The sequence below is a fragment of the Methylocystis sp. H4A genome (assembly GCF_015709545.1).
Classification (GTDB): Bacteria; Pseudomonadota; Alphaproteobacteria; order Rhizobiales; family Beijerinckiaceae; genus Methylocystis; species Methylocystis silviterrae.
Map to the genome: position 1 here is coordinate 1 of NZ_JADNQY010000023.1, position 55,599 is coordinate 55,599.

Annotated in this window: 62 protein-coding genes (1 of these 62 only partly in view); 7 read left to right on the forward strand and 55 right to left on the reverse strand. The window is 62.0% G+C overall.

Features of this window, described 5'->3' with window-relative positions; translation table 11 throughout:
- Positions 1-131: 131 nt before the first annotated feature.
- Positions 132-701, reverse strand: a complete 570-nt coding sequence (locus tag IYW40_RS09070) for a hypothetical protein (protein ID WP_196400349.1) — start codon at positions 699-701, stop codon at positions 132-134.
- Positions 702-1,241: 540 nt separating this feature from the next.
- Between IYW40_RS09070 and IYW40_RS09075 the strand changes: the two genes are divergently transcribed.
- Entirely contained in the window at positions 1,242-1,406 is a 165-nt protein-coding gene (locus IYW40_RS09075) for a hypothetical protein (protein WP_196400350.1), read from the forward strand.
- 62 nt (positions 1,407-1,468) lie between these two features.
- On the forward strand, positions 1,469-2,908 hold the full coding sequence (locus tag IYW40_RS09080; RefSeq protein WP_196400351.1) for a DUF4041 domain-containing protein: 1,440 nt from the start codon (positions 1,469-1,471) through the stop codon (positions 2,906-2,908).
- 145 nt (positions 2,909-3,053) lie between these two features.
- Here the strand turns inward: IYW40_RS09080 and IYW40_RS09085 are convergent, their stop codons facing one another.
- The 36 genes from IYW40_RS09085 to IYW40_RS09265 form a co-directional block, all read right to left on the reverse strand.
- Positions 3,054-3,278, reverse strand: coding sequence for a hypothetical protein (locus IYW40_RS09085; protein WP_196400352.1), 225 nt, complete (start codon positions 3,276-3,278; stop codon positions 3,054-3,056).
- Position 3,279: 1 nt separating this feature from the next.
- Positions 3,280-4,902, reverse strand: a complete 1,623-nt coding sequence (locus IYW40_RS09090; RefSeq protein WP_196400353.1) for a hypothetical protein — start codon at positions 4,900-4,902, stop codon at positions 3,280-3,282.
- Positions 4,902-5,279 carry a hypothetical protein gene (locus IYW40_RS09095; protein WP_196400354.1) on the reverse strand — a complete coding sequence of 126 codons (378 nt, stop codon included), beginning with the start codon at positions 5,277-5,279 and terminating at the stop codon, positions 4,902-4,904. Before IYW40_RS09095 ends, IYW40_RS09090 begins: the two co-directional genes overlap by 1 nt.
- A 75-nt stretch (positions 5,280-5,354) precedes the next feature.
- Positions 5,355-5,717 carry a hypothetical protein gene (locus IYW40_RS09100; protein ID WP_196400355.1) on the reverse strand — a complete coding sequence of 121 codons (363 nt, stop codon included), beginning with the start codon at positions 5,715-5,717 and terminating at the stop codon, positions 5,355-5,357.
- A 97-nt stretch (positions 5,718-5,814) separates the two neighbouring features.
- Complete coding sequence (locus tag IYW40_RS09105) at positions 5,815-6,582, reverse strand: hypothetical protein (RefSeq protein WP_196400356.1); 768 nt, start codon at positions 6,580-6,582, stop codon at positions 5,815-5,817.
- 36 nt (positions 6,583-6,618) lie between these two features.
- A complete protein-coding gene (locus IYW40_RS09110; protein ID WP_196400357.1) occupies positions 6,619-6,906 on the reverse strand; it encodes a hypothetical protein in 288 nt (95 codons plus the stop codon).
- An 84-nt stretch (positions 6,907-6,990) separates the two neighbouring features.
- Positions 6,991-7,599: a hypothetical protein gene (locus IYW40_RS09115; protein WP_196400358.1), complete on the reverse strand. Its 609-nt coding sequence runs from the start codon at positions 7,597-7,599 to the stop codon at positions 6,991-6,993.
- 130 nt (positions 7,600-7,729) lie between these two features.
- A complete protein-coding gene (locus tag IYW40_RS09120) occupies positions 7,730-8,008 on the reverse strand; it encodes a hypothetical protein (RefSeq protein ID WP_196400359.1) in 279 nt (92 codons plus the stop codon).
- A 232-nt stretch (positions 8,009-8,240) separates the two neighbouring features.
- Entirely contained in the window at positions 8,241-9,431 is a 1,191-nt protein-coding gene (locus IYW40_RS09125; protein ID WP_196400360.1) for an AAA family ATPase, read from the reverse strand.
- On the reverse strand, positions 9,428-9,673 hold the full coding sequence (locus IYW40_RS09130) for a hypothetical protein (protein ID WP_196400361.1): 246 nt from the start codon (positions 9,671-9,673) through the stop codon (positions 9,428-9,430). Before IYW40_RS09130 ends, IYW40_RS09125 begins: the two co-directional genes overlap by 4 nt.
- On the reverse strand, positions 9,670-10,158 hold the full coding sequence (locus IYW40_RS09135) for a hypothetical protein (RefSeq protein WP_196400362.1): 489 nt from the start codon (positions 10,156-10,158) through the stop codon (positions 9,670-9,672). The genes IYW40_RS09130 and IYW40_RS09135 overlap by 4 nt, the downstream gene beginning before the upstream one ends.
- A gap of 263 nt (positions 10,159-10,421) precedes the next feature.
- The gene (locus IYW40_RS09140; protein WP_196400363.1) at positions 10,422-10,652 is read right to left on the reverse strand and encodes a hypothetical protein; all 231 of its coding nucleotides are present in this window, start codon (positions 10,650-10,652) and stop codon (positions 10,422-10,424) included.
- A 68-nt stretch (positions 10,653-10,720) separates the two neighbouring features.
- Positions 10,721-11,959, reverse strand: coding sequence for a hypothetical protein (locus IYW40_RS09145; RefSeq protein WP_196400364.1), 1,239 nt, complete (start codon positions 11,957-11,959; stop codon positions 10,721-10,723).
- Positions 11,960-12,055: 96 nt separating this feature from the next.
- Positions 12,056-13,348 (reverse strand): site-specific integrase, encoded by a 1,293-nt coding sequence (locus tag IYW40_RS09150; protein ID WP_196400365.1) that lies wholly within the window; start codon positions 13,346-13,348, stop codon positions 12,056-12,058.
- Between the two features lie 860 nt (positions 13,349-14,208).
- Positions 14,209-14,376: a hypothetical protein gene (locus tag IYW40_RS09155; RefSeq protein ID WP_196400366.1), complete on the reverse strand. Its 168-nt coding sequence runs from the start codon at positions 14,374-14,376 to the stop codon at positions 14,209-14,211.
- A gap of 69 nt (positions 14,377-14,445) precedes the next feature.
- Entirely contained in the window at positions 14,446-14,706 is a 261-nt protein-coding gene (locus tag IYW40_RS09160) for a hypothetical protein (RefSeq protein WP_196400367.1), read from the reverse strand.
- Positions 14,707-14,708: 2 nt separating this feature from the next.
- Positions 14,709-15,419 (reverse strand): hypothetical protein, encoded by a 711-nt coding sequence (locus IYW40_RS09165; protein ID WP_196400368.1) that lies wholly within the window; start codon positions 15,417-15,419, stop codon positions 14,709-14,711.
- A complete protein-coding gene (locus IYW40_RS09170; protein ID WP_196400369.1) occupies positions 15,416-16,015 on the reverse strand; it encodes a terminase small subunit in 600 nt (199 codons plus the stop codon). The genes IYW40_RS09165 and IYW40_RS09170 overlap by 4 nt, the downstream gene beginning before the upstream one ends.
- A gap of 1 nt (position 16,016) precedes the next feature.
- Positions 16,017-16,466 carry a hypothetical protein gene (locus IYW40_RS09175; RefSeq protein WP_196400370.1) on the reverse strand — a complete coding sequence of 150 codons (450 nt, stop codon included), beginning with the start codon at positions 16,464-16,466 and terminating at the stop codon, positions 16,017-16,019.
- Positions 16,463-16,636: a hypothetical protein gene (locus tag IYW40_RS09180; RefSeq protein ID WP_196400371.1), complete on the reverse strand. Its 174-nt coding sequence runs from the start codon at positions 16,634-16,636 to the stop codon at positions 16,463-16,465. The genes IYW40_RS09175 and IYW40_RS09180 overlap by 4 nt, the downstream gene beginning before the upstream one ends.
- Positions 16,637-16,710: 74 nt before the next feature.
- On the reverse strand, positions 16,711-17,031 hold the full coding sequence (locus IYW40_RS09185) for a hypothetical protein (RefSeq protein ID WP_196400372.1): 321 nt from the start codon (positions 17,029-17,031) through the stop codon (positions 16,711-16,713).
- Positions 17,028-17,519 carry a hypothetical protein gene (locus tag IYW40_RS09190; protein ID WP_196400373.1) on the reverse strand — a complete coding sequence of 164 codons (492 nt, stop codon included), beginning with the start codon at positions 17,517-17,519 and terminating at the stop codon, positions 17,028-17,030. Before IYW40_RS09190 ends, IYW40_RS09185 begins: the two co-directional genes overlap by 4 nt.
- Entirely contained in the window at positions 17,516-17,827 is a 312-nt protein-coding gene (locus IYW40_RS09195) for a hypothetical protein (protein ID WP_196400374.1), read from the reverse strand. Before IYW40_RS09195 ends, IYW40_RS09190 begins: the two co-directional genes overlap by 4 nt.
- 442 nt (positions 17,828-18,269) lie before the next feature.
- Complete coding sequence (locus tag IYW40_RS09200; RefSeq protein ID WP_196400375.1) at positions 18,270-19,244, reverse strand: AAA family ATPase; 975 nt, start codon at positions 19,242-19,244, stop codon at positions 18,270-18,272.
- A 77-nt stretch (positions 19,245-19,321) separates the two neighbouring features.
- On the reverse strand, positions 19,322-19,549 hold the full coding sequence (locus IYW40_RS09205; RefSeq protein ID WP_196400376.1) for a hypothetical protein: 228 nt from the start codon (positions 19,547-19,549) through the stop codon (positions 19,322-19,324).
- A complete protein-coding gene (locus tag IYW40_RS09210) occupies positions 19,546-19,803 on the reverse strand; it encodes a hypothetical protein (RefSeq protein ID WP_196400377.1) in 258 nt (85 codons plus the stop codon). Before IYW40_RS09210 ends, IYW40_RS09205 begins: the two co-directional genes overlap by 4 nt.
- Positions 19,804-20,133: 330 nt before the next feature.
- On the reverse strand, positions 20,134-20,676 hold the full coding sequence (locus IYW40_RS09220; protein WP_196400379.1) for a hypothetical protein: 543 nt from the start codon (positions 20,674-20,676) through the stop codon (positions 20,134-20,136).
- Positions 20,677-21,134: 458 nt separating this feature from the next.
- The gene (locus IYW40_RS09225) at positions 21,135-23,051 is read right to left on the reverse strand and encodes an acyltransferase family protein (protein WP_196400380.1); all 1,917 of its coding nucleotides are present in this window, start codon (positions 23,049-23,051) and stop codon (positions 21,135-21,137) included.
- 169 nt (positions 23,052-23,220) lie between these two features.
- Positions 23,221-23,361: a hypothetical protein gene (locus IYW40_RS09230; RefSeq protein WP_196400381.1), complete on the reverse strand. Its 141-nt coding sequence runs from the start codon at positions 23,359-23,361 to the stop codon at positions 23,221-23,223.
- A complete protein-coding gene (locus tag IYW40_RS09235) occupies positions 23,358-23,627 on the reverse strand; it encodes a hypothetical protein (protein WP_196400382.1) in 270 nt (89 codons plus the stop codon). Before IYW40_RS09235 ends, IYW40_RS09230 begins: the two co-directional genes overlap by 4 nt.
- Positions 23,624-24,205: a hypothetical protein gene (locus IYW40_RS09240; protein ID WP_196400383.1), complete on the reverse strand. Its 582-nt coding sequence runs from the start codon at positions 24,203-24,205 to the stop codon at positions 23,624-23,626. The genes IYW40_RS09235 and IYW40_RS09240 overlap by 4 nt, the downstream gene beginning before the upstream one ends.
- Before the next feature lie 71 nt (positions 24,206-24,276).
- Positions 24,277-25,545, reverse strand: coding sequence for a site-specific integrase (locus IYW40_RS22240; protein WP_196400384.1), 1,269 nt, complete (start codon positions 25,543-25,545; stop codon positions 24,277-24,279).
- Positions 25,546-26,614: 1,069 nt separating this feature from the next.
- Positions 26,615-27,400: a 3-oxoacyl-ACP reductase FabG gene (fabG, locus tag IYW40_RS09250; protein WP_196400385.1), complete on the reverse strand. Its 786-nt coding sequence runs from the start codon at positions 27,398-27,400 to the stop codon at positions 26,615-26,617.
- A 96-nt stretch (positions 27,401-27,496) separates the two neighbouring features.
- The gene (locus IYW40_RS09255) at positions 27,497-28,402 is read right to left on the reverse strand and encodes an outer membrane beta-barrel protein (RefSeq protein ID WP_196400386.1); all 906 of its coding nucleotides are present in this window, start codon (positions 28,400-28,402) and stop codon (positions 27,497-27,499) included.
- Positions 28,403-28,603: 201 nt separating this feature from the next.
- Positions 28,604-29,791: an acetate/propionate family kinase gene (locus IYW40_RS09260; RefSeq protein ID WP_196400387.1), complete on the reverse strand. Its 1,188-nt coding sequence runs from the start codon at positions 29,789-29,791 to the stop codon at positions 28,604-28,606.
- Between the two features lie 22 nt (positions 29,792-29,813).
- A complete protein-coding gene (locus IYW40_RS09265) occupies positions 29,814-35,285 on the reverse strand; it encodes a glycosyl transferase family 36 (protein ID WP_196400388.1) in 5,472 nt (1,823 codons plus the stop codon).
- A 217-nt stretch (positions 35,286-35,502) separates the two neighbouring features.
- Between IYW40_RS09265 and IYW40_RS09270 the strand changes: the two genes are divergently transcribed.
- The gene (locus IYW40_RS09270) at positions 35,503-36,237 is read left to right on the forward strand and encodes a hypothetical protein (protein ID WP_196400389.1); all 735 of its coding nucleotides are present in this window, start codon (positions 35,503-35,505) and stop codon (positions 36,235-36,237) included.
- A gap of 120 nt (positions 36,238-36,357) precedes the next feature.
- Here IYW40_RS09270 and IYW40_RS09275 read toward each other — a convergent pair whose 3' ends face one another.
- Positions 36,358-37,239, reverse strand: a complete 882-nt coding sequence (locus IYW40_RS09275; RefSeq protein ID WP_196400390.1) for a metallophosphoesterase — start codon at positions 37,237-37,239, stop codon at positions 36,358-36,360.
- A 114-nt stretch (positions 37,240-37,353) separates the two neighbouring features.
- Here IYW40_RS09275 and IYW40_RS09280 point away from each other — a divergent pair, with 114 nt between their 5' ends.
- On the forward strand, positions 37,354-37,848 hold the full coding sequence (locus IYW40_RS09280; protein WP_246720737.1) for an NUDIX domain-containing protein: 495 nt from the start codon (positions 37,354-37,356) through the stop codon (positions 37,846-37,848).
- Here the strand turns inward: IYW40_RS09280 and IYW40_RS09285 are convergent.
- Positions 37,834-38,409, reverse strand: coding sequence for a GNAT family N-acetyltransferase (locus tag IYW40_RS09285; protein WP_196400391.1), 576 nt, complete (start codon positions 38,407-38,409; stop codon positions 37,834-37,836). The genes IYW40_RS09280 and IYW40_RS09285 overlap by 15 nt on opposite strands.
- Positions 38,410-38,518: 109 nt before the next feature.
- Here IYW40_RS09285 and IYW40_RS09290 point away from each other — a divergent pair, with 109 nt between their 5' ends.
- Positions 38,519-39,016: an N-acetyltransferase gene (locus IYW40_RS09290; protein ID WP_196400392.1), complete on the forward strand. Its 498-nt coding sequence runs from the start codon at positions 38,519-38,521 to the stop codon at positions 39,014-39,016.
- Positions 39,013-40,164 (forward strand): cell division protein ZapE, encoded by a 1,152-nt coding sequence (zapE, locus tag IYW40_RS09295; protein WP_196400393.1) that lies wholly within the window; start codon positions 39,013-39,015, stop codon positions 40,162-40,164. Before IYW40_RS09290 ends, zapE begins: the two co-directional genes overlap by 4 nt.
- Here the strand turns inward: zapE and IYW40_RS09300 are convergent.
- The 4 genes from IYW40_RS09300 to surE form a co-directional block, all read right to left on the reverse strand.
- Complete coding sequence (locus IYW40_RS09300; RefSeq protein ID WP_175094346.1) at positions 40,139-40,432, reverse strand: hypothetical protein; 294 nt, start codon at positions 40,430-40,432, stop codon at positions 40,139-40,141. The two genes, zapE and IYW40_RS09300, sit on opposite strands and share 26 nt — an antisense overlap.
- A 158-nt stretch (positions 40,433-40,590) precedes the next feature.
- The gene (locus IYW40_RS09305; protein ID WP_196400394.1) at positions 40,591-41,979 is read right to left on the reverse strand and encodes a peptidoglycan DD-metalloendopeptidase family protein; all 1,389 of its coding nucleotides are present in this window, start codon (positions 41,977-41,979) and stop codon (positions 40,591-40,593) included.
- 126 nt (positions 41,980-42,105) lie between these two features.
- Complete coding sequence (locus tag IYW40_RS09310) at positions 42,106-42,795, reverse strand: methyltransferase domain-containing protein (protein ID WP_196400395.1); 690 nt, start codon at positions 42,793-42,795, stop codon at positions 42,106-42,108.
- On the reverse strand, positions 42,792-43,565 hold the full coding sequence (gene surE, locus IYW40_RS09315) for a 5'/3'-nucleotidase SurE (RefSeq protein ID WP_196400396.1): 774 nt from the start codon (positions 43,563-43,565) through the stop codon (positions 42,792-42,794). The genes IYW40_RS09310 and surE overlap by 4 nt, the downstream gene beginning before the upstream one ends.
- A 123-nt stretch (positions 43,566-43,688) precedes the next feature.
- Here surE and IYW40_RS09320 point away from each other — a divergent pair, with 123 nt between their 5' ends.
- Positions 43,689-44,198: an SH3 domain-containing protein gene (locus IYW40_RS09320; RefSeq protein ID WP_196400397.1), complete on the forward strand. Its 510-nt coding sequence runs from the start codon at positions 43,689-43,691 to the stop codon at positions 44,196-44,198.
- Here the strand turns inward: IYW40_RS09320 and serS are convergent.
- The 12 genes from serS to dgt all read right to left on the reverse strand — a co-directional run.
- Positions 44,136-45,638, reverse strand: a complete 1,503-nt coding sequence (serS, locus tag IYW40_RS09325) for a serine--tRNA ligase (protein ID WP_196400398.1) — start codon at positions 45,636-45,638, stop codon at positions 44,136-44,138. The genes IYW40_RS09320 and serS overlap by 63 nt on opposite strands.
- Positions 45,639-45,825: 187 nt before the next feature.
- On the reverse strand, positions 45,826-46,611 hold the full coding sequence (gene tatC / locus IYW40_RS09330) for a twin-arginine translocase subunit TatC (RefSeq protein ID WP_196400399.1): 786 nt from the start codon (positions 46,609-46,611) through the stop codon (positions 45,826-45,828).
- Positions 46,608-47,027, reverse strand: a complete 420-nt coding sequence (locus IYW40_RS09335; RefSeq protein ID WP_196400400.1) for a preprotein translocase subunit TatA — start codon at positions 47,025-47,027, stop codon at positions 46,608-46,610. The genes tatC and IYW40_RS09335 overlap by 4 nt, the downstream gene beginning before the upstream one ends.
- A gap of 134 nt (positions 47,028-47,161) precedes the next feature.
- Positions 47,162-47,395, reverse strand: a complete 234-nt coding sequence (locus tag IYW40_RS09340; protein ID WP_175094353.1) for a twin-arginine translocase TatA/TatE family subunit — start codon at positions 47,393-47,395, stop codon at positions 47,162-47,164.
- A gap of 165 nt (positions 47,396-47,560) precedes the next feature.
- A complete protein-coding gene (gene scpB, locus IYW40_RS09345) occupies positions 47,561-48,316 on the reverse strand; it encodes an SMC-Scp complex subunit ScpB (protein ID WP_196400401.1) in 756 nt (251 codons plus the stop codon).
- Between the two features lie 24 nt (positions 48,317-48,340).
- The gene (locus IYW40_RS09350; protein WP_175094355.1) at positions 48,341-49,147 is read right to left on the reverse strand and encodes a ScpA family protein; all 807 of its coding nucleotides are present in this window, start codon (positions 49,145-49,147) and stop codon (positions 48,341-48,343) included.
- 128 nt (positions 49,148-49,275) lie between these two features.
- Positions 49,276-49,686, reverse strand: coding sequence for a PIN domain-containing protein (locus tag IYW40_RS09355; protein ID WP_196400402.1), 411 nt, complete (start codon positions 49,684-49,686; stop codon positions 49,276-49,278).
- Positions 49,683-49,970: a hypothetical protein gene (locus IYW40_RS09360; protein WP_246720738.1), complete on the reverse strand. Its 288-nt coding sequence runs from the start codon at positions 49,968-49,970 to the stop codon at positions 49,683-49,685. Before IYW40_RS09360 ends, IYW40_RS09355 begins: the two co-directional genes overlap by 4 nt.
- 4 nt (positions 49,971-49,974) lie before the next feature.
- A complete protein-coding gene (nagZ, locus tag IYW40_RS09365) occupies positions 49,975-50,982 on the reverse strand; it encodes a beta-N-acetylhexosaminidase (RefSeq protein ID WP_196400403.1) in 1,008 nt (335 codons plus the stop codon).
- Positions 50,983-50,991: 9 nt separating this feature from the next.
- Positions 50,992-52,320: an SPOR domain-containing protein gene (locus IYW40_RS09370; protein WP_196400404.1), complete on the reverse strand. Its 1,329-nt coding sequence runs from the start codon at positions 52,318-52,320 to the stop codon at positions 50,992-50,994.
- Positions 52,321-52,408: 88 nt separating this feature from the next.
- A complete protein-coding gene (gene argS / locus IYW40_RS09375) occupies positions 52,409-54,190 on the reverse strand; it encodes an arginine--tRNA ligase (RefSeq protein ID WP_196400405.1) in 1,782 nt (593 codons plus the stop codon).
- Between the two features lie 103 nt (positions 54,191-54,293).
- Positions 54,294-55,599: the 3' portion of a dGTP triphosphohydrolase gene (dgt, locus tag IYW40_RS09380; RefSeq protein WP_196400406.1), read on the reverse strand. It continues 110 nt past the right edge of the window; 1,306 of the gene's 1,416 nt are visible here — the last part of the coding sequence; its start codon lies beyond the right edge, outside the window — the gene reads right to left on this strand; it ends in the stop codon at positions 54,294-54,296.

Consider the following 55,599-nt stretch of genomic DNA (forward strand, 5'->3'; position numbering starts at 1 on the left):
AGGGACATTCGACGAGCTTTGTCGGCGTTAATGCGTTCATGAGCGTCGATAGAAATACCCCTCACCCGCCGGAGAATTTGAGTTTCATTAGGTGTAACAGGGTCAGCAGCGATCAGTCTGGATCGTCAGGCCTATGCCGCCAGCCTATGAACATGCACGTCGTGGCCTCCATTGTTCTGCATGGCAGACATGGCGGCGCGTTCATGTTCTTCGGTCCGGGTTCGCGCCCACAGCAACAGCCCGCCGCGCGCTAATTGCGCCTGCACCCAATTGCGCTGACGACGTCGAACGAATGCGCCGACGCCCACGCCAACCAGGCTGGCGGCCATACCAGCGCCAATGCCCGCAACGATCGCCTCGGCGAAACTTCCGTAGACGGTCCAAACGGCGATCGCGCCAGCAATGGCGCCAACATAGAAGAGCAGGCCGATGAGCGCAGCTTTGCCTTCATTAAGCGACTCGGCTTCGATGTAGGAAATGCGAGGAGCTTCATCGCTGTCCTCGATTTCGACCGAGCGTTTCGATCCAATCTTTTCGCGCGTCTTCGCGTCTTCGGTGAGCAGGCTGATTTCGGATCGATCGAATCCATGAGTCATCAAATAGTCAATGGCGGATTGCAGCTTATCAAGCGAGTCGAACAGGCCTACGACTTCGGTAAATTCGCGAGACTGTTCGAGCGCAGTCGTTTCATTCGATTCCATGGAGTTCCTCCCGAAGCTCAGTACTCTTGAATCGAAGCCGGCCTCTGTGTGCGCCCTTGCCCATCTGAGCGGTCATTTGCCCTGTGGTCGGCGTATCAAATATCAGCATGCCCCCGCTTGAAGCCTTCGACAAGGCCAACCGCTAACGGAGCCCCGGAGAAAAGCTCTTCCAGGACAGATGCTGCGTGAAGCGTCCGCACATAGGCGGGACGATAGCGCCAAGGCCACGCAAGACCAAAAAAGCCGCGCAAGCGCACGTCCGAGCGGCGACGCTCCATTTGCAAGGTCTGAGCAGCGGGACCTTGGGCGTGAACCTGAAAAAAGGCCCGAGGCTGTGAACCGCGGGCGAGGTCGCTGCAAACGTCGCTACAATGGGCGACGCCGGTCAAATAGTTCTGAAGCGCGCCGAGGCAAACGGGGCTGCGAGCTGCGTCACGACGGCTTATTCCCGAACGTCATGCGGTTGCTTACCATTGCCGCCCGCCTATGATCTGGGATTGTGACGACTGCGCCCTTTTTATTCAACCGGGAGAATGACCGATGACAGCACGCACCGAGAGCGAGATTTCCGCCATTTCCGGGGCCGCAGTCGGCGCAGCGGTTGGCGCCTTGGTTGGTTCACTGTTCGGCGTGATCGGAAGCGCAGTGGGAGCATTCTTGGGGGCGACGATTGGCGCCGCCGCCCGTCTCGCGAAACACGCCTGATGAACCTCCGGGTCGCTCCGCAGTCGTTCCGTGCGGGCGCAACAAGCTGATGGCGAACTAAGATGCGTATTAGCATCGATCATTTTTTATCGCGCGCAGCACTTCAGGGTGGAGCATTGCAAACATGGCAATATGTCTCCATTGGTCTAGGAGCGCTGACAATCGCCATCACCTGCTTGCTTGTGTATTTGGCGATCAAACTTTCTAGCGCGAAAAGACTACGTCGCACAGAGACTGATCGGTTCACCTCTCGGATCGAGAATATCGTGGCTCGACTGAAGCCTATCACAGATCTCGACTCAGAAATCGAGCGCCTTGATGGCGAGGTGAAGCGTCGAGAGTCGGAAATCGAATCGCTGCGCTCATCGTATCTCGACCGACGCGCAGTTTACGATCAGCTAGTTCAGCAGGTTGCCATTTTCGACGAGAAATTAGCGTTTGCGGAGATGGGCATATACGAGCCGCACTTCGACTACACGGACAGCGAGGATTACAAGAAAGCCATATTGGCGAACCGTGAAGAGCAAAAGCTCATGGTGTCTGCCAAGATTGCTGTAACTTGCGCTACCACGTGGGCTGTGGACGGCAGCGCATCAAAAGGTCAAACGATGACCAATCGAAACATCCGCCTCACGCTGCGCGCTTTCAACAATGAGTGCGACGCGGCAATTGCGAACGCCCGGTGGAACAATGTCAATGCGATGGAAAAGCGAATACTGAACGCTCAAACTAAAATCGATAATTTAAACGCCTCAAATGCAATCTCCATCAGTCCTGAATATGCTCAACTCAAGCTGCTGGAGTTGTATCTAACTCACGAGCGTCGCGAGAAACTAAAGGCAGAGCGCGAGGAGCGCGCCGAAGCAGCGAGATTGGCGCGCGAAGAGCAGAAATTGCTCAACGACGTCGAAGACGCAGAAGAGGAAGAAGCACGCTACAAAAAGCTTCTCGAAAAGGCCAAGGCTGAGGCTAGGAGCATCGTTGGAACGCAACTCGACGCGTTCCACGATCAAATTGCGATGCTCGAGCGGGATCTCGCTGAGGCGCATGCTCGGGTGGTTCGGGCTCAAGCAATGGCCGAAAAAACGCGCTCCGGTTATGTTTACATCATCTCCAACATAGGATCGTTCGGAGAGGACGTCATAAAAATCGGCCTGACGCGGCGTCTTGATCCCGCCGACCGAATTCGTGAACTTGGTGACGCCAGTGTCCCGTTCGTTTTTGACGTCCACGCAATCATTTATAGTGACGACGCGCCGTCTCTTGAAAGATCGCTGCATACCGAATTTGAACCGTCACGCGTTAACGTCCGAAACTATCGGAAGGAGTTCTTCCGAGCCAAATTGGAGGACGTTGAGTCGGCCGTGAGGAAGCTTGCGCCGGAAGCATCGTTCTTCATGGACATTGAAGCACAGGACTACAGAGAAACGCTGGCGAAACGTAGCGCGACGCTTCTCGCGTTGGCGGAGCAATCTCCTAATTCATGTCCCGATGCAATTTGAACAATTATCCCTGCGTGGAGCGCCGCTGCTTACCCTAAGCGCTCCCCTGCCCGCTGGCCTCGATTTCGGCCATCCGCCGCGAAGCACTGCGGGAGACGTAAGGGATAAACCAAGCGAAGCATTTATAATCCCCCCGGCTATGTGCTCAATCGCGATCAGCGGCTTTCACAAATGTCTTTGGCTTTTCAGCCTCCTTAATGGCGCCTTCGAATCTCTGTGCGAGGTGCAAAGCATTGTCCATCAACTGCGCGCCGGACAGCCCCGCACTCCAGATGTGCGCCTTCACTGCGATATCGAATAAGGAAATTGCCACTGCAATCTCCTCTTTACTGAACACAACAGAAATGCCATCCCGCGAACAGTCGCCCATTTTATGCCGCCCCCAGTTGAGTGATCGTGCCGCTCGACCCACGATATTTCAGCGCGCCGGCCTCAACATAGAGCTGGCCCATATTGGCCGGTGACGTTGACGGCGCTGTGCCATTTGCAATGCCGATGACTCCAAGCGCGCTAGTTCCGAATGTTGAAGTTCTGATGCCGATATTTTGTCCGGCCGTCAGTCGCATGACCTCATTGCGCGTCGCTGAGCGCGTCACTAACGCAAGATCGCCCGTCCCACCCGCTTGGTTGATGCCGAAAATCGCCGCGACGACGAAGTCACTCGAGTTTGTAAAAACGATGCCCTCGTAGTTGCCGACTGTTGCGTTAGTGTTCTTGAGCCTTTGAATAGGCTCCACGGCGGCAAGAGTCAGGATATTTGTCTCTGCGCTTGCCCCGGTAACATCGATGGAATATTCAGGCGCGAGCCTACCAACGCCGAGCTTCCCGAGGACGTTGAAGCCATGCGGCGCAAGCCCTGCCTGCTGAGGCTGCGCGAGCCCGATAGCGCTATGTGATGAAACCAAAACGCCGGTATAAAAGTTGGCGTGACTTGATGTTGGGCTCCCGGAGAGGAACAACACCAGATCATCATTTGTAAGCTCAAAGGTGTCACGATAAACATCATCAGTCCAAAGAGCCGGCGTGTCTTGCCCGAAGGCCAGCCAGTTGGTGCCGTCGGCAATCCCCGTATCCCCGGATGCAGAAACCGCGTTTCCTAAATTTCTCCGCTTCGGGTTGGATGGGGAAAACAGAAGGTCATCACACTCCCACAGCTCAACCTCGGAAGACGTGCTCGTGCCGCCGACGCCGCCGCCGATGTAGTGCGACAGAAGGCTATAATATTTGCCGCCATATTTGAACATGAACCGGCAATATCGACCGCCGGTCCACAGTGGGTTAGAGGCGTATTTGGTCAGGTTCGAGAGATCGGTTCCGTAAGCAACCCCGGTGCCCCGGTTGACGCCGCCGGGCTCGTCTATTGACACATACCAAATGCCAGTGCTGCGATCCAATATAATGCCGTAAGCTTCAATGTCCTCGGTCCCGCCTGGAAGGAAGCCGCGATCTATTACGCAACCGTCGCCCGTGACGCCCGCAACTGTGCTAGGAACCAGAGCCGGGTTAAGCCCGTCGCTGTCGAGCACGGCCAGCCCAGCGCGGTCCTCTCCGGTGGTCTTTGATCCCCGGAAGAACATCTTGATTGATCCGTCGGTCGGGTCGTGAAATGGCACAGGAACGCCGACGCCATAATCATACCAAGTTCCAGCTGCGCCCTTAACGAGGATCGGGTTATTCGCCGCGTCCTTGGTGAGGCCGGCTTGGCAGTCAAGCGACCCATCGGTGCTATAAGCGCGACCGATCGCCCACGACGTTCCGTGGAGATACATATAATAATAATAAGCAATATCTTGGATAACAATTGGGTGGCCAAAAGCCGTCAATGTTTCTCCGCCAGTTGGCGATAGCACAGGACCATTTGGCGTTGCAATAAGTGGTGATCGGCTAACTAAAGAAACAATTTGAGCTGCAGCATTCACCTGCTGCGTGACTTTCGCGAGCACATCGACGCCGGTGATCGCGCTGTTCGGCGCGGTGTAAAGCTTCACGCCCATCAGCGCACAACTCCATTATTGACCGGGAATGGCCCAGTTCCGATCCTGCGAAAGTCTGTCGGCGCAGCGGCGAGATAGAAGCCGATTTCCAACCAGAAATTCCCGCCGGCGGGGAAGGCGGAAAGCGACGCGGGAGACAGCGAATTGAGCGCGAGAGTTTTCTCAGTATTGTCGTAGACGATGGAATTCGTCGGCGTCACCAAAGAGCCGCCAGTCTTCCATTCGAACAGCACAACAGTTGAGCCGAGCGTTTCGCGAACTTGCGCAAGGAATATCGCTGTCGTCAGATCGTGAACGGCGGCGAGGTCTGTTAGGTCGAGCGGGGTTGGCGACCAATGAGCGGTATTCCAGACGTTGCCGAGATCGATCGATGCCATTTCACGCGAGCCTTAGTAGAGCGGCCAGATATCGTCGGAGTAGCGACGCTCGGCGGCCTTGCGGAATTGAACCCTCTATGACCGATCGCCACGCTCGGCCATCACGTAGGCGACGAAGTCGGCCTCGGATAAAAACTCGCGCTGAAGGTCTGCGCGGCGCTGATACTCTGCGGCGATCTGCTCTCGCGTCGCCGCATACGCCGGGATACTCGGCGCGGCCGCGGCGATGCGTTCCTTGCCCTCGGCGACGCGGCGGCAATGGCGTCCGCGCTCGTAGCTCTCGCAATAAGCCGCTTTCGCCTTGGAAGGCCAGCGGTCAAAGCCCTGCGGCGTGCTCTCGCCGAGTAATCCAGCGCGCGCGCCAGCTTTCTTGGCTTGCCCTTCGGAGCAAGCGAGGCGCGCGGCTGCTGCGATCGCATCGTCGTCTATCGTCGTCATCGATTGGTTCCTTCTGTTGTGAAAGGGGCGCGCCGACGAAAGGATCATCTAAAGCCGGCGCGCCCGACCATCGGCGGATGAGCGACGCCGACGTAACTTATTCCGCCGCTTCCAGGCGTTCGGCGACGCCATCGCGCAACGTCCTGGCCCTCTCGCGAAGCGGCGCGACGATAAGCTGATCGGCCGCGACGGGGGCCGGATGAATGGCGCACTCTTCGCCGATGAGCCCCTTGTTGTATGGCGTCATCAAGCCATTGCTGAACGTGCTCACATGGAGAGCGCGCTCGACGCCCGCGCCATAGGGCGCAAATGCTGAGCGACATTTCTGCGTCTCAAAGATCGACGGTGCAGCGACGTACAGCGCATTACCGAGGATCGCCCGCGCAACATCGTCCGGACTGGCCGGTTGCGCCATCGTGTGGCGGTCGGAATATTTCCGTAAGAAAGTCTCCGCCGGGATCGCTTTGACAAGTTCGGCGAAGGCGACGGCGAGCGCATTGATTGGGCCTTCCAAGGCTTTTGCCTTTTCCTCGATAGCCGCGGCAGCGCGCTCGTGTTCGCTGGCGACACGATCGCGCGCGTCCTTGTCGCGCGCGCGTTCAAGGCGATCGGTCAGCTCCAATTCGGCAAGCTCGAGCCGCTCCAGGCGAATGCGCGCAAGATCGGCAGCCTTGTCGAGTTCGACGATATCGGCGTCGCTCGCATCCGACAGCAACATTTCGGTGCGTTTCTGGCCATGGTTTTCAACTATGGCCTGGACGCTTTTGTGCTCGCCGCGCAGTTTGTCGAGCGATTCTTCAAGCGCCGCAATCTGTGTCGCCGGCGCGCCCTTCTTTGGCGGCTGGAGAAAACTAAAAACACCCATGTTTCACCCGCTCATTTTCTGTCGGTGATTTGAGAATCACATGTCGCCCGTTGAAATCGCAACCGCGCCTGATTTCAATTTGGCGATGTTGAACATCTGGCGATCGCCGATCGGTTCGCCGCCGCGACTGCGCAAAATCCTGTGCCACGCGCGCCGCTTCGAGGGAGTGCTGTCCGGCAGTTCGTCGAGAGCAAATTCGCGGCGCCAGCCATTCGCCGCGTATGACTTCAAGTCGACGGCGAGCGCCTTGGCCCGCGTCCACAACTCGCCGTCGTAAAGGCCGAGCGCCGCGACGATCGCATCCTCGCGCTCTTGTGCCGCCATCTCAGCCGCGCGGCGACGCAGCTCGGCGGCCCAACACTCGTGCTCTTCGGCTTTGCGGAGAAGGGCGGCCGGCGTCATTGCGGACTATTTCGAGCTGCGGGAGGCTTTGCGCGCGCGAGCGCGGGCCGCGACGACGGCTGAATTTTGCTCCGAGTTGTCCGCCGTCAGCGCCTCGAGCGCTTCGTCGACCGCGCTCTTGACTAAAGCCTCGATCGCTTTTTGGCTTGAAAGCAGCGCAGCGCGCGGCGCAACTTTATTGGGAATTGCTAGCAGGCGCGTGCGAAGGACCGAATACTCAGCCACAAGCTGCTGAAGTGAATCTGCGATCTCGACGACAAATCCGGACTTGCGGTCGTATTCAAGCTCGCGAAGCAGGGCGAGGAAACTTTGCTTGTGGCGCTTCGCCTCGTCTTCTGTTTCGAAAACCCTACCTTCGCGAAAAACAATCCGCTCCGCGGCCTCTTCTGGCGTCTCGTTTTCGAGACGGACGCCGCGCACACTCGAAACCGGCCTCGCGCCTGGGCTAGCGCTCGCGCGCCATGCCGTCCCGACATAGGCCGCCGAAATTCGTCCGTTCGGAAGCGTCGGCAGATAGCCGGCCCGGACCCTGCGCCGAACCAAAGCTTCCGAGCAGCCGTCACGACGCCCGAATTCGCGAAAACTAAGACCCTCCAGCGCTGCTTTAGTGCTCATTTTTCGACTCGCCTTTCATCTCCGCGAACACGTTTTTGACCCTTGCACCTACGGATCCCCCAAGCCCCCGCATTACCCGTATAGGCTGCATCGCCGGGAGGACCCGCGAGAGGGGTGCGGCTCATGCCTGTCATGCGCGGCCTCGCGTTTCAGCCGCGTCGTCGTTGCGGAAGATATGCAAGCGCGTTTCACGCGCGCTCGGCTCAATGGCCATAACGCTGATGCCTCGTGCCTTCGCCAGTTCAGCGAAGAAGGCGTCGCGCCCGCGCCGATATTCGGCGATCTCGCTCTGCTTCAGCCGGCGGGGAATGTCGGGCGACCACTCGCTGCGGATCATCGCGCCGTTGAAAGTCATCTCGACGGTAAATTTCTTGCCGACGCGAAAGCGGGTCGAAAGGTGAGCCGTCACTCGACTCTCCCCCATCGAGCGTTCGCCCCGTTCGCTGCATCTCTCTCCTTAGAGAGAGAGAGATGCGAACAGCGGAACAAGCAGGGGCTGCGAACGGCCTGTTGTTCACATGCGAACGCTTCATTTTTCAATTGGTTATAAGCGTTCGCGTTCGCACCTTTGTTTGCAGCGAATGGTGCGAACAAAAAAGGCAGTTTGTTCGCAGGGTGCGAACGACGGATTTCGGTGTCCCTCATGCCGCTTTTTCCAGCGCCTTTTGGCCCCTTGGGGTGACACTCCACTTGCCAAGCGTCGATTCCACGAGCTTGTCGCGAGAGAGCCTCTGCAGCTTCCTGTTCACGATGCTCTTGGCGCGGCCGATGGCATCCGCCCATTGCTGTTGCGTCGCGTTCGGCTCGGCGAGCATGGCCTGCAAGAGCGCTTTGTCGGTGTCCATTTCCTGGCGCTCTCGATCGTCGGCTGATTGCTCGGACGCCGGTCGCATCGTTGGCAGGTGAACCTCGCGGCCCTTGGCGTCCAAGATTTCAGGGCAGCCTGTCACCTCGAACCGGAACGGCGCGGGCTCGAACTCCAGGCCACGCAGCTTGCCCTGCCAGTGCAGCGATACGATTCCGGTATCTGGCTTTTTCCAGAGGGTGAGATTGCCGTCGATTTCGTTGAGGATCGCGCCCGAGCCATAGGGCACAAGATTATCTTCGGAAGCGTTCTTGACGGGGTGCGCAGCCACAACAACGGACGGCTGGCCGGCGATCTGCGTCAGCGGTCGCAGGCGACGCATGAACTGCCCGCCCTGCACCGCGTCATTGATGTTGTCGCCATCAAAGAATGCCGCGAGCGTATCGACGATGACGAGTGCGAATGGCTCTTGCTCGGCGAGCTTTGCCAGGGCGGCGTGAACGGCCTCGGGTTTCTCGCGGCGATCCAAAATGATGATGGCGTCGCCGAGCGCGCTTAGATCGATGTTTAGGAGATAGGCGGCGATCATGAGCCGCATGCGAATGTCGTCGGGATTTTCGCAGGCGAGATAGGCGACGCGCCCGCGGTGAACTTCGCGGCCAAGAATGTCTGCGCGCCCTGTCGCAACGGCCAGCATGGCGATGACGAGAAAGCCTGTTTTCCCAGCGCCGGTGCGCGCTGTGAGCGCATAGATCGATGCCGACCGCATAAGCGGTTCGATCGTATAGGCGAGCGGCACATATTCGCCGGCAAATGTCGCGGCGGTTTTGAATGTGAGCGGGACGACTGGAGCGGCGTGTCCATTCGCGACATGGATCAACTCGCCTGGCGGCTCGTATATGCCAGTTGGTTCAACGGGCAGTGGCGCGTCGTCGTAAATAGGCTCATAGCTCGCGCCAGGCGGGCGCAGGCGCGTTTCGCGGCGCCGTTCGCCTACGGCTTCGTCGACATGCGATCGATCGCTCATGCGGCCTCGCTTTCCGCTCGGCGCGCGTTTTCGATTGCAGCAAGATCGCGGAATGTTGCGGTTGCGGCCTTCACGTGCAGGACAAGGCGGCGCAATTGATATTCGAGCCCAACATCGTCGCCCAGCTCGGCGTAGCGTTCGATGATTTCGGCGTTGGCGCCGATCACGCCGGCAAGCTCGGCGATATGCGCGCGGCACTGTCGCGCGGCGCTCGGGATTGGAAAGGACACGGGCGCGTTCATTTTCGCGCCTCCCGCATCATACCGGCGAGCCCGATCAGCGCCGCTTCGGCGCGCCCATCGTCTTTGACGCGCGCGAACAACTCAGCCTTGCTGGGCCATCGTCGGATGGCTTCCGAGCGGGCCGCGTCCTTTGCGCCATCTTTGCCCGGCGGAATGCCGATAAGGCGCTTCCACGTCGGCGGGGTCAAGAAGGTCACAGGAAGTCCGGCGGCGGCGCAAACGCCTTCGATGACGCCCTTTGACCTCCCGAAGGCAAAAGCCCCTGTAGGGCCTTCCTTGGGCCGCGCGCCGACATATTCAACGAAAGCCTGCGACGCCTGCCAGCGGTAGACGACGCTTGCCAGAAGCGGCGCGTTGACATTCGCGCGATTGGCGGGGCCGTCGCGCAGAATTGGCATGTCGGCGACTTCGATCAGTTCGCCGGTCGGCGAGAGCAGCGCCAGCGCGCCTTTCGCGCCAATGTCGATTCCGAGGATCATCGTCATTGCGCACCCTCACTGAGGAAGGTCAGCAACGACTCGATGCTGTCGCCCCTGGCGCCGGTCGCGTCGTCGCGCCAGCGCCCTGAAAATCGATTGACCTTCAGCCCTGGCCATCGGCGAACGAGCGTCGCCTTTGGCGGGAGTGATTTCCCTTGATTTTCGGGAGCGGATTTGGTTTTCTCAGAAGCGATCGCCTTGCCAGACTGATCACTATTCCGAGCCCGGACGCCGCCCGCGTCCGGGTTCTTTGCTGTGTGGGCCATGCGTCACGCGGCCCTCGCGTCGGAGGTGCTGGTCTGCGGCTCGCCGAGCTTGCTCTGCGCCCAGCGGTCGAGAGCTTCCTCGGTATAGACGACGATCCGACCTGCGCGCTGGTAGACCGGGCCGAGGCCCGTTACGGCGCCCTTGCAGAGCGTCTGATATGAGCCGAAGCCGTATTTTCGAATGAGGTAGTCAGCCGCCGCGCGTCGGCGAAGATAGCGCACAACCGTGCTCATCTGCGGACGATCCTTCTCTAGAAGGTTGCGAGAACGTCTCGCAATCCGCATCCTATAAATCGACTAAATTAGCGCGTGTCACCACGCTGAAGCGGCTTCGTTTCGGAAGCGAAGCGGCTTCGTTTCGTATCGAACGGCGCCAACGCGCCATCCTCAATTAGCTCGTCGACAAAATTCTCAAGTGTTCGAGTAGTCGGCGACGGTGGTTCTTCCAGTTTCCAACTGTCACAAATCTCCTTCGCCAGGGTCGACTTATTCTTGCGTTTCTCAGGATCGGTAATCGCGACTGCCAGTTCACGCGCGTGCGGCACCCATGACCTGTTCTCTTTCCTTGCTGCTCCACTTTTTTTGCCGCCGCCGGCACCATTGATTTTTTGCACCGCGGAATAAGTCATCAGGCGTTGATGATTCTCTTCAGCACCATTATTGACATCGATCTTTGGCGCGAGGAGCATGATCCCGCTCCATTCGGTCTCGCCCGTCTCTGCGTTGACGAGGTCACCTTTTCGAAGATCGATCGCATACTCAGAGCGCGTCCACAGCACGGGGTCAATCGGAATTCGCTCCCGAGTATCCCCCTTGTAAAAGCCAGCGGACAGAATTTCTCCGGCACCCAACAGCACTAGCAGCACGGTCGTGTTTCGCCCTATTAAATTTGGATAAATGCCAAGTCGAACATCCTCCTCCTCCGCCTCTGCACAAGCGGCGCTTAGGTAATTCGAACATTGCCGCGGAAGGAGGGACGGCGACAGCGAAGACGCCGACAGCGTCCCAGGAATCTTCAGTATATGATCTGGTCCGTAAATACAGAGACTCCTGACGAATTTCCCCACGCTTGGCGCGACACTGAGCGCTTCATTATAAGCGACTCCCGTTTCTGGCTCAGAAATTACTATGCGCCAAAAGGCCTCCTTGAACGTCAGGCCATCAACAAACTCGTGCACATTTGGCGCGACAATAGGCGGGATCAACCGAACATTTAGCCAATGAACCCGGGTCGTTTTTTCGATTAATTCCGACGTCTCGACATTGTGAGCTTCGAGCCAACGACGCCGTCTAATCGGGCGATGCCAACTCTCACCGTTAGTCGTCCCCCAAGCCGCAAAGCACTCCACCATTCGCGTGAACGATATGTATGACTGCAATTCATCATTCGAATAACCGAGCAGCGAAGCTGCTTCTGCGATGGAGTAACCTGCCCTTATGGTCACGCCCCCAACGAATCCTTCCGTCCCTTGTTTGGAAGGTGGTGCGCCATAAGCAAGAGCAGTCAACGGACGCGGATCAAGGGGGCCGGCAATTTTCATAACCGCTGCATCTCGCGCGCACCGAAATTGAGCGTAGGGAAAGCAAGCGATGCATTCTCGCCTTGTTGGGCCGTCGCCCTATCCCTACGCAGCTCGTTACTTGGCGTTGCCCCGTGGTTTCTTCAACGGCACAACGTCGCCGCCCGCTTTCCCGTCCATCGCCGCGCTGATCGTCGCCCCGATCGCGTCCACGGCGCGTCGCAACGGTTCCTGATCGAGATGTGCGTAGCGCGCCGTCGTCTGCGGCTGTGAATGCCCGAGCAACTTCCCAATGATCGGAAGGCCGAGCGACGCCCCTGCCCCGAAACTCGCGAAGCTATGGCGCAAGTCATGAAGTCGCACGCCTTCGAGCCCGGCAGCTGCGCAAACGGCCGCCCAAGGCTTCTTGAGGTCTGCCCGTGGCGCGCCGTCTTTTCCGCCGACGATGATATGCGGATTGTTCTCGATACGCGGCAGCCGCACCAGGACCGCCTGCGCGGCCGCCGAGAGATAGATCGGCTTCTTGCCCGTCTTGCTGTCCGGCAAAAAGATGACTCCGCGCTGTAAATCCACTTGCGACCATTGGGCGTGCAATATCTCGCGCAGCCGTGCGCCGGTGAGGATTAAGAGCCGGATTGCGGCGACGGCGAAAGGATCAAGAATGCGTCGACGGTTCAATTCCCTCGGCGCGTGTTTCGCCCCCGGCTTCGTTTCGTCTACGGCCCACGGCAAGCCTTCCGTCTCGGCAAGCCGCAGGGCCTCGCCAATGCGCGCCAGCTCTTCGACCGTCAGGAAGCGCTCGCGGGCTTGTTCGCGATAGCGCTCTACTCCCCGAACGGGGTTTGCGTCGGCGTCGACATGGCCCGTCTTAGCCGCGTAAGCCCAAAGGCTTCCGAAGACGGCAAGCGCCTTGTTCGCCATGGTTGGTGTCTCGCGCAGCTCGGCGCGGAGCGCGGCGAGGTCCGCGCGCTTCAAATCGCGCATGATGGCCCGCCCAAGCCGCGGGCGGATATGAATGTCGACGATGCGCCGATATTCCGAGATGGTGTTCAGCTTCCGGAGCGGCTCGATATGTTCGGCGAGCCATTCATCGGCGATTGCATTGACGGTCAGCGCGGCGCGGCGCACGCGCTTTTCGGCCGCTGGGTCTTCGCCGTGAGCGACGCGCCCCAGGATGCGCGCGGCCTCGGCGCGCGCTTGCTCGGGCGTTAGCGGGCCATGCGGGCCGATCTTCACGCGGTGCGAGCGCCCGTCACGCCGGAACTGGCAGACGTAGGTCTTCTGGCCCGAGGCCAGCACATAGACGCCGAAGCCGAGCAACGCCGTGTCCCAGAGGAACTGTTGCGGCGGCCCTGGCGGGCGCCATGTGAGCGCGTCGACCGTGCGCTTGCTGATCTTTTGACGAGCCATCCCCCGACCGTCTCACGGCATGAAATATAAGCGCTATATAAGCGACTGAGATATATTCCAGGAATGTAAGAGAAAGCAAGAGACGGTTGACAGCCACGGATTTTCAGCGCTTATATAATGATAGGAAGCAGGAGAAGGCGCAAAACGACGTTGTTTTTCTCATTCGTAATGAGGGGGTCTGGGGTTCGAATCCCTCAAGCGGCACCAGTCATCTGGATTTGACCACAATATTTCAAATAGTTGCGCAAAGCGATATTTGCTAGTCCCACAAGCAGTCCCACACATCACAGGGTTTCGGCGCTCGGCGCGGCATTCGCCTACCCGCAGGGCGTCGGCGCAGCAAGCTTGCCAGAACCCGTTAGTCGGAGCAGATTTACCTCGAAACATCAGCCCATCTGGCGAATGCCGGTTCAGGAACTGTGACGATCCCGCCCCCTCACGCGATGGGCGTTGCCTTGAAGAACTTACTCGTTGGCTTGCTGGCCGCAGTTCTGTCTATGTTTCCAGTGCAAGGGTGGCCGGCCGGGCCGCTCACCACAGAACAACTGGTTCAAGCCTACGACAATAACAAATTGGTGCAGGGATATGCGACCGGGATGGTGATGGGCATCATAGCAATGGACGCGGAGGTATATTCGAGCACTGGCGGACATGTTTACTGCGCCCCCGGGAAGTTACCGATGAGCGGGAAGACTCTAGTAGATGTTCTATCAGAATACATGGGCCGACATAGTGCGTCTGGCTCATACCCTGTCCCCACGATTGCTGTGGAAGCGCTCAAGGAAACGTTCCCGTGCGACGCCGCTAAAAACTGAGCTAGCCACTCTGATCTAACAGCTGGTGAAAATGTCGCGATTTGATCAGTCGGCTTCGCATGTTACGGCGACGATCAGCGCCGCCGTCTCCGCGTCGGACGCGGCGAGGATCACGAATGCGATCATGTCGGCGGCTGGAATGATGACCAGGAACGCAAATCTGACGTTTGCGGCCTCCCTCGGCGTGCCGGCGCCGAACAGCGCGCGCCTCATAACGCCGAGATTGTAGCCGCCGATCTCATGGGAGGCAGACGCTTTGTCTTCAGCGCATCGGCTCGCCGCTCAGTTAAGACTCACCTTGTCGGGAAAGCTCTTGTGGGAGAGCCGCAGGAAGTAGGCCCAGGCCGCTTCAGCATCGTGCGCTGCCGCAGCGGCCCTCTGGATCGCGTCCAGAGGTTCAATGATGGGGTGGTCGTGTAGGACGCTTTCGGTGAAGTCGAGAAGCGCCCGGTTCGCTGCGAAGGCGGATCGCAGCGCTTGCCGGAATGCTTCCTTGGATTCGGCGCTCTCGAACGGCGAGGGCCGCTTTTTCGGCTTCGCCACCTTTAGTCTTCCCAATCGTATATTGACGAATACCGCCCACCCAGACCCCGGAGCGAACGCCGGCGCAAGCGCGCGTTTTCGCGCTCAAGATCACGGTGCGCATATTCCGCCTCAACCGCAGCGCCGCGCAAGTTCGCTTCTGAGAAGGAAATCTCCTTGTCAAAGGTTGGAAACCGTCTCCGGTTGTTATTATACCTGTCGATCTCTGAACCGGCGCCCTGCAAAAGCGTCCCTACCGCCTGCATCCGCGCGGCACTGCGCGCACGGCTGGCCGCGACGCCCTTGGCGTTGTAAGTGTTCACGCCTTCCAGCAAGGCGTTCTGAGACTCGTAATTGAGCTGGTTGGACTGCTCCAGTCCGCCGAACATCTCCAACGCCTTGTAGAATTCGCCTTGCCGCTCGATGAGCGCCTCTTGGTTGATGACGCTCGTATCTTGCGCCCCGCCGCCGGAAGCTGCAGCGAGCGCCCGCGATTTGGACAGCAACAGCTCCTTATCCTGCGACCGCGCCTGCGCCTGGCGCTGCGACCCGGCGAGCGCCGTGTCCGCAGCGTATTTCAATCCCTGCGCGCGATTGGTGGCGTTGATCAGATCATACGGACGCGAGGCGTCGATGGCCGCTGCGCTGTCCATCCCTGATTTATACTCGCCATAGCCGCCGAGCAGCGTTCCCGCCACACCGGCGCCGGCCGCCGCAATTTCAAGCCCGCTCATTTCCCATCCAACTCCCGCTCGCCCTTCGCCCAGGCGAATGCAATTCGCCTTGCCGCCTCTAGCGGAGAAAGATCGACAGTCTCAATAGGACCGCCATCCTTCCCGGAGTGCTCATGGCGGTCGACGAACATGCCGAGATGCTTGCCGATCTTTTCCAGCGCGCCGAGCTTGTCGTGGAACTTGATCTTTATACCGTCGCGAGTCTGCGCGACCTCCGCAATCGCCGCAGCCGTGTCGTTGTCGATCTCGGCGCTATCCAGCATGGCGACGCCGTTGCCGATGGCCTCATTGCCTTCAGCGTCCTTAATGGCGATTCCTTCGCCCCATCGGACGGCTTTCCGAATGTCGGCGTAGCCGATCTTGGCCAGTTCAAGCAGGGTGCGCTCTATCGTGATCTCGGCGCGCTTGGCCGCTGCCGCTTGGATTTCCTGGACCCTTATCGCAACCCTATCGTCAGCTATCAGCCGGGCGGCGTTCGCGTCCATGGAGCGCTCGTCGCCCTCATAACCGGCGTTCGCATATGCTTCGCGCTGAGAGGCGCCCTTGGCGATCTCTCGGGCGAAGATTTCGTGGCGGGGGTTCTCCAGAACTGGCATTTCAATTCCCTATGGGCGCCCGCTCGATTGCGAGAGCCGAAAGATTTTCCAGCGCCACATTCTTGGTCTCGAGACCGGCTCTGAGAATGACGCCATCGGAAGTGCGGACGACGCACCACTTGTTGACGGGACCGCGCCATTTGACGCGAAGATCATCGCCCACGCTCTGATCCTCTTCCTCTTGGCCAGTCATATCGAAGCGGCTCAGCTCGACGGCGCGAACGCCACAATGCCAGACATCGCAGACCAGAAGCTCCATACGCCACTCGCAGGAATCGACGGCGACTTCGATCAGGTCATACGGCTTTAGTTGCGAGGCGACGTGCCGCCAGAAATCGGGACGCAACATATCCTCGGGCTTTATGCTTTCTTCGACCGTCACGAAGTAAATGGCGCGCATATGCTCCGCGAGGGCGAAGCGGCGTTGAAGCAAGGCGGGCGTGTCAGTCAATTTAATGTCTCCATTTCCTCTAGGTTTGCGATCAATCCGCGCACGATCTCGGCGGCGGCATTGTTGGCTTCGCCGTTTTGCTCGGCGAACCGAAGGCCGTCATTCAGGTGGCGGCACGCCCGACGCAAAGACACGCCGCTCGGGTCGATCGCTGACAGGGCGGCGTCCATCACGCAGGCAAGCGCTATGGCGGTTTGGTTTGTGTTGGGCGAAGACATGAACGGAATCATAGGCGCGTCGATTCTTAGTCGCCATGCAGTGCTTGCGGGTTTTGCGGACTTTGCGGAGTTTTTGTCTGCGCTCGCCGAAAATACTGGCGCACGCGTTCGCTCGTTCGGTCTCCAGCGTGATAGAGGCGCAGCGCCTCGCCATCATCGTCAAGCAGCATTTGAAGCGCGGGACGCGAAACTCGCCATGGGCCATTCGCGATCCGGCGGCCGATGCGATAGACGACGCACCAGTGCTGAATCGTTCTCGGCTTTACGCCCGCGATTGTCGCCGCGATGCTGACGGGGATCGTTTCGGAGGCGTCGAACGGGCGCAGGACGTGGTCTTCCTCAATCATGCCGCGACCCTCGCTTCCCGCAATAAGCCAGCGAGCCCGATCAGCGCCGCTTCCGCCCTCCCATCGTCTTTGACGCGCGCGAACAATTCGGCATGGCCCGGCCATCGCCGGATGGCTTCCGAGCGCGCCGCGTCCTTTGCGCCATCCTTGCCCGGCGGAATGCCCACCGCGCGTTTCCACACTGGCGGCGTCAGGAAGGCCACAGGAAGCTCAATAGCGGCGCAAACGCCTTCGATGACGCCTTTAGACCTCCCAAAGGCGAAAGCCCCTGTAGCGCCTTCCTTGGGGCGCGCGCCGACGTATTCGACAAAGGCCTGCGACGCCTGCCAGCGGCGAACGATGCTCGCCAGAAGCGGCGCGTTCACGTTCGGACGATTGGCGAGGCCGTCGCGCAGGATTGGCATGTCGGCGACTTCGAGCAGCTCGCCATCGGGCGAGAGCAGCGCCAGCGCGCCTTTCGCGCCTATGTCGATTCCGATGACGTTCATTGGCCGCCACCTTCGATAAGATCAAGAACTGCCCCCGCAATGCCTACGGGCGTTCCATCGGCCTCGCGAGTTAGCGCGCTGCGGATGGCCTCAGCGGGTGTCCCGAATTGCAGGGCGAGCGACAAAGCGACAGCAACATCCTTGGCGTCGCTATCTAGCGGCGTGCCCCCCTTGGCTTGGCAATCAATGAAGACTTCAGCCAGTTGGCCATCGGGGAAGCGGGAGAAGGTCGCGGTATAGGCAGCGCCGCGAAATTCAAAGCCGATGGTATCGCCCGCGCGGCGATTTGGGAGGCGGCGGCGGTTCATGCGCGCCCCCTTACCGGCAGACACTCGCCGCATATCCACACGTCGCGACCGTCATCGCCGAGCCAGGCGAATTCCGCCAAATGGCCGCAGCGGCAGAAGCGGTCGGTTATCCCATCCCGTGCGGCTGCAGCGTTCCGGCTATCGGCTTCGCGCTGAAGGCGGGCGGGATCATAAATCGGGCTCCTTGTCCCAACTGTCCCACTTGTCCCAACTGTCCCAAGCGTCCTATTTGTCCCACCGTCCCGCATTGTCCCAGCGGGACAGACTGTCTCAGCGTCCCGATTTGCTGTCCCACTTGGGACAGAGCGTGGGACAGCTGAACCCCTAGAAGAATATGGGTTTGAGCCGTTATGTCCCGCTGGGACACCCCCATACTGTCCCGGCTGGGACAGTATGGGACAGGCGGTCTTCGCCAGATGCTTTTTGGCCAGCTCGCGGAGGCTCATTCGCGACCTCCTTTCAGCTTCCGATCGACCGACGACTTGGACATGCCGAGCCGGTCGGCGATCTCTCGCACGCTCGCGCCACCCTCTTTCAGCGTGCGGATGGTCTCGGCGCTGTCGTCGACGACAATCTCGCCGGTCTCCCATCGGTCTTCGATCAGTCGCGCCTCGAATGGCGCAGCGTCGTCGCCGAAGAAGCCTCTCGACTTCGTGAAGTGAACCTCGAAGCGCGCACCTTCGGAGGCGTCATAGTCGACAGGCCGCTTGAGTGAGATCACGCTGTCTAGAACGTCTTCCTTGCGCGACGTTCCTCGCTGACCACCGCCCTTGCCGGCATGATGAATCAGCACGACCGATTTGCCGGCGGCGCGTTGACGTAGCGCCCACGCCTGCACAGGTCCCCAGGAGTCTGCTTCATTCTCCCGGAGCGCCTGACACACGGTCGAAAGATTGTCGACGACGATAAGGTCGGCGTCGGCGATCTCGGCGGCGTAGAAGCGCTGCGCTCCAGGATCGGCCAGGTCCGGCAACCCGTCCTGTTGAAGGTCGGCGGCTACGAGCCGGAAATTATCCTCGGGCGCGTCGAAGTCTGCGCCGGCGACGATCGTGGCGTATCGATCTTTGATCATCGCCGCCGGCATTTCGCCGTCGATATAGACGACGCGCTTGGGACAGGGCGCGCGCCAGCGGAGAAATGAACCGCCTCCGGCCGTGGCATGGGCGATATTCAGTCCAACCCAGGTCTTTCCTATCCCGCGCTCGGCGAAGATCATCGCCAGGCCCTTCGACGGCAACCATGGCGACATCAGAAACTCACGCGCAGGAAATTCGCGCTTCAGCAATTCAGCGCCGGTAAGCGCCAGGAGCCCTTTTGTATAGGCGGGAACGAAGCCCCCCGCGGCTTCCGGCTCCGGCAGCGACACGCGCAGCAACTCGCCGGGTGGATCGTAAGCGCCAGAACGCGGCGCCGACACCTCATGCTCGCGTCGATATTCCTCTTGCGCTCCTCGAAATAGCGCGGAAGCGCGGAGACTGTCCGTCGTTTGGATTGTCATAGCGCGCCCCCGTCTTCTTGGGGCGGGAGCGATTTGAATTCGCCAATCGCGTCCACGACCACGGCGCGCGCCTGGCGCAGCGCAACCTCGATAACGCCGACGTTTTCGGCGCTCGCGGCAGCGGCGATTGCGGCTCCGGTGATGACAAGCTGATCGCCAAGCTCGGCAATGAAATCAAGCGCGAGCAAGCGCTGATCGCGCTCAGGGCTTAGACGGGCGCTCATTGCCTTGCCTCCACTGTCGTGAAGGCGAGATCGGCCAGAACACGCGCCATCGGCTCGGCAACGCCATGACGAGCGATCATCCACGCGATGCGACGCGCCGTTAAATCGGCGACTACAGCGTCGTCGGCGACGGAGATCGGTTGAAAGTTTGAGCGGGCTTGATTAGACTCAGGAACACTCGCCGCCACAGCGATGTATTCCCGAGCCCGGCCCGCGTCAGCCCGCGTGGCCGGGTTCGATGTTTTGGAGGCCATGGTTCAAGCGACCTCCCCGAGCAGGCGGTCGATTTCAGACTCGGGAACAACCGTCCGATTGCCAATCCGAACGAGGCGGAGTTTTCCTTCGCCCGCCAGGTTGTAGAGATGCGAGCGGCTGACGCCGAGGGCTGCGCATGCGTCGTTGATACGTCGAGCGCGCGGCTTGAAAGCGTCTAGCGCCCCGTAGGCCGCAATGCCGGCCTGTCGGTCAGTGGTTTCCGGTCTTGATTCCATCCGCAACTCCTTCGCCGCGTCTGGTTTGGTGCGGCTACGGATGGATGATGGCGGTAGGCGGACGGACTCGTCACGGACAGGTTGCGACTTTTCCTATTTGTCCGTTTTTGGCTCGCTTAGAGCCCTACCTAAGAACGTCCCGCGATAAGCGCCCGCAGCAATCCTTTTTTCCCTCTCCAACTCTTTTCTGGCGCGCTCCTGCTCCGTCTTCGCGCGCTCTTTCTCGCGATCCACTCGCAAACGACGGATGCGCCTCTTAATAGCCTCATCGTCTTCATGTGGAGGGACGATCAGCTTCGCTACCTCCGACACAGCCTTATGCGGCTTCACGCCGTTGGCTATCTGACGATCATGTTCGGCCAGCAGGCGGTCGTTAAATTCTTTCTCGGGCCGCTTACCTAGCTTTGGATCTTCTAAGGCTTTCGTAAACAGACGGAGAGCCTCTTTCCTTCCGACTTGGTAAAGCACCGCCAAGGCGGCCTCGCGGGCAAACGCCTCGGTTGCCGCTATTCTTGCGGCTCGTTGCTCGGCGCTCTCCCCCGAGACATCTAAAATCGTCGTCCGAATTGGGAGACCAAAGCGATCATGACTGCTCGTCGCCCTTGCGCGTCCAGATAATTGATTCAATCCACCCATCGCGCTGCATCTCGCGCGCATCGAAATTGAGCGCAGGGAAACCGAGCGATGCTTTCTCGGCTTGTCAGCTGGCCGGCCTATCCCTGTCGGTCGACAATGTGGGGGCGGGCGATGAATCACGCAAGCGGTAGGGCTTCGCGCCTTCGCGCCTTCGGCCAGCGCGGTGCGGCGCTGGAAATCAGAATGGTCTGCGGCCTCGCCGAGAGGATGAGGCCCCGCTGCCCTTGCCCAATAGCTCCATGGCATCCTCGGCAATTTCTTCAGGCTCGTTCTGCCCGTCGCCTTCCCCGGTCGCGGATATGGAAGGCCGCGGTGATCGGACTGGTGACGCTCGCATTCCTCGGCGTTCAATCATGGGATAGCATCAAGCGGGTGGCCTCTTCGATCATTGACGCGGTTCATTAGCGTTTCGGCTAAATTTAGCCAGTAGACTAAACCGGTATTATAGCGCAGACGGTCTAGTGCCCCTTCAATCTGGTCTCAAGCTCTGTATTACCAACACCTGAAGCATCCAAATCGAGCCGTAGATTTTCAAGCAAAACATCAGCAAGCCTCAAACTCGCATCAGAGGTCAAATGTGGCGATGCATCTATATATAGAAGCTGACCGCTCTTCCAATTACTGCACATAAGTATCCCGTTGGTGAGCCGCTCACACAGCTCGTCATGAAAATCGATCACATTTGCTAGGCCAATTCTCTCGATTCTCTCGTAAATTCTTGACAATGGTTGACGCGCGTTACGCGAATCGATCGCAGTTACAAGACATGCATCGCGGCGCACAACAGAAGAAAAATATTCTCCTTCGCTTGAGCATACTCGTGGGATATCATTTATAATGAAGACTCTGAACCCGAGGATATTCATTTGATCGACAAAGCGTTCGAGCGATGCCGAAAATCGATTAGCGATCTCGTCTCCAGCCCATAGGCGATCTCTCGCGAAGCTCAAAACGACGATATCGTTTCTCTCTCCTACCTTCGCCATTCTGGCGATTAATTCTTCCGCGCCCCCTTCTGGACAAGTGCGGCTGTCGCATTGATCGATCATAGACAGGAAAAGCGAACGCCCAGTCAGATGTTGCAACCGACGACCGGCGCGTTCGCTCACGACTCTGAGCGGAGGAAGAAAATTTCCAGCATGGGAATCGCCGAATAACCATATCGACCCATTCGGGGCTCCCGCTCTCAGGCACGTGTTTAAGCCGTCTGGACCTGGCATATGGCAAGAGTTGCTTTCGAGAAAGGAACGCTCGAGCATAGTGACGGGTCCTCTGAATAAAACGGGACGAGCTATCCACAAGAGCGCGACAATAGAGGTCGCAACCGCTGTCATTGTTGGAAATGTCACTAGCGCTGATTCGCGGGTCAGGCTCCATGATGCATTTCGGAGCGGTCGTTCAATTAAGTAAAAAGACGCCATGGACAAAGTTGTAGTCGCAAGAACATAGGCTGCAAGAGACCATCCCACGGGAGCCACGAGTTTGACGAAAACAGCGACGGGCCAGTGCCATAAATATAGCGAGTACGAAATCCTGCCGACGAACTGAGTTGTCTCATGAACGAGCAACGCATTAGGCCGCCCCAGCTGACTACATAAAAAGAGTAGAGTCCCGGCTGACAGTATGCAGAGGACTGTCGCAACGTTCTCCGCCACACGTGTCGAAAGCATGATCTGGATGACTGCGGCCATCACAGCATAAAGCGCGACGTTTCGATATGTCTCTCCGGCGGTGCGAGGAATATGCCGGCTTAAAAAATAGACGAGTGCTCCTGCGAGCAGTTCCCAAAATCGGAAAACGGGGAGATAAAAGGCCGCTATTGGCCATCTGTCCCAAGTGAAAATATAGGCGACCAGACTGATAGCGCCTATAGTCACAAGAATCGCCAACAATAGGCGTTTTTTTGGATACAGCATCAGAAGCAAAATCGGGAAGGCAAGATAGAATTGCTCCTCAACACCCAGCGACCAAGTGTGTGTGAGCGGATTCCACTCGGTCGAAAGCCCGAAATAGTCTTGTCCTGACACCCATAGAGCAACGTTAGACATACCGAACAATGCGGCAAAACCGGTCTTTATTGCGCCATTACTCCGAGGAATAAGCATTGCGCATAGGAGGACGGAAGCCGTCACCATCACCGCCAATGCCGGGAAAAGGCGCTTGATCCGGCGCATAAAAAAAACATTCAAGCTGAACGAATTAGAATCAATCTGCAAAATTATAGATCTGGTGATGACATACCCAGAGATGGCAAAAAAAACGTCGACGCCTAGGTAACCAAAGGGAAGAGCTGTCTTGTCGAAGTGAAAAATGATTACGCTAACAACTGCCAACGCTCGCAACCCGTCAATCTCTTTAATGTGGCGAGTATTCATTAGTGTCCTTCGTCTGGTCCCGTCGGAATTTGCGCAGCAAACTTGGCTAGAATGATGCGCTTCATTGTGATGTTCATGGGCAAGAAAAAAACGCCCCGTCGCGCCAACCCGCAATCGAGGCGTTTCTGTCCGAGATCCCTAACCGCCGACATGCTGAAAGTGTAGGCGCTCACAGCCCTCGCCGCAAATCCTCGGGCAGGAGCCATTCGGCTAGATCATCGAAGGCCCGCGAGACGCGCATCGCCGAGCGCGCGAGTCTCATACGCCAGACGCGGACGAAAAGCTGGGGGATGGTTGCGGGAGCGTTCATGCCAAACCCTTCTCCACGCGGCGCAGTTTAAACTCCGCAGTGAACGCCTCATATATCGCGTCCATTTGCTCGGCGATATCCATGGAAAGCTGGATTAATGCCGGCCCGGCCGATGAATCGAGGAGATCGTGCTGAACGCCGCAGATGGCGAGATGTAGCGCATAGATTCGGCTTTTCATGTCCGACAATTGGTCGCAATGGGTGTTATCCATGAGGCGCTCGCGCGCGGGCTCGACAAGTTCTAATTTCCTTTGCTTGTTGCTCATGACCGAGCCTCCCAGCCCTTCAAAGTGGCGGACAGGGTCTTAAGTGCGCGGCGCTGCCACTCGTCTACATGGCCCTCGATCTCCCGGTAGAGGTAGGAAACGAGCGCCGCTGCGCCTTGCGGCGTTGTCGGCTCCGCCCGCGCAAGACACGCGCGAGCCTCTCTAAGGAGCTCCCATGCTTCGTCGACTTGGCGTGCAAGAGCGCCGATACCGGCCTTTTCGTCCCACTGCCGAGCGGCTCGTGCGGTCGCACGGTAGCGTTTCTTCGCATCGGCGTATTCGGCTTCGATCGTCGCTGCATCCGCGTCCGGCTCGGCAAGCAGCCTTTCCCGCATGCGATCAATTTCGCTTCCGCCGATGTGATAGTCGCGCCAGACGATCAGCTCGACGGGTCGACGGCGGCCTAGTCTCTCGGCGCCCTTTTCCGACGCGTCTTCCAATTTGTTGCTGGCTCGGCAGACGGCGCGCTCCCGGCGCTTTAGCTCGGCGATTGCCTCGACAACGAAATCTGACGCACCTGTTAGGGGGTCGGTCGGCGCCCGCGTCGGCGAACCTGTGATAATGCTGTGCGTAGCCATGATGCGAACCTCTATCCTTCGCGCTGTGGTAAGGCCGGGTCTGGCGCGGCAGCGCCTCGCCCGGCCGCTTATCAGGCGGTCCCTCCGCCCGATTTCTGAAACTTGAGAACATTGTCGGCGGAGCGCGGCTCGCAATGCGCCGCCCATTGCTCCATCAGGTGACGGCGTTGCTCCAGAACGTCCGTCCGGCGATAGGCGCGCTCGACGCTCGTCCCGACAACATGGCCCATCGCCTCCTCGACGACGGCGTGAGGAAAGCGCGCAACCTCCTCGCACCACGTCCGAAACGTCGCCCGGAAACCGTGCGGAACGATCGGCTTGCCGTCGTTCGCGGGATCAATCCATTTCGTCTCGCCGCTGTTCATCCGCTTAAGCAGGACCAGCATCGCCATAGTGCTTAGGGGCTTGCCGGTCGCGCTCGGAAAGACGAAGCGCGAGACCCGAACGGCCTCCAATTCCTTCAGTAGCTCGACGGCGCGGGGCGCGAGAGGAATGCGGAACGGCTCCTTGCGGTGTTTCTTGTCCTTCAGCTTCGAGGGAGGGATCGTCCAGACGCGCGCGTCCAAATCGAACTCGCGCCATTCGGCATTGAGCGCCGTGCCTGTCCGCACATTCGTCAGGATCAGGAATTCGAGCAGCCGCGACGCTATGGCGTCTCGCTGGCGAAGCGCCGCTGTGAAGGCCGCCATTTGCTCGTAGGGCAAGGACGGGTGACGGCCGCGCGACAATTGCGTCGGAGCGCTGAACCCGAGCGCTTTAAGATCGTCCCACCGAGCCGGGTTGTCTATGGGAAGGCCGTGCTGGTCACGAAGCACGATGCGGGCGCTTTCGAAAACGCGCCGGATGGCGGGATAGAGCTTGCGGGCGACCTCCGGCTTGCTGCGCCAGACGGGCTTGAGGACCGCCGCCACGTCACTCGTCGTAATCTCATTGACCGGCCTTGCCAGCAGCGGCCCGCAATAGGCCGGCCCGAGGTGGCGTTCCCACTGATAGGCGACCTTGGCGTTGCTCGTCCTGGCCTGCGCCTCTGCGATCACATCTTTAGCAATATCGGCAAAGGTAGGGATCGGCCGCGACGCCTTCCGGGCTTCTTCCCGCGCGGCCAGAGGGTCAACGCCCTGCGCGATTTTGGTCCGGGCGGAGAGCGCCGCCATCCGCGCCGCGGCAAGCGATGTTTCGGGATAGGGACCGAGGCCCATGTCCCGACGCCTTCCGTCCATCTGATAGCGCAGAACCCATTTCCGGCCGCCGGCAGGCGAGACGGCCAGATAGAGGCCGTCGCCGTCGGCATGCTTGCCCGGCCCTACGCTCCGCGCCGTCCTGTCCGTGAGCTTTCCCACCCTACCGGTCCCACGGTTGGTCCCACAAATCGACGTGGATTATGACATACGACGGCGGACAAGGGAAGACGCTATGCGTTCATAAGCCGCAAAGTTATTGGGTTTAGGCAAACAGCCTGAAACAGTCTCGCACATTAGTTAGGTGCCCTCAAGCGGCACCAATAAACTCAATTTTTTCTCGTAAAGAGTTCAAGTGGCGCATCATCCTATTCGATGACACGCCGCCACCAACTCGCCGCTCCCCATCGAGTGTTTCGGCACTCCCGACCTTTGCGCCGCTAGCGCGAGGGTCGCAAAGGCTGTCGCCCAGGGAATCGGCAAGGGGATCGCCACCGCCCTCGCGAGGGCGATGACGCCGGAAGTCGAGAGTCGTCCAAGAAGTCGAACCCGCCGCCACTCGCTAAGCGTCTGACTGGGCGAAGTCTTCTGTCATTTGCCGATCTTCGGATGACCTGCCCCGCCAGCACTGGCTCCACCATTTTTTCCCCGCGTGGCCCTTTAGCTCAGCAGAAGCTTGTGAATAATTATTGTGCAGCATGATTATTCAGTAGGCTCACATTGATCACGGAAGTGGCAGGCTTCCATTGATGCAGGGGAATGAAATGGACAAAAGCGGTATCCTTCAGCCAGCAACCCTGGCCTTTGCAATCGTCGCCGTTCTGAGCGCCTCAATTGCGCCGACTGCGGCCGCAAGCCGGGCGGCGCGAGCGCAAGCCCGCTATACTGATTATTACGCCCTGGCGCCCTCAGAGATGGATGCAGGCGCCGCCATGCACCACGTCGGCAACTGCTTCCAGACCAATAGCGCAGTCGAAGCCGCGCGAGGCATCCGCCATTGGACAGGCGCTTGCGCTGGAGGCCATTGATCGTTGCGGGATTCCTCTGCGGCGAGGATGCATAAAGTAACGCGCAAAGCCGCCCTGCAATGCTTCACCGGTCAGGGCCTTCTCTTGCGACGACCCGGAGCCCCTCGTCTGCCAAACCGCGCTGTCAGCATAGTTGTCAGCATACTTGGGATGGCCTTTCGATCAACTCAACCAAGTCCGCGGCCCGTTGCGGCCAAAGCCGCTCACTGCCCCATCTCCTGCAGCGCCGTCAGCGACTCAGGCAACACCTGTCCGCCATCGATCACCAGCGTTTGGCCGGTGATATAAGCGGCTTCGTCGCTGGCGAAAAACAGCGCGGCGTAGGCGATGTCCTCGACGCTCCCAAGCCGGCGTTGTGGGATCGAGGCCGTCATCTGCGCCAAATAGTCTTCGCCGAGCGCGTCGAGTCCTTCGGTGCGCACATTGCCCGGCAGCACGGCGTTGATGGTGATTCCGAACGGCGTCAGTTCGAGCGCCGCCGTGCGCATGAAGCCGAGTTGTCCCGCCTTGCTCGCCGCGTAATGCGTCCAGCCGGGATAGCCGGTGATCGGGCCGGTGATGGAAGAGGTGAGCACGATCCGCCCCCGACCGCTGCTCGCCAGCGCAGGCACGCAGGCACGCACGCTCAGAAAGGCGCCGGCAAGGTTGGTGGACAACACCTCGTTCCATTGCTCCAGAGTCATCTCCATCAGACGGGCAGCCGGAAAGACGCCGGCGTTGGCGCAGAGAATGTCGATGCCGCCCTGGCGCTCGAGCGCCGCGGCCGCCATCCGCTCGACATCGGCCGGAGCGCCGACATCGGCGGCAAACCCGCTGGCGCGCCCCCCTTCCGCCCGAATCGCCGCCGCCGTCGCCTCGGCCTGCACGAGGTCACGGCCAACCACCAGCACTTGCGCTCCCTTGGCTGCAAAAACACGCGCGACGCCACGGCCGATGCCCCGGCTGCCGCCGGTGACGATGACCGACCGACCGGCGATTGAAGTGAGCATATGACGAGGCCCCTCTCGGCTTGCGAGGTTAGATGCTGCGCGGAGCTCCGCCCCGGTCATTCCTTGTGGGAGACGCTGCGCCTCCCGCTGAGGTAATCAATATTTCGCGACGACAGGCGCGGCGCCCCAGTTGAAGTGGTAGTTCAGGCCGACGCGGACGACATGACCGTCGAAGCGCGTGCGCGCTTGAGTGGCGTTCGCGAACAACAGGTTCGTGATCTGCCAATCGGTGGTGATCGCGACGGGATAGGCGGCGGCGCCGAGATCGTAAAAGAGATATTCGATCTTGGCGCTCCATTGCGGCCAAAACATCCATTCCAGTCCGCCGCCGGCCGTCCAACCGACCCGCGTTTGCGAAAATCGTCCCTGACTGGCGCCGAGCAACAAAAAACCGGAGAAATCATTCGGCACGTGTTGGAAAAAACTCGTGGTGGACGTCGCCTGGCCGTAAGCCAGTCCGCCGGTCGCATAAGCGAGCAATGTCGGCGTTACGAGATAGCCGAGCCGACCGCGCACGGTGCCGAGAAAATCAAGCGACTTGCCGCTCGCAGCGCTCGTCAGCAGGTTGAGCCCCGGCGCCGGCGTGGGCGCGAGCGTCACGACGGCGGCGGCGCCGTTTGAGCCGGCGACGCCCTGGATGTCCGTTTCTAGTCCAGCGAGAAACGCGCCGTTGAATTGCAGATCATAGCCGAGTTGGCCGCCGCCGATGAAACCGGCGCCATTCGTCGCGACGCTGCCCGTCCCTGCGATGGCTGCAGCCGCCGCCCACGGGACATTGCCGGCGCCATTGATGAGAAAGGGCGCCGAAGCGAAGTTGGTCCCCGTGCTTGCGTTCCATGCGCCGCCCGCATTCAAACCGGCATGGAACCCGCTCCACATCGGCGGCGGAGGCGGAAGATAGGCCGGCGGCGCCTTGAGGGAGGGCAAATCTGCGGCGAGCGCCGATCCCGTTGCGAACGCCAACGCCAGAACAGCGCCTGTCAAGAATTTATGGGCCATCATTGTCCTCGCCGTGAAGAACTCCAGAATGAGGGCAAATGAGCAAGGCGAGAGGCGTTTCGCAATTCGAACCTATCGCTTCGACCGCGCGTTTACGCCGTTTCGCGACGGATGTGCCTTTTCTGCAACAGCAATTTCTTTTGGAATTGGCCAGAGCGATTCCATTTGCTCCTGCCGCAGCGACCGCCGCGCGCCGCGTCGCAATCACCTGGCCGCAGCCGTCAATCCTGCCGTTTCAATCGTGTGGCGCGCAATCATCGCTTCCTCGTCGGTCGGCGTCACGAACACGGGGATGCGCGATTGGGGCGCCGAAATCACCAGGTCGTTGCGCGCATTGGCCGCCGCGTCGAGCGTCAGCCCCAGCCAGCCGAGGCCCTCGACCACGCCGGCGCGCACGCGCGGCGAATGCTCTCCAATTCCGGCCGTAAATACGAGCGCGTCGAGTCCGCCGATCGCCGCCGCGAGCGCCGCGATCTCCACTTTTATGCGATGAATGAAATAGGCGATCGCGGCTTGGGCGCGGGGTTCTTGGGACGCCTCGAGCGTGCGCATGTCATGCGAGACGCCGGAGAGGCCAAGGAGCCCGGAGCGTTCATAAAGGAGATGCGACAGCTCCTCGGGCGTCATGCCCTCGCTCTGGAGCAAATAAAGCAGCAGTCCGGGATCGATCTGTCCGCAGCGGGTGCCCATGGGCAGGCCTTCCAGCGCCGAGAAGCCCATGCTGGTGGCGATCGAACGCCCGCCCTTCATCGCGCAAAGCGACGCGCCATTGCCAAGATGCGCGACGATGACGCCGCCTTCGGCCTGGATCGGATCGATCGCGCGGAGGCGCCGGGAGATATATTCGTACGACAACCCATGAAATCCGAAACGGCGCAACCCACGCTCGTAGTAGGAATAGGGAAGCGCATAGGCGTCGTCGACGAAGGCGTGTCCGCGGTGGAAAGCCGTATCGAAACACGCGACCTGCGGCACATGCGGAAAGGCGTCCCTGGCGCCCTCGATTCCGGCAAGGTTGTGCGGCTGGTGCAGCGGCGCCAGCGGAATGAGTTGGCGCAACTCCGCGAGCACTTCCGTATCCACGATGACCGGCGCGGCGAAGCGCAGCCCGCCATGCACGACTCTGTGCCCGATCGCGCTTACCGCCGCCGCCGGGTAAGCGTCTTCGATCCATTCGAAGATCGCTGCAATCGCCTGCCTGTGCGTGAGTTTGGCGGCGAGCGGCCTGTCGCTTATCTCTCCATCGACAATGGCGGCGCGAAAGCGCGGTTTCGCGCCGAGCCCTTCGACCGCGCCAGAAACGATCAGCCGCGGCCAGTCGGCGTCCGCCGCAAACAGGGCGAATTTCACCGAAGACGACCCGGCGTTAAGCGTGACGACGCGATCGGCCATATCCCCTCACGCCTCCAGGACGCTACCAAACGCGGCGACGCTTCTCCGCTTCGAACGTCTTTCCAAGGTAGACCACGCGCTCCAGCCGCAGGTCGCCCTTGGGATGGAAGGCGTCCGGGCGCGGCTGCAACTCGCCGTTCTCGAATTCCAGGCCAAGCAGCGCATATGCGGCCGACAACATGCGGGCCGCCGCGCCGGTGTACCAGCTCCACCCGCCTCGCCCTTCATAGCCCTCGCCATTATAGACATCGGCCGGCTGCTGATGCGGCGGCAACCCGTAGATGTCGGCGGCGGCAGGCGTCGCGAGCTTGGAGATCGGCGAGATCGCGAGCCATGTCTCAAAGGCCCTGCGAAACAGTTCGTCGGCGGCGCGCGAGTCGCCGTCCTGTTGCGCCTGCGCGGCGAGCTTGGCCAGCGCGTCGACGAACCAGGACACGCCATGCGAATACTGGCCGCCGTTTTCCCGCACGCCCGGCGGATATTCGGCGCTGCGCCCGGGATAAGGCTGCGAGTGTTCGTCAAAAGGCGGATGGACGAGCAATACGCGATCGCCGAGACCGAGAACGGCCAAGGCGTTCTCGATCGCCTCGCGGCCGCGCGCGGCGTCGACGGCCCGCGCCAGAGTCGGCCATGAGGACGTCATCGCGCTCATCGGCGCGACTTCCTTGCCATCATCGGCGTAGGCGCGGATGTAGCGATCGCCGCGCCAGCAGCTCTCCAGCGCGGTCCGAAGCTTCGCGGCGCGTTCGCGATAGCGCTCGGCGCGGTCGGCGTCGCCCTTCGCCTCGAACAGCGGCGCGATGTCGAGGAGGATGCCGTGCAGGAAGAAGCCAAGCCAAACGCTCTCGCCGCGGCCTTCCTCGCCGACGAGATTCATGCCGTCGTCCCAGTCGCCCGATCCCATCAGCGGCAGGCCATGCGCGCCGAAACGGTCGAGCGTCCAGTCGATGCCGCGCGCGCAGTGTCCGAGCAGCGTATCCTTGTCGCGCGACGTCAGCGGCACGGTGGCTTCGCCCTCCTGATCTTTCGGGACAGGACTCGCCTCGAGGAAGGTCTCGACCTCGTCGAGGATGGCGTAGTCTCCACTCCCGCGGACATAGCGAACCGTCACATACGGCAACCACAAGTGCGGATCCGACGCATGCGTGCGGTCCGCGAGGCCCGTGCCGCCATTGGGCGCGCGATGCCACCATTTGCAGGCGTCGCCCTCGATATATTGATGCGCGGCGTGCAGCAGAATTTGAGCGCGGGCGCGCTCGGGCGCGAGATGGATGAGGGGTATGACGTCCTGCAGCTGGTCGCGATAGCCGGTGGCGCCGGAACGTTGTGAAGGACCCGTGCGTCCCCACAGGCGCGCGGCGAGCAATTGGTAGGGCAGCCAGTCGTTGACGAGGCGGTCGAACTCGGGACGATTGGTCTTGATGCGCAATACGGACAATTGATCGTCCCATGCGCGCGCATTCGCCTCGAGTTCGGCATAGGCGTGGTCGGGATCGCGCGCATAATCGGCGAGCCGCTTCGCGTCTTCGATCGTGGTCGTCTGTCCGAGCGCCACGACGACGACGGCTTCTTCGCCCGCCGGCACGTCGATCGCGCCGCTGAACGCGGCGACTTTCCGTTCATGCGCGGGCGCGCCCGCGTCCGGATGGCCGTGCTCGACCATGTAAGGCAGGTAGGGGTCGCGGCTCTCATGCCCCAAGAAGCGGCGACGCGACGTCTCGGCGAATTCCGCCGGTATCGAGGTCGTCACAAAGGCCCAGCCTTGCACGAAATTGTTGCGAGGATTGCGGAAGTAGATCGAATGCACATTTTCGTCGATGATCGATTCCAGCACGCCGAGACTTTCGTTCGGCGTTTCCGCCAATACGATCTCCATTGACGGCGTGATCTGCAGCAGACGCTCATGGTCGGTCTTGTTGCGGATCTTTAAGATCTTGAACTCGATCGGCTGCGTGGGGCTGACGAATACCGTCATCTCGAGCTGAAGATGATCACGCTCGGAACGATAGACGGCGACGCCCGGCGAAAACGTCACCTGATATTCCGCGTCGCGACGGCGCAGTGGAACGAAGGTCGGACTGTGCGCGTCGGTTCGGGCGAGATCATAGACGTAGATCCTTTGCCCGGCCGGCGCCATGCGCCCCTCGCCCATGCGAAACGGGGTGAAGCTGTTCAGTCGCGAATTGCCGTGAAAGGAAAAAATCTCGCCGTCATTCGTGAGCACTGCGCCCTGTCCGAAGGCATTGGCGATGACGTGGCCGAAAGGACGCGGAGTCCCGGGCGCCAGCGTGACGCTTTGGCCGTCTTGAGAAAAGGCGTAGCGCGGCTTCTTGGGCGGGGGAGGCAGGATGAGCCCGCGGCGGCGTGACAACGCCTTGTTCAGCGTCTCAGGCGCGACGGGGGCGATCCCCAGATGCCGTGCAATGGAATCCGTCGCGCGTCCCATGTCGCGCGCCCAGCCGTCGACCATGATCAGTTCCGTCGCGCCGGCGGCCGCGAGTTCGACTTCGACGCGCAGACTGGCGCAGGGCTCGAAGCCATAGAGCAGACCTTCGTCCTTCGGATCACGTGGCGCCGCCAGTCCAAGCAGGCTGTCCGGCGCATAGGTCGACCCCATTCCATAGAAACGCGACTTCACGTCCTCATAGCCGACGACGGAGATCTTCGCGTCAGCGCCGGCGCCGATGGCGTGAAAGCCAATCTCCGGGGACAGCCGGCGATCGGATTGGCGCCGCGCCCCGCCCTTAAGCAAACGGTTCTGGGCGAAAATCGCATTCAGCGATCGAACGTACCAAGTGCCGATGTGAATCGCGTTATACGCGGCGTCGCGAAGCTCGACGCCGGTCTCGTTGAGCACCCATTCACGCAGCGATGCGAGCATCAATTTACGATGGCGCTGCTCAAGATTGACGATCTTCAGTCGGGTAATCTCGACCGCTTCGTCGGCGGCGAGCGAAACGCTCGCTTCGATCGCGAATCCGTTGCGCTCCGCCATGAAGAACAGGCAGTTCTCGCCGGCGTCGGTGAGCGACGCCTGAGTGGCTCTGCAACGCGTCGGCGCCTCGCCGATCGACCATAGCTCGCCGCCGTCTTCACGCAGAAAAAGGAAACGTCCGCGCGGGTGGGCGTGATCGTCCGGGCGTCGCGTCAAGTCGATCGGAGGGCCGCCGCGCGCCACGCCTTCAACGCGCATGGCCCCCTGCCCGTCCTGAAACCACTCGCTGATCATCAGCCCGTTGGTCAGTTTCAAAGGCCGCGAGCCCGGCACGCCACCGGCCCCGGTAATGCCTTCAATCGTCACTTTCTGCGCGCGCGCAAGCCGTCCCAGAAGGAAGAGGACAAGGCCGAAGGCGACAATGCCGGCGTAGATCAGATATCCGCTGACAAGATAGGCGTAGGACGGCGGCCGCGTCTGCGACATCTGCTCGGCGGCGCTCCACGCCTTGTCCCATTCGGCGCCGCGCGGGATATAGAAGGGCAACAGCAGCGGCGCCCAAGTGCCAAAGCGACGGATGCCTTCGGGGATCGCACGGCTTGTTTGCGCCTTTCCAAGAAAGCGCGCGGCTTTCTCATCGGCGACGTCGCCGCCGACGAAGGACAGATTGACGAGCGTCGCGACGCGCAGGCCCATGTGGTCGAACCAGATCAGCACCCGCAGGGCGTCATAGGCGAGAAGCGCGGTGAAGATATCAAGGCTCCAGGCGCGAAAATCCGAGTCCGGCAGGATGTAGCTCATCCAGCTCGCGACGCCGGTGCGGATGAGTCCGTCCTGATTGTACCAGGCGGGGTCGGGCGAAGCTTTCAGGAAGGAATAGATCACCGGCGCCATCCACAGGCCCCAGCGCAAAACGCGCACGGCGTTTTCGATGAGCATGTCGAGGCCTTGCCAGCTCGCGAGTTGGCGAAGCGGCTGCAGGCTGCGCTGAACGAGCGCCGTAAGGAAGAAGAGATTGATCGAAAAGAGCGGCGCGGCGAACACCCATTGGATGACGCCCGAGAGCGACTCGTCGAACAGCAGCCTCACGCCGCCGTCGACTCTGCCGAGATCCGTCGCGCCCCACTTCGAGAAGAGCGGTCGAATGACATATTCGGTGATGGGGCGTCCGTCCGCGCCGTAGTCGAGCGACGTGTAGGCGAAGAATTTCGCCGTGATGTTCTCGACCTGTCCCGCGTCGAGATACCAAGCGACGGCGCCGGCGACGAGCGCGCCGAGAAGCGCGCCCAGCGAATAGACGCGCCAACTGCGCAGATGCTGCCGGCGCCCTTGCGTCAGCGCCGCGAAATCAAACGCCGCATCGACGCCGGCATAGGCGAGCGCTCCCGCGACCGCGCCGAAGAGAAACCGCCCGCTCCCACTCGCCTCGGGAAGCCCAATCATCAGGGCCAATCCGATGGCCGCGCCAGCGACCGCGCCGCGAAAATAGTTGGAGGGATGCAGATAGAGCTCTTCGACGCGCGCAAAGAAGGACGGAGTCGAATCGGTGCTCTCCACGATCGCGCGCGCGAGCGGAAAAAGCGCGGCGCCGATCAGCGCGCCGCCGATCGGGCCGGAGGCCGAAATGACGGCGACGGCGGGCGCAAAAGACACGACCAGTCCGACCGCGAGCAGCAGCGCCATGAACACGAAGCCATAGACGGCGCCCTTTTCGGCGCCGGTCCGCCAATCATGGAACACCACGACCTGCAAGGACGGCGTCGCGCGCAAAAGGCCAGCCATCGCCTGGGTCACGAGATAGGTTTGGCCCCATAAGCCTGCTTGCGCGAGCGCCGCCGCCACCGTCGCGACCACCGCCGTCACCGGATAGGGCAAATAAGGCGCGACGAAATACGAGACCGAGGTCGCGATATAGGGCGTCAGCGAAGCGACGAAGGCCGAGGCGAGCAGAATGCTATGCGGACGCCATTGTCGGGGCAGAAAACGACCGAGCGCGAGGGGGATGCCGACGACGATCGATTCGTTGAGCAGAAACAGGATCAGCGTATGCCCGACGATTTTTCTGAAGGCCTCCGGAACGTCGAGGCCAAGGAGCAGCGCGCCGCCGATCTGGGCGACGGGCGGCGAGCCGAGAGCGATCAACAGGCTGAACTGCAACGGCAAAACGAAAAGGGCTGCGCGCACCGCCATGCGCGAACGCGCTCTCAGCGTGACGACCCCGGCAAGGTAGAGAAGGGTGGCGGTCGCCGCGCCGACTGGCGAGAGCCGAAAGAGTTCGGCGAAGGTTTCCGGCGATCGCCACAACAGGCCGGCGCGGTCGCACAGCAGCGTAAAAGTCGCGACAGCGAGGAAATCCACGGCGAAGTCGGCCGCTTGGCGCGCGCTTTCCGAGGAGCGGCGGAGCACGAAAATCGTCGCCCCGGCAAAAAACCCGGCCACGATCGCATGCTCGCCGCCGCCAGCCGCCTCCAGCGCCGCAAAGACCGCGAAGCCCATGCCGATCATGATGCGCTCGAACAATGCGCTGTTGACGTCCGATTCGCCGCGATTGACGGCCATGGATTTCCTCCGCGCCTTTTGTTGAATCCGGCGTTTTTTAACGTTAATGGCCGGAATCAGCGGCTATCGTATGGAATCCCTTGCCGGAGCCGGGAGAAAAAGTCGACTCCCGCCTCCCTTCTTCGCGCTCGCGCTTCGCAGCGCCGCCGAGAGCCGCTATAGTCCACAACGCTTTAATGCCCCGGCCGCGCAGCGAGGGCCACAGCGAGTGGACGACATGGAAGAGCCCCTGCCCGCGCCGCCAGCCGACACTCGCGACGCCGACCAGCCACACGCGTCCACAACGCCCGCGGAGCGTCTATCGCTTCTTGTGGAGCGCGAGCGAGTCGCCCGCAAGGGACCTACGGGTTCGCTGGACGAGCGTATGGCCAGTCTGTCCGGCGCGCTGCGCCGCGCGCGCCTCGAGAACGCGGAGCGCTCCGCCGCCATTTCCGATTTGCGCGCCGCGGAAATCGCCCGGCTGGAGATGCTCGGCGAGGCTCTGTCGCCGGTTTTGGCGCAGCTGCCGCGCGATTGCGACATTTTCGACGTTGGCGTTGCGCCCGCGGAGCGACCGCGCCTGTTCATCGACCAGATCGGCTTCGTCGAGATGGATCGCGACAGGCGGACCTATCGCTTTCTCCAGGATACGCGCCACGGCCGGGTGACGCTTCGCGAAAGCGACAGCATCGACGACCTCGTCGAAGCGATCACCAGCTACATCGCGCATCGCCTGATCGAGCGCGAAAAGGCGCTGGCGGTCGATTACGCGAGCGGCGGCGCGGCGCGGGCGCTTGGCGTGAAGGTCGCCGCCGCGCGCGAGAGGGCGAACGCGCGCGAAAACGACAAATCCCTCTCCGGAAAAACGACTCGCGTCGCCGCGTTCATCGCCGAATTTTTTGGCGCAGCCGCCTTTTTCGCATTCTTGGCGGTCTTGGCGGCATGGATCTATCGCGCCTATTTCGCAGGCTAGATCACGCTGCATTTGGGCGAAATAGCCCAAATGCAGATAAATTGATCGATTCCCAAAGTTTAGAGCGCGCTCAACGCGAAAAAACGGTTCCCACTTTTTCGCGAGCCGCGCTCTACGCTTTCATAGCTGAACGGACTCGAGCTCAACGACCTCGCCAGCGTCGTTCAATCCACGCCTGCGCAGCGAAATCCTAACGCCGTCGCCGTCGCGCTCGATCAGGTAAAGATTATAGGCGGCGCCTGGGTAGTGCCCGCCCGGCCGCGCCGACGCCGACGCGACGCCCACGACCGGCGTCCCGGCGCCCGGACCTGACAGACGATGCAGACTGGGCTTGTGATTATGCCCATGCAGAACGAGCTCAGCGCCATGACACGCGATGACGCTTTCGAATGCCGCCGCGTCTTCGAGCCCGCGCAGCCGTCGGGCGCCGCCGACATGCGGCGGGTGGTGAAGGCAAACGACGCGCGCAAGTCCTTGCGCCTTCGCGCGTTCCAGCAGATCCGCGAGCGCCGCCAGCTGAGTCGCCCCGAGCCGGCCGGAAGCGACGAAAGGCGCCGTCGGCACGCCGGTGTCGAGACCGATCAGCGCGACGCCGCCGCGCCGGCGCAAATAGGGAAAACCGGCGCCGTCTCCCTCGCCCGTCGTCCAAGGCGCGAAAACCTCGTGAACAAGATCGGTCACGCTCGCCACATAAGCGTCGTGATTTCCGGGCGTGAAGCTCACGTCGCCAGGCGCGCCCAGTGAGGCGAGCCAGTCTTTGGCGAGCGCGATTTCGCCAGGAAGTCCGATGTTGACGATATCCCCGGTCATGACGACATGGTCGGGCGCCTGCGCTTTGATATCCGCGACGATCTTGCCGAGCACGCTCATATCGTGCTGATCGCCGCGTTTATAAAGCCAGTTCACATAGCCCGTGACGCGCTTGCCAAGGAGCTCCGCGAGATTGGGCCGAGGAATTGGGCCGATATGCGCATCGGAAAGATGGGCGAGCCGGAAGTTCAAGAATCCTCTCTGACGGCCGGGCGCGCTGCGCGGCGCTTTCCTCATCGGGATGGGTCAGCGACACTAGTGCTTTCGGGCGTCATTTGCCATAGTTTCGGGCGATCGGAGGCGGTTTTGACGAAGCCTGAAGAAGGACGCGCAGCGCCATCGACGCGTACGCGTTTTGCGTCGCGGCTGATCGCTTTGGGCGCACGCTTTCAGCGTCCCATGACCCTGGGCGTGCGCGGCCTCGTCATCGACGCAAGAAACCGCGTGCTGCTGGTCCGGCACACTTATGTGAAGGGCTTTTACTTGCCGGGCGGCGGCGTCGAAAGCGGTGAAACTCTGGTCGATGCGCTCAAGCGCGAACTCCACGAGGAAGCCAACATCCTGCTGGACGAACCGCCTGAACTATTCGGCATGTATTTCAATCGCCGCTTCTCTGTGCGGGACCATGTTGCGCTTTACGTCGCGCGCGCGTTCCGCATCACTGAGCCGCGCGCGCCCGATCGCGAAATCGCCGAGGCGGACTTCTTCGCGCTCGACGCTCTGCCAGCGGATACGACCGCAGGGACGCGGGCGCGACTGTCCGAGGCGCTGGAGAACACGCCTGTCTCACCTTATTGGTGAACGCGTGATGGAGCCGGCTCCGGCGCTCAAAGCGCGCAGATCACGCCAGCCATAAGCGATGTCGGGGAGGACGACGCCCTCGATGTCCCACACGCCCTCGACGCCGACAGGCTCCGCGCCAAGCGCTTCATAAAAGCCGCGGGCCTTCGGCGAGTCGCGCAAGACCCAAACGGCGGCGCTCGCACAGCCGGCGGAAATCAGATGCGCCGCGAGCCGCTGCATCAAGCGCCTGCCTAGTCCACGGCGCTGGGCGCGCAGCAGCAGGTAGATCGACGCGATTTCGCCCTCGAAGCCAAGCGGAACGAGCTTTGGATTGGACAGGCGACTGCAACGGGCGAAACCAACCGGAGTCTCGCCCTCGCAGGCGATGAACACCGCCTGAGCGCCTTCGCTCGAGCCGATCCGCTGCAGCCAGCGCCGCGTCCAATCATCGAGATCGATGGACGCCAGCGCCTCCGCGCGCATCACCCCAAGGTAGGTCTCCCGCCAGGCCTTGGCGTGAATTTCGGCGATGGATCGGGCGTCCTCAATGCTTGCCCGGCGCAAGCGATACTCCGCCATTGGCCTCTCTCCGCCCATAGCGTCGCATGAGGGCTTGTCGCGGCGCAACGAGAGGTTTTGCCGCGCGGACGGCGCGTGATATGGCCTGCGCCCAGGGTCAAGCCACAATATGATCGATCTCGCCGTAAAATTTGCGCCGCTGACGGCCGCAGACGACGCGCATCTCGAAAAGCTCGACGAACGCGCGTTCGGTCCGGGCAGATATGCGCGTACAGCCTATCGCTTGCGCGAAGGCGTTGAGCCCGACCGCTCGCTGTCTTTTGTCGCGCGGATCGGGACGCTGCTTGTCGGCGCGAACCGCATGACGCCCATCCTCGTCGGGTCAACGCCCGCGCTTTTGCTTGGTCCGTTGACTGTCGAGCCGGCGTTTCGCCAGCAGCGCGTCGGCGAGACGCTCGTCAAATATTCGCTCGACGCGGCGCGCGACGCCGGACATGGGCTCGTCTTGCTCGTCGGCGACGAGGAATATTATGCGCGGCTGGGATTCGCGCCTGTGCCGCAGGGCAAAATCACGATGCCTGGTCCCGTGGACCCGGAGCGCCTGCTCTATTGCGAACTCCGCCCCGGCGCGCTCGCGGAGGCGAGCGGCAGGATGCGGCGCGTATGATTTCGCGCGCGCAGAGCATCGTCGAGAAATATGACGCGCTCGTCGCGCACGGCGCGTTGGAGCGCGACGCGTCGCAGCGCGCGGCGATCGAGAAGCTTCAAACGCTCGCCGACGCTCTCGCAGGCCGCAGGCCGAAAAGCGCCAGTGTGACGCAAGCGCTCCTTGCGACCTTTCGCCCTCGGGCGCAGCCGGCGCGCGGCCTCTACCTCTGGGGATCGGTCGGGCGCGGCAAAACCTTCCTGATGAACCTGTTCTTCGGCGCGCTTCCTGTCGAAAAGAAGCGTCGCGCGCATTTTCACGCCTTCATGGCGGACGTGCACGATCGACTGCATCGCCTGCGTCAGAAGCCGCATCGTGGCGACGCCGATCCGGTGAGCTGCGTGGCGCAGGAAATCGCGCAAGAAACCCGCGTGCTCTGCTTTGACGAGTTCGCCGTGCACGACGTCGCGGACGCTTCGATCGTCGCACGGCTTTTTTCATCACTGCTGGCGTCGGGCGTCGTCATTGTCGCGACGTCCAACGTCGAGCCTTCGCGGCTTTACGAAGGCGGCCGCAATCGCGATCTGTTCCTGCCCTTTATCGCCATGTTGCAGGAGCGAATGGACGTCCTGCGTCTCGACGCGCCGAACGACTATCGGCAACGGCGCGAAGATCTCGGGCAGGTCTATTTCACGCCCGCCGACTCTCGCGCGAGATCAGCGATTGACGCGCTCTATGCAACGCTCGCCGGCGACGCGGGGGAAAGGTCTGCGACAATTGAAGTCAAGCGACGCCGCATCGAGATCCCGCAAACGGCGGGCCGCGTCGCGCGTCTAAGCTTCGCGGCGCTCTGCGGTCAACCGCTGTCAGCGGCGGATTATATAGCGATCGCTGAGAGATTCGACGCGGTGATCGTCGAAGACGTTCCGGCCTTGGCGCCAGAACAGCGGAACGAAGCGCGCCGCTTCATCACGCTGGTCGACGTTCTGTACGATGCGCGCATCCTGCTGGTCGTTTCCGCCGCGGCGGAGCCTTCCGAACTCTACCGCGCGGACTACGGCGCCGAAGCCCGCGAATTCGAACGCGCGGCGTCGCGCCTAACCGAAATGCGGGGCAAAGATTACATCGACGCTCGCGCTTCGCTCATGGCTTTGACATGCAGTCCTTGATGTCGCTTGCGCGTTTCATCAATTCGAACCGATCGGCGCAATAGCGTTCGAGATCCGGCCGCTTGGCTGGATCGGTCGCCGCGGAGCGAATGCCGACCGCGCCATCGAGCAGCTCTTTTTGCGCAGCATGGACCTGAGACGGCGGCAGTTGTCCCGAGCAGGCCTCATAGCGCTTGAGCAGCGCGTCGCACTGCGGGACGCCGGTTGGATCAACCGCGAAAGCCGGCGTGGCGGCGAACAGGAAAACGAAAGCGAGACGATGCTTCACTGGCGCGGGATCTCCGGTTACGACCCGCGCCATATAGCATTTTGATCGGCCGTGAGGCGCCAAAAGACGAGAACGGCGGGCCTTTCTTTGGACCCGCCGCCCCGAAGTCTCCAGCGCCTTCGTGTCTCGCGGACGCTGGAGCGTTCTTGCGTCGACGCCTACAACCCCGCCAGATAGCGGGTGGGATCGACGGGCGTCGAACCCTTGCGCAGTTCGAAGTGAAGCTGCGGCGAGCCGACATTGCCCGACTGGCCGGATTTGGCGATCGTCTGACCACGCTTGACCTGATCGCCGCGCTTGACGTCGAGTTCGCCATTGTGGGCGTAGGCCGAAACGAAGCCGTTGGGATGCCGAATGAGCACGAGATTGCCGTAGCCCTTGAGCTCACTCCCGGCGTAGGCGACGACCCCGCCTTCGGCCGCCTTGACCTGCGTTCCCTCAGGCACCGCGATGTTGATCCCGTCGTTGCCGCCCGATGTGAAGCCCTGAATGATGCGGCCGCGGGCGGGCCAGCGAAACTCGGGCCGACCTTCGTCGGACGCCACCGCTTTCGCGTCATTCGCCGGGGGAATGGAGGCGGTCGCGGTCGTATCGACCTTACGGGCGCTGGGCGTTTCTTTCGGCGTTTCGGCGACAACGGGCTTGCTGCGCGCGTCCGCGATCTTGGACTCTGCTTCCGACGCCTCGGGAGAGGACGGCCCACGGGCGATCCGCTCAGTTTTGACGGCGCGCGCCGGCGTCGTCGCGGCGATGCGCGGCTCTGCTTTGACGAGCGTCTTCTCCGGCAAAGTCTTGGCTGCCACCTTCGACTTTTCGATCGGCTTGGTTTTCGTCGGTTCGGCTTCGGTCTTGCGCACCGGCTTCGCCTGTTCCACCGGCTTGACGTCGGCCACGGACTTCGCCAGCGGCGCAGGCTTCGCGGCGATCGGCTTGGTCGCGGCTGGGACGGCGGCTGCCGCTTTCGCCGGACCGGCGGGGACGCGCGTCACCATGACGGGAGCGGCGCCGGCGCGATAGACCGGAATCACCAGACGCGAGCCCGGCTGAACCTGGGACGCGACGTTAAAGCCATTGGCCCGCAGCAGCGCGTCGGGGGGCACGCCGTAGCGGGTGGCGAGCAGTGCCGCGGTCTCGCCCTGGGCGACAACGATCGGCGTGCCGCCTTCGGCGCTCCAGTGGCCGCTGGCGCCGGCGGCTGCAACGCGCGTCGGCGACGGCTGCGCCGCTGGCGTAGAAGTCCGCGCCATGGAAGCGCCGCCGCTCTGAGCGGACGCGCTGGCCGAGGGGGCAGGCAATGGACGGGTTTCCACCGTCGTGGAGGGCGGGCTCTGCGCCGGCGCGTCGGCGATCGCGCCAACAGGCGCCCGGTCGACGCCGAGCGAGGCGGTCTTGGCCGATCCTGAGAAGGGGTCGGAGAAGGGATCGGAGAAGGTGTCGCCTCCGAAACGAGAGGCGTCGGAGCAGCCGGCGACAAGGGCGGCGACGCCAACGGCCGCCAAGAACCGCACTGCGGCGCGGGAATAAGCAATATGATGCTTGGTAACCATGACGCGACCCACCCGAACGCAACATTGAACGGCTTTATGGGTAACAGCGCGGCGGTTAAGGAGCCGTTTAAGATGAACGCAAAGCGCGCGCGGCCGTGAAAATTTTCAGCATTCGGTCACGATGTTTTAGAGCGCCTGCGCCAGTCCGGGGATCGCCGGCCCCAGGCGACACGGGCCAAGATCGGTCTCCCGCAGTTCGCCGTCCTCATTGCGATCAAGCTTAATCAATCGTTCCTTCGCCCGCGCGCCGGCCTGCGCGTGCTCCCTTCGGGCAAAGAGCAGCGCGCCGCCCGGCGTGAGCATCTGGATGAGCGCTGCAGGCGCGGCGCCGACCGAGGCCTGGACGATGATTCGATCAAAGCGTCCCAGCTCGCGAGGCGGATCGAGGCCATCGGCGAAAATCGCCTTGGCGTTTGCAGCGCCGTGGGCGGTCAACCGGCGCGAGGCCTCGATGGCGAGCGTCTCGAAGCGTTCGAGGCTTACGACCTCGTTTGCGAGCTGTGCGAGCGCCGCCGCGCCATAGCCGGACCCCGCCCCCACCTCCAGCACCCGATGGCCGCGGCCGATCTTGAGCGCCTCGAGCCGTCTGGCAAGTTCGACCGGACGCGACATGGTCTGCCCGCAGCCGATCGGCAGCGAGAGATTGCGGTACGCGAGATCGCGAAAACGGTAGGGCGCGAACGCTTCCCGCGGGGTCGCCTCCATCGCGCGCAAGACCGAAAGATCGCGCAGGCCCGCTTGGCGCAGCGTCAGCAGCAGCGCCGCGCGCTCCTCGAATTGTTGGCTGGCCTGGCGCGCGCCGGCCTCCTCGGTCATTCCTTGCCCTCAAACGCCGCCGCGAGCCGCGTCACCGTCGGGTGATCGGTGAAATCCAGCTGCAGCGGGGTGATGGAGATTTTCTTTTCTTCGAGCGCCAGCAGGTCGGTGCCCTGCCCCGGCTTGAAGTCGCCGCGCTGGAAAGTGATCCAGTGATAGGGGTTGCCGCGGCCGTCCTTGCGGTCCTCGATCCGCATGATGTCGCTACTGCGCCTGCCCTGCATCGTGATCGCGACGCCCGCGACGTCCTGGGGCGCACAATGCGGAAAATTCACGTTCATCAAAACGTTCTTCGGGATGCCCGCCGCGAGCAGGCGGCGCACAACCTCAACGCCATGCGTCGCCGCGCATTCCCAGTGGATCGTCCGGCGGTCTGCAAAAAAATCATAGACCTGGGAGAGCGCAATCGACGGAATGCCGAGAATCGTGCCCTCCATCGCCCCGGCGATGGTGCCCGAATAGGAGACGTCCTCGGCGACATTCTGGCCGCAGTTGACGCCGGAAATGAGAAGATCGGGCGGATGATCGAGCATCAGCTTGCGCAGGCCCATGATGACGCAATCGGTCGGCGTTCCCTTGAGCGCGAAGTGACGCTGCGAAATCTCGCGCAGCCGCAGCGGATCGTTGAGCGACAGCGAATGCGAAACGCCGGACTGCTCGAATTCCGGCGCGATGACGAAAATATCGTCGGTGAATTCGCGCGCGATCGCCTCCGCGATTGCAAGGCCGCGCGCGTGAATGCCGTCGTCATTGGTGATGAGAATGCGCATGCTTACAGCGGTTCGCCTCGAGTGGACGGGCGCCTGAAGAAGCCCGAGTTTCTTTGGACGATTCGACGCCGAACGTCCACAATGACCCTATATCGGCTCGCCTCATTCTCTGGAGGAATTTTGATGCGTTCACGACTTGCGCTTTTGCTCGCGGCGGCGATCAGCGCCGCGCCCGGCTGCGCCGCCGCTTTTGAGGCCTATGTGGCGGCGGTGATGCCGCTGCGTGTGAGCCCGAGTTCGGACGCGCGGCCGGTCACGACGATGGCGGCGAATATCCCGTTCAATGTCCTGGGCTGCGGCCGCTGGTGCCAGGTGCAATATGGCGGGACCATGGGCTATGTCCCGGCGCCGCTTGTCATCCCCGGCGCGCCGCCGACCGCGCCCGGCTCTGGCCTATTGGGATTTTTGGCCGCCCCCGTGGTGCTGCCCGTCGCGGCGCGCGACCTGCTCAGCGACGGCTATGCGCCGCGCGCCGATTACGGCTATGGCTGGACGCCGTTTTTTGGGACGTCGCCCGAGCCCTACTGCGAAGAGCCCGCGAGACGCGGGCGCTGCGTCCACCGACGGCGTTCAGCTCGGGATGCGCGTGAGCCCGCCCATGTAAGGCCGAAGGACGCGCGGAACGTCGACTGAGCCGTCAGCCTGCTGATAATTCTCCAGCACCGCGACCATCGCGCGCCCGACCGCGACGCCGGAGCCGTTCAGCGTATGGACGAAGCCGATTCCCTTATTCTTGCCCTTGCTCTCAGCGGGACGATAGCGCGCGTTCATGCGCCGCGCCTGGAAATCGCCGCAGACCGAGCATGAGGAAATCTCGCGGTATCTCCCCTGCCCCGGCAGCCAGACTTCGAGGTCATAGGTTTTTCGGCTCGAGAAGCCCATGTCGCCGGTGCAGAGTACGACCTTGCGATAGGGCAGCTCGAGAAGCTGCAAGACCTTCTCGGCGCAGCCGGTCATGCGCTCATGTTCTTCGAGCGACTGCTCCGGCGTTGTGATCGACACGAGTTCGACCTTGTAGAACTGATGCTGGCGGATCATTCCGCGCGTGTCCTTGCCGGCGGCGCCCGCTTCGGCGCGGAAGCAATAGGTGCCGGCGGTCATGCGCATGGGCAATTGCGCTTCGTCGAGGATGGATTCGCGCACGAGATTGGTGAGCGGCACTTCGGCCGTGGGGATGAGCCAGCCTTGAGTGCGTTGCGCTAAAAAGTGATCAACAAGCCTCTTGCCCAAGCCCGTCAGTTCAGTATGGTAACTTTCTGTTTCTGGGTCGTAAGATTGTTTGAAAACATCGCGTGAGTTGACGAACTCCCCGGCGATCTCGGTTTTCCGTTCCTCATATGGCGTCGGGACTTCTGCAAGTAGATCCAACTTCGACGCGAGCTGCTCGCCCGACTGTGCCTCGCGCACTGTCTTGAATTGATCTTCACGAAACTTTGGCAGCTGTGCCGTACCGAACATTGCTTCATCGCGCACAATAAGCGGCGGGCTCACCTCCATATAGCCATGCTCGTTCGTATGCAGATCGAGCATGAATTGCGCGAGCGCGCGTTCCAATCGCGCCAGCCCTCCTTTGTTGACGACGAAACGCGCGCCGGAGATTTTCGCCGCCGTTTCGAAATCCATCAGCCCGAGGCGTTCGCCGATTTCGAAATGCTCTTTCGGCGTGAAATCGAATTCACGCGGCTCGCCCCAGCGCGCGACTTCAATATTGTCGTTCTCGTCGGCGCCATCAGGAACTTCGTCGAGCGGCGTGTTGGGAATGCTCGCCAGCGCGTTGTCGAGTTCGGCGATGGCATAGCGCTCAGCCTCTTCCAGCGCCGGCCAGTTTTCCTTGATCGTCGCGACTTCAGCCTTGAGCGCTTCGGCCCTGGCCGCGTCGCCCGCCTTCATCGCCGCGCCAATCTCTTTCGAGGCCGAGTTGCGCCGTTCCTGCGCGCGCTGCAATGCGCCGATCGCCGCGCGCCGCGAATCGTCAAAGGCGAGCAGCTGCGTTGAGATCGGCTCCAGCCCGCGCCGCGCGCGGCCGCGGTCGAAAATTTCAGCGTTCTCGCGAATCCATTTGATGTCGTACATGGGCGCCTGGACAGTGATCGAGTGACAACAGACCGTCATGGCCGGGCTTGTCCCGGCCATCCACGCCGAGCGGCTTCGGTCAAATGACAGAGTATGCGCAACGGCGCCGCGTGGATGCCCGCGACAAGCGCGGGCATGACGCGGGGAGCCTCATTGCGCCACCTTCTCCCGCAAGCGGGAGAAGGGGTCAAGCGGAGGGCTGCTGCGCCGCAGCCCTCTTCTTCTCGATCATGCGCACGGCGTAAATCGACGCTTCGTAGAGCAGCACGCCAGGCACAGCGAGCGCGAGCTGTGAGAACACGTCCGGCGGCGTCAAAACCGCCGCGACGATAAAGACGAGCACGACGGCGTAGCGCCGCTTCTCTTTTAAAAACTCCGACGTCACGATGCCGACCTGACCAAGCAGCGTCAAAACCACCGGCAATTGAAACACGATGCCGAAGGCGAGCACGAGCGTCATGATCAGCGAAAGATATTCCGAGACGCGCGGCAGGAGTTCGATCTGCGCCTTGCCCGGCTCATTCGCCTGCTGCATCCCCATGAAGAAACGCAGCAGATTGGGCATCACCAGAAAATAGACGACGAGCGCGCCGAAGGCGAAGAAGATCGGCGTCGCGAAAAGATAGGGACGGAACGCCCTGCGCTCGTGCTTGTAGAGCCCGGGCGCGACGAAGGCGTAGATCTGCGAAAGCACGATCGGGCAGGAGAAAAACGCCGCCATAAACAGCGCGACCTTGATCTGGGTGAAGAAATATTCCTGCGGCGCCGTGTAGATCAGCCGCGCCTCAGGACCTGCGACCTGCGTGTAGGGAATGAGAAGCAGATTGTAGATATCCTTGGCGAAGAAGAAGGAGAGCACGAACATCCCGAGAAAGGCGAGCAGCGCCTTGATCAGGCGCTCGCGCAATTCCATCAGATGTTCGATCAACGGCGCCTTGCTGGCCTCGATTTCGGCTTCATCGGCCTCGTTCATGTGGCGGCCTTCTTCGACGAATCCGGAGGGAGACCAGAATCCTCATCCTGACGAGCGGCCGAAGGCTGCGTCTCGGAGGATGCGATTGGCGCGTCCTCATCCTTCGACGGCTTTGCGTCGCCTCTGATCGCGCCGGTGATCTGCTTGCGCGCTTCGGCCATCGGATCGAAAGCGCCGTCGAGCTTCACGCTCTCCTTTACGGCGTCCCTCATCTCGCCGACCTCCTTGCGCAAATCATCGAGCTCGGCCTCGCGCATCGCCTCCATGAATTGTCCCTGAAATTCCGCGGCCATGCGGCGCATTTTTCCGGAAAACTGCCCAAGCGTGCGCAAAACGCGCGGCAAATCCTTCGAGGGAATCGCAATAAGCGCGACAATGGCGATGACGATGAGCTTGCCGGGTTCGAGATCGAACATATCGTTACCTGCTCTCACCCCCACCCCAACCCTCCCCGCTCTGCGGGAGAGGGAGCGGAGCCGCTTTTATCCGCGTGGCACGCTGCTCGTAAGGGTCCCTCTCCCAATAGCGGGGGAGGGACAGGGAGGGGCCGCTAGACCTTCTTGCTGTCCGCCTTGTCGCTCTCCAGAGCGCGGCGCTCGCTGGCCTGGCCTTCGAGCGGCTTTTTAGCGTCATCGGCCGCCTCGTCTTCCGACATGCCCTTCTTGAAGGCCTTGATGCCCTTGGCCACGTCGCCCATCACGTCGGAAATCTTGAACTTGCCGCCAAAAAGAATGAAGACGACCGCGCCGACAATGATCCAATGCCAGATCGACAGACCGCCCATGGCGCGCATCCTTCCTAACGAGAAAACCGGGACGACCGGCGTTTGCCCGGAAACTATGCGCCCCTCGCCATAAAAACAAGGACGCGGCGCGCAGATGCACGCCGCGGACATCCTTAAGGGACGTGGAAATTTCCTGTCGCTTGACCGCGCCGCTCGGCGGCGCCGTCAAAGCTCCTCGTCGTCGGCGGCCTCAGGCGTCTCCGGCGCCTCGGGCTCGTCCGGAAACTCCATTTCGAGCAGCTCCGGCGCCTCATCTTCAAGCGGCTCTTCATCGTCGCGCAAGGCGGCGTCATCCGAGGGTTGCGGCACGCCGAAGCCCTTCGGCAACCGGCCATCGAACAGGCCAGCGCCCTTGAGTTCGTCGAGCCCCGGCAGATCGCCGATCTGCTCAAGCCCGAAATGCATCAGGAAGGCGTCGGTCGTGCCATAGGTGATCGGCCTGCCCGGCGCTTTGCGGCGGCCGCGCAGCCTGATCCAGCCGGTGTCGAGCAGCACGTCGAGCGTGCCCTTGGAAATGGCGACGCCGCGAATCTCTTCGATCTCGGCGCGAGTCGTCGGCTGGTGATAGGCGATGATCGCGAGCGTCTCCAGCGCGGCGCGGGAGAGCTTTTTCTCCTCGACCTGCTCGCGTGCGAGGATCCAGTTGAGGTCGGCGGCGGTGCGGAAAAACCACTTCTTGCCGACGCGGGTGAGATTAACGCCGCGGCCCGCATAATGGGCGCGCAGCCGCTCCAGGACGCGCTCGAGATCGGCGCCCTCCTCGATGCGGCGCGCCATTTCCGCTTCATCAAGCGGCTCGGCGGAGGCGAAAAGCAGCGCCTCGATGATGCGCTCCGCTTCGCGCAGCCGAGCCTCGTGACGCGCAAGCTCGTCGTCGCTGTTCACGTCAAAGAGTTCGATCTTCTCCGCAGCCTGCGCCACCGGATGCCTCCTATAGTTCCGGGGCTAAGACGCGCCCGCAGTCTCTTCCGCTTCGTCGGGCGCCCGCCGCCGCACCCAAAGCGGCGCGAAGTGCCGGTCCTGACGGATGTCGAATCGCCCCTCCCGCACCATTTCGAGCGAAGCGGTGAAGGCCGAGGCGCGCACAGTGCGCGCCGTCTGCATGTCCACACAGTAATGCAGCAAAAAATCGTCGAGCACGGTCCATTCCGTCGCGACGCCGACGAGCCGTTCGAGGGCTTCGCGCGCTTCGGCCAGAGACCACACCGCGCGCTGCCGCATCACCACCCGCGACGTCGCGGTCTTCTGGCGCTGCCGGGCGTAAGCCGAGAGAAGATCGTAGAGGCTGGCCTGAAATTTGGGATGCGAGATCGTCTCAACGCCTTCAGGGCCGCCGCGCAGAAACATATCGCGCCCCAGCCGCGCGCGCTCGGTGAGCCTGTCGGCGGCGCGCCGAATGAGCTCGAGCCTGCGCAGGCGATCCGCGAGCGCGGCGGCGAGATCTGACGCGGACGGCTCGTCGCCTTTCGGCGGATCCGGCAACAGCAGACGCGACTTCAGGAAGGCGAGCCAGGCCGCCATCACCAGATAGTCGGCGGCGAGTTCGAGGCGCACGCGCCGCGCCGCCTCGATGAAGGCGAGATACTGCTCGGCGAGCGCGAGGATCGAAATGCGGGCGAGGTCGACCTTCTGCCGGCGCGCAAGCTCGAGCAGCAAATCGAGCGGCCCTTCGAATCCGTCGACGTCGACGAGAAAGGCCTCTTCGGCGTCGCCGCGGGGCTCGTCCAGCTCGAAGGTCAGTTCCTGGGCCATTCCCGAATTGCGCCTGTTTCCTTTACGAATCGGCGTGGCCGAGCGTTTCGGCGCGAGAGTGGCCCCGATGGCCCGCTATCGCAAGCGCTGCCGGCGCATTGGGAACGCCGGTCCACAGGAGAGAACCGCTATCGAAAGGGGTCGATAATCTGCAGATTGTCGATGAGCTGCCCGTGAGAGAGGTCTTCGGAATAAAGCCGCGAGCACCCCTGCGCCTGCGCAGCGGCGACGATTGCGGCGTCCCAATAGGAAAATCCATATCGTGATTTGATGTCGAGCGCGGCGTTGACGATCGCCAGCGTGATGTCCTGAACCCTGAACCTCTGCCACGCGCGCACAAGACCCGCCGCGATGTCGTGCGATAGCGCGTCCTTTCGGGATGGTCGCGTCGCCTGCACATAGAACTCCTGCAAAACCTGCGTCGACAGACTCCAGTCATCCTGATCCAGCAATGCGATGGACCGCTCGCGCTTTTCCGCCTCAGACGGCTCACGGCTGATCGAGTAGAGGAGAATATTGGTGTCCAGAAAGCCCCTCACCGTTTTTTGTGCCCGATTTGCCTCTCATGAACGCTCTGGCGCGAGAGCCGATCCGAAGCGCAAAATTCCTGGATCTGCGCGCGGAGTTCCTGCTCCTGGCGTTTCAGCCGGTCGAACTCCGTGCCTTCCGAAGCGAATTCAATCAGGAAACGGCGAACCACCGCGGACACTGAAGTATCCTCCTGCGCCGCCCTGATCCGCGCCCGGCGATACAGCTCGTCGTCAAGTGAAACTGTGATATTTTTCATATTTTCACAGTTAGACTTGAGTGCGCCTGCGCGCAAGAGTTCACGCCACAGCCCGCATCGCCGCGTCGAACTCGCGCGTCGCCTCCGCGACATCAAAGGGTTCGACGGGCCGCCGCACGCATTCGAGCGCCTTTTCGGCGCGCGCGAGCGCCGCGCCTTCCAGCGGCGGCGCGCCTTCGGCGACCGGCCGCGCCTCCGCAAGATCGCCGTTGCAATGCAGCACGATATCGCATCCGGCGCCGATCGCGTTCTCGGCGCGCTGGCGAAAGCTCCCGGAAAGCGCCTTCATCGAAAGGTCGTCGGTCATGAGGAGACCATCAAAGCCAATATGGCCGCGGATGATGTCGCCGATCACCGACCTTGACAGTGTTCCAGGCGCAGTTGGATCTATCGCCGTGTAGACGACATGGGCGCTCATCGCCATCGGCAGATCGGCGTTCGCCTTGAACGGCGCGAAATCCATACGCTCCAGGTCCTCGCGGCTCGCCTTGACCACCGGCAGCTCCAAATGGCTGTCGGCGCGGGCGCGCCCATGACCGGGAATATGCTTCATCACCGGTGCGACGCCGCCCGCCATCAACCCTTCGGCGGCCGCGCGGCCGATCGCGGCGACGCGCGCCGGATCGCGGCTATAGGCGCGATCGCCGATGATGCTGTGGGAATCCTCAGTGGGCGCATCGAGCACCGGCAGGCAGTCGACGTCGACGCCGACTGACCGCAGATCATGGGCGATGAGCCGAGCGCCAAGCCAAGCGAGTCGCTCGGCCTGCGCGGCGTTGGCGGCCGCCAGCTCAAAGCGCGCGGCGGCCGGATAGGCCGGCCAGTGCGGTGGACCCAGACGCTGCACGCGGCCGCCCTCCTGATCGACCAGAACAGGCGCATGGCGGCCGAGAGCGTTCCGAATGTCGGCGGTCAGCCGCGCGATCTGCTCGGGCGCGTCGACATTGCGGCGAAAGAGGATCACGCCCCACGGCGCGGCGTCGCGCAGGAACGCGCGCTCGTCGGCCTCGAGCGCGAAGCCCTTTAATCCACAGATGAAGGCGCGCATATCGTCCCGTCAGTTACCCGCGACGAAGCAGGAGCCGCCGGTCGCCTTCACCTTGCTGCAGATCGCGTTCGCGGACTCCTTGCTGACGGCCCCGACGCGCACGCGGTAGACGGTCCTGTCATTCACGGTCGCCATTTTGAAGGTCGGCTTCAGGCCGCCCAGCTGTGAGCGATATTTGCTGACGACGGTCTTCAGCAGTTCGCGGGCATCGGCCTCGCTGTCCGCCGCGCCGAACTGCACGGCGAAGCCGCCTTTGCTCGGAGGCGCCGCTTGATCGGAATCCGCGTCCGGCGGTGACTCTTCTACCGCGGCGACTTTCGGCGTCGCAGGCTTCGGCTTGGCGATTCGCGGGGGCGTCGCCGTTGGCTTCGCCTGGGTCGGCGGGGTCGCGGTGGCCGCGCCAATGGCGCCTGGAAGGGCTGCACGCGCCGCCGTCTCGGCAGAGGGCCGGCTCGCCATGGCGACGGCCGTCGGCAGAGCGCCATCTTCCACCCGGCTGCCGTCCGGCCGCACGGTGACGGTTTTCACCCTCCTTGGCGCGGCCGTGGCGGGCGCCGGAGGCTCATGCGGCAAATTAACAGGCCCGTCGCCGAGCCGCGCCGCATGCGGCGTAACGGATGGATCCACCGCCTGTTCCTGATGGGTGACAAGCTTCTGAACCGGCGCCTGCTCCCTGCGGTCCAGAACGACAGCGGCGCTGGCGTCGGGCGCCGTAGTTTCGGCCTCAACGCTTGGCTTTACCTTCACCGGTCCTTCCGGGGCGACGATGGTTGCGATCTCGCGTGAGCCATTGGAGCCGCTGCGATGCCAGAAAGCGAAGCCGATGCTCAGAACGGCGACGAGCGAAATCGCGACGACGGCGTGCCACGGCCGGAACCAGGATCGCCAGCCGTGAGAATCCTCATAATATTCATCGCTCTGGCCATAATCGAGATATTGCGAATCATCGCTCCAGCCGGCCTCGGCCTCCTGATACGCGGACTCGTATCCGGCCCCTTGCTGCGGGCTATAGCCCGGCGGCAAATCGCGATAGTCGGGATCAACCGGATAGGCAGGCTCCAAAGGCTGCTCCATCGACGGCTCTGGATAATATGGCGGTTCAGCCGCCACTGGCGGCGCGGCGTCATAGGATCCCCGCAGTTCAGCGGCTTGAGCGCGAGCGTCGCGCGCCGCGAGAATTTGGCTGTAAGGATCCGTGGCGGCGCGGTCTCCGCCATGGACCAGCCGCGCGAGTTCGCTGAGCGGATCGTCGGCTCGGGGGGCGCGTTCGGACCCGCGCAGCCGCCGCTCGAATTCGCCGAGATCGATCGCCGGGCCTCTAACGGATGTCTCGCGCATAATGCACCTCGCTCGTTGATTCCTGGGGGGGCGCGAAGCAAATTGATAAGCGCGTCCTACGCCTGGCCGTGGCCGCTCAAGGCGTCGATTAGCGCATCTCGTCGGGGGCGCTCACGCCGAGCAGCCTCAAGCCTGACCCCAGGACGATCGTTAAAGAGCTAACCAACGCAACCCGAGCGATGGTTAACTCTCTCTCTTCAGCCTTAACAAAGCGTAAGTGCGGCTGATCTTTGCCGCGATTCCAATGCGAATGGAACACGCTCGACAGTTCATGCAGAAAAAAGGCCACCCGGTGCGGCTCATGCGCGGCCGCCGCCGCCTCGATCACCCGCGGATACTGAGCGATCATCTTGGCCAAAGCAAGTTCGCCCTCGTCCGCCAAAAGCGCCAGATTCGCCTCGGCTAGGCTTTGGGCCGAGAGGTCCATATCGGGAAAAGCGGCGAGCGCCTGGCGCAGCGCCGACTTTCCCCGCGCATGGGCGTATTGGACGTAAAAGACCGGGTTGTCCTTCGATTGCTCGATGACTTTGGCGAGGTCGAAGTCGAGCGGCGCGTCATTCTTGCGATAGAGCATCATGAATCGCACGGCGTCGACGCCGACCTCGTCGACGACCTCTCGCAAAGTGACGAAGTCCCCGGCCCGCTTGGACATTTTGACCGGTTCGCCGGCGCGCATCAGCTTGACGAGCTGGCAAAGCTTGACGTCGAGCGTCACGCGCTTGTCGGAAAGCGCGGCGACGGCCGCCGTCATGCGCTTGACATAGCCGCCGTGATCCGCGCCCCAGACGTCGACAAGCGTGTCGAATCCGCGATCGATCTTGTCCTTATGATAGGCGATATCCGCTGCGAAATAGGTCGGCGAGCCGTCGGATTTCTTCAAGGCGCGGTCGACGTCGTCGCCAAAGAGCGTCGATCTGAACAGCGTCTGCTCGCGATCCTCCCAGTCGTCGGGCAATTGCCCTTTTGGCGGGGGTAAGCGGCCCTCATAGACGAGGCCTTTGGCCCGAAGCCAGTCGATGGCGGCGTCGATCGCCGAGACGCCGTCCCTTTTTGCATGCAAGGCCCGCTCGGAAAAGAACGTCTCATGCGTGATGTTCAAGGCGGCAAGATCGCCGCGGATCATCTCCATCATGGCGTCGATGGCGGCGGCGCGAACGATTGGCAGCCACTGGCTCTCCGCCTCGCTGGCGAGCGCCTCGCCATGCGCTTTGGCGAGCGCCTCGCCGACCGGCTTCAGATAGTCGCCCGGATAGAGTCCCTCGGGGATCGTGATCGCCTCGCCCAGAGCCTCGCGGCAGCGGAGAAAAACGGAGCGCGCCAGGACGTCGACCTGGGCGCCGGCGTCATTGATGTAATATTCGCGCGTCACCTCGCAGCCCGAAAAGGCCAAGAGATTTGCGAGCGCGTCGCCGAAGACGGCGCCCCGGCCATGGCCGACATGCATCGGCCCCGTCGGATTGGCCGACACATATTCGACATTCACCTTGCCCTGCAGGGCGCTTGACCGGCTCTTGGCGACGCGGCCGAAATTCTGCGGATCGCGCAACACGGCGCAAAGAACCTGCGTGAACATCTCGGGCTTCAGCCGGATATTGATGAAACCCGGCCCCGCGACCTCGGTCGCGGCGACGTCCGGCGATTGCGCAAGGGCATAGCCGATTTCGACCGCCAGTTCGCGCGGAGAGGCGAAATGCGGCTTCGCCTCCTTGGCGAAGACCATGGCGGCGTTCGACGCAAGATCGCCCAGAGTCGCGTCCTTTGGCGGCTCAACGACGAAGCGCGCGTGATCAAGACTGGGCAGCCGGCCATCGGCCGCGATGCGATCGAGAATGGCGGCGATGCGAGCGTGAAAGTCGTCGAAAATGTTCATGGAGGTCCGGGCGCTTAAGGTCGGCCGCCCGTTTAACAGCTTGGGCCGGGGAAATCACCCCGTCCGCAGGGCTCGACAGACACCCGCTGCCCCGCGGCAGGTCTTAAGGTCGACCAGCGGCTTCACCGCCAAACACCCGCTTCACTTCGTTCAGCGCGTAGCGGTCGGTCATGCCGGCGATATAATCGGCGACCACCACAGCCCGATCGGCGTCTTCCAGGGCCACCGCCTGCGCCGCCCATTCCGCGGGCATCAGCTCCGGGTTCTCAAAAAAGGCCGGAAACAGCCGAGAAATCGCATCGCGCGCCCGCTCCCAGACGCCCATGACCTTCTCGTGCCGATACATGTTGGCGAAGAGGAAAGCCTTGATGTCGCGCTCGGCTTCGGCCATCGGCGGCGAGAGACGGACAAGGGCTTCGCCCGCCCGCCGCGCTTCATCGGCGCTCGCCGGCGAAACACGCGCCAAACGCCGTAGCGATTCGCCGATTGAATCCTCGACGAAGGCGGTGATGACGCGGCGCACCAGCTCATGGATGACGCGCGCCCGTTCGAGGCCGGGATATTCGTCGCGGACATGCGCGAGCACCCCTGCAATGAAGGGCGTGCGCGCGATGTCATCGAGCGAAAACAGTTCGGCGCGCAGGCCGTCGTCGATGTCATGGCCGATATAGGCGATATCGTCGGCCTGAGCCGCGGCCTGCGCCTCGACGCTGGCGAAGGTCGAGAGATCGAGCGGAAAGATTGCGTTGAAGGCCGCGATGTAGCGCGACAGTGGACGAATACCCGCCACGCCAGCCGCGGGCTCCTCATCCTGAGGAGCGGCCCGCAAGTCGGGTTTACCCGACTTGCGAATTTGAATGTCGATCTCGGGCAAGCCCGAGATCGAAGGCGGCGTCTCGAAGGACGAGGAGCCATGCGCTTCGGACTCGGCGCTCTCCCTCGTCCTTCGAGACGCGAGCTTCGCCCGCTCCTCAGGATGAGGGAAGGGATGCTCGTCGCGTGCGGCGGGCAGCAGTGGCCCATTGTGCTTGACGATGCCTTCGAGCGTCTCCCAGGTCAGATCGAGACCGTCGTAGCGTGCGTAACGGCGCTCCAGCAGCGTCACGACGCGCAGCGCCTGAGCGTTGTGATCGAACCCGCCATAGGGCGCCATGCAGGCCTCGAGCGCGCCCTCGCCGGCGTGGCCGAACGGCGTATGGCCGAGGTCATGGGCGAGCGCGACGGCTTCCGCGAGATCCTCATCGACGCGCAGCGCGCGGGCGAGCGCGCGGGCGATCTGCCCGACCTCGATCGTATGGGTGAGGCGGGTGCGAAAATGATCGCCGTCGAGCGGCACGAAGACCTGCGTCTTATGTGCGAGACGGCGAAAGGCGGTGCAGTGGATGATTCGGTCGCGATCGCGCTGGAAT

Excerpts from the sequence above, each read along its gene's own strand:
- IYW40_RS09070 (WP_196400349.1), bottom strand. The coding sequence starts at position 701 with ATGGAATCGAATGAAACGACTGCGCTCGAACAGTCTCGCGAATTTACC.
- IYW40_RS09075 (WP_196400350.1), top strand. The coding sequence starts at position 1,242 with ATGACAGCACGCACCGAGAGCGAGATTTCCGCCATTTCCGGGGCCGCA.
- IYW40_RS09080 (WP_196400351.1), top strand. The coding sequence starts at position 1,469 with ATGCGTATTAGCATCGATCATTTTTTATCGCGCGCAGCACTTCAGGGT.
- IYW40_RS09085 (WP_196400352.1), bottom strand. The coding sequence starts at position 3,278 with ATGGGCGACTGTTCGCGGGATGGCATTTCTGTTGTGTTCAGTAAAGAG.
- IYW40_RS09090 (WP_196400353.1), bottom strand. The coding sequence starts at position 4,902 with ATGGGCGTGAAGCTTTACACCGCGCCGAACAGCGCGATCACCGGCGTC.
- IYW40_RS09095 (WP_196400354.1), bottom strand. The coding sequence starts at position 5,279 with ATGGCATCGATCGATCTCGGCAACGTCTGGAATACCGCTCATTGGTCG.
- IYW40_RS09100 (WP_196400355.1), bottom strand. The coding sequence starts at position 5,717 with ATGACGACGATAGACGACGATGCGATCGCAGCAGCCGCGCGCCTCGCT.
- IYW40_RS09105 (WP_196400356.1), bottom strand. The coding sequence starts at position 6,582 with ATGGGTGTTTTTAGTTTTCTCCAGCCGCCAAAGAAGGGCGCGCCGGCG.
- IYW40_RS09110 (WP_196400357.1), bottom strand. The coding sequence starts at position 6,906 with ATGGCGGCACAAGAGCGCGAGGATGCGATCGTCGCGGCGCTCGGCCTT.
- IYW40_RS09115 (WP_196400358.1), bottom strand. The coding sequence starts at position 7,599 with ATGAGCACTAAAGCAGCGCTGGAGGGTCTTAGTTTTCGCGAATTCGGG.
- IYW40_RS09125 (WP_196400360.1), bottom strand. The coding sequence starts at position 9,431 with ATGAGCGATCGATCGCATGTCGACGAAGCCGTAGGCGAACGGCGCCGC.
- IYW40_RS09130 (WP_196400361.1), bottom strand. The coding sequence starts at position 9,673 with ATGAACGCGCCCGTGTCCTTTCCAATCCCGAGCGCCGCGCGACAGTGC.
- IYW40_RS09135 (WP_196400362.1), bottom strand. The coding sequence starts at position 10,158 with ATGACGATGATCCTCGGAATCGACATTGGCGCGAAAGGCGCGCTGGCG.
- IYW40_RS09140 (WP_196400363.1), bottom strand. The coding sequence starts at position 10,652 with ATGAGCACGGTTGTGCGCTATCTTCGCCGACGCGCGGCGGCTGACTAC.
- IYW40_RS09145 (WP_196400364.1), bottom strand. The coding sequence starts at position 11,959 with ATGAAAATTGCCGGCCCCCTTGATCCGCGTCCGTTGACTGCTCTTGCT.
- IYW40_RS09150 (WP_196400365.1), bottom strand. The coding sequence starts at position 13,348 with ATGGCTCGTCAAAAGATCAGCAAGCGCACGGTCGACGCGCTCACATGG.
- IYW40_RS09155 (WP_196400366.1), bottom strand. The coding sequence starts at position 14,376 with ATGAGGCGCGCGCTGTTCGGCGCCGGCACGCCGAGGGAGGCCGCAAAC.
- IYW40_RS09165 (WP_196400368.1), bottom strand. The coding sequence starts at position 15,419 with ATGAGCGGGCTTGAAATTGCGGCGGCCGGCGCCGGTGTGGCGGGAACG.
- IYW40_RS09170 (WP_196400369.1), bottom strand. The coding sequence starts at position 16,015 with ATGCCAGTTCTGGAGAACCCCCGCCACGAAATCTTCGCCCGAGAGATC.
- IYW40_RS09180 (WP_196400371.1), bottom strand. The coding sequence starts at position 16,636 with ATGGACGCCGCCCTGTCAGCGATCGACCCGAGCGGCGTGTCTTTGCGT.
- IYW40_RS09185 (WP_196400372.1), bottom strand. The coding sequence starts at position 17,031 with ATGATTGAGGAAGACCACGTCCTGCGCCCGTTCGACGCCTCCGAAACG.
- IYW40_RS09190 (WP_196400373.1), bottom strand. The coding sequence starts at position 17,519 with ATGAACGTCATCGGAATCGACATAGGCGCGAAAGGCGCGCTGGCGCTG.
- IYW40_RS09195 (WP_196400374.1), bottom strand. The coding sequence starts at position 17,827 with ATGAACCGCCGCCGCCTCCCAAATCGCCGCGCGGGCGATACCATCGGC.
- IYW40_RS09205 (WP_196400376.1), bottom strand. The coding sequence starts at position 19,549 with ATGAGCGCCCGTCTAAGCCCTGAGCGCGATCAGCGCTTGCTCGCGCTT.
- IYW40_RS09210 (WP_196400377.1), bottom strand. The coding sequence starts at position 19,803 with ATGGCCTCCAAAACATCGAACCCGGCCACGCGGGCTGACGCGGGCCGG.
- IYW40_RS09220 (WP_196400379.1), bottom strand. The coding sequence starts at position 20,676 with ATGGGTGGATTGAATCAATTATCTGGACGCGCAAGGGCGACGAGCAGT.
- IYW40_RS09225 (WP_196400380.1), bottom strand. The coding sequence starts at position 23,051 with ATGAATACTCGCCACATTAAAGAGATTGACGGGTTGCGAGCGTTGGCA.
- IYW40_RS09230 (WP_196400381.1), bottom strand. The coding sequence starts at position 23,361 with ATGAACGCTCCCGCAACCATCCCCCAGCTTTTCGTCCGCGTCTGGCGT.
- IYW40_RS09235 (WP_196400382.1), bottom strand. The coding sequence starts at position 23,627 with ATGAGCAACAAGCAAAGGAAATTAGAACTTGTCGAGCCCGCGCGCGAG.
- IYW40_RS09240 (WP_196400383.1), bottom strand. The coding sequence starts at position 24,205 with ATGGCTACGCACAGCATTATCACAGGTTCGCCGACGCGGGCGCCGACC.
- fabG (WP_196400385.1), bottom strand. The coding sequence starts at position 27,400 with ATGCTCACTTCAATCGCCGGTCGGTCGGTCATCGTCACCGGCGGCAGC.
- IYW40_RS09255 (WP_196400386.1), bottom strand. The coding sequence starts at position 28,402 with ATGATGGCCCATAAATTCTTGACAGGCGCTGTTCTGGCGTTGGCGTTC.
- IYW40_RS09260 (WP_196400387.1), bottom strand. The coding sequence starts at position 29,791 with ATGGCCGATCGCGTCGTCACGCTTAACGCCGGGTCGTCTTCGGTGAAA.
- IYW40_RS09265 (WP_196400388.1), bottom strand. The coding sequence starts at position 35,285 with ATGGCCGTCAATCGCGGCGAATCGGACGTCAACAGCGCATTGTTCGAG.
- IYW40_RS09270 (WP_196400389.1), top strand. The coding sequence starts at position 35,503 with ATGGAAGAGCCCCTGCCCGCGCCGCCAGCCGACACTCGCGACGCCGAC.
- IYW40_RS09285 (WP_196400391.1), bottom strand. The coding sequence starts at position 38,409 with ATGGCGGAGTATCGCTTGCGCCGGGCAAGCATTGAGGACGCCCGATCC.
- IYW40_RS09290 (WP_196400392.1), top strand. The coding sequence starts at position 38,519 with ATGATCGATCTCGCCGTAAAATTTGCGCCGCTGACGGCCGCAGACGAC.
- zapE (WP_196400393.1), top strand. The coding sequence starts at position 39,013 with ATGATTTCGCGCGCGCAGAGCATCGTCGAGAAATATGACGCGCTCGTC.
- IYW40_RS09305 (WP_196400394.1), bottom strand. The coding sequence starts at position 41,979 with ATGGTTACCAAGCATCATATTGCTTATTCCCGCGCCGCAGTGCGGTTC.
- IYW40_RS09310 (WP_196400395.1), bottom strand. The coding sequence starts at position 42,795 with ATGACCGAGGAGGCCGGCGCGCGCCAGGCCAGCCAACAATTCGAGGAG.
- surE (WP_196400396.1), bottom strand. The coding sequence starts at position 43,565 with ATGCGCATTCTCATCACCAATGACGACGGCATTCACGCGCGCGGCCTT.
- IYW40_RS09320 (WP_196400397.1), top strand. The coding sequence starts at position 43,689 with ATGCGTTCACGACTTGCGCTTTTGCTCGCGGCGGCGATCAGCGCCGCG.
- serS (WP_196400398.1), bottom strand. The coding sequence starts at position 45,638 with ATGTACGACATCAAATGGATTCGCGAGAACGCTGAAATTTTCGACCGC.
- tatC (WP_196400399.1), bottom strand. The coding sequence starts at position 46,611 with ATGAACGAGGCCGATGAAGCCGAAATCGAGGCCAGCAAGGCGCCGTTG.
- IYW40_RS09335 (WP_196400400.1), bottom strand. The coding sequence starts at position 47,027 with ATGTTCGATCTCGAACCCGGCAAGCTCATCGTCATCGCCATTGTCGCG.
- IYW40_RS09340 (WP_175094353.1), bottom strand. The coding sequence starts at position 47,395 with ATGGGCGGTCTGTCGATCTGGCATTGGATCATTGTCGGCGCGGTCGTC.
- IYW40_RS09350 (WP_175094355.1), bottom strand. The coding sequence starts at position 49,147 with ATGGCCCAGGAACTGACCTTCGAGCTGGACGAGCCCCGCGGCGACGCC.
- nagZ (WP_196400403.1), bottom strand. The coding sequence starts at position 50,982 with ATGCGCGCCTTCATCTGTGGATTAAAGGGCTTCGCGCTCGAGGCCGAC.
- IYW40_RS09370 (WP_196400404.1), bottom strand. The coding sequence starts at position 52,320 with ATGCGCGAGACATCCGTTAGAGGCCCGGCGATCGATCTCGGCGAATTC.
- argS (WP_196400405.1), bottom strand. The coding sequence starts at position 54,190 with ATGAACATTTTCGACGACTTTCACGCTCGCATCGCCGCCATTCTCGAT.